The 57,671-nt window shown below is 41.3% G+C and carries 61 protein-coding genes and 1 pseudogene (2 of these 62 running past the window's edge); 7 read left to right on the top strand and 55 right to left on the bottom strand.

The genetic code is table 11. The features are described from left to right. Positions 1 to 581, bottom strand: partial view of a formate dehydrogenase accessory sulfurtransferase FdhD gene (gene fdhD / locus ACP7A0_RS17105; RefSeq protein ID WP_106030610.1) — the 5' portion only. Its footprint begins 208 nt before the window's first position; 581 of the gene's 789 nt are visible here — the first part of the coding sequence; it begins with the start codon at positions 579 to 581; the stop codon falls past the left edge of the window. Positions 582 to 715: 134 nt separating this feature from the next. Here fdhD and ACP7A0_RS17100 point away from each other — a divergent pair, with 134 nt between their 5' ends. Further along, the gene (locus ACP7A0_RS17100) at positions 716 to 1,981 is read left to right on the top strand and encodes an L-lactate MFS transporter (RefSeq protein WP_106030611.1); all 1,266 of its coding nucleotides are present in this window, start codon (positions 716 to 718) and stop codon (positions 1,979 to 1,981) included. An 82-nt stretch (positions 1,982 to 2,063) separates the two neighbouring features. After that, positions 2,064 to 4,412: an FdhF/YdeP family oxidoreductase gene (locus ACP7A0_RS17095; RefSeq protein WP_106048112.1), complete on the top strand. Its 2,349-nt coding sequence runs from the start codon at positions 2,064 to 2,066 to the stop codon at positions 4,410 to 4,412. Between the two features lie 52 nt (positions 4,413 to 4,464). Here ACP7A0_RS17095 and ACP7A0_RS17090 read toward each other — a convergent pair whose 3' ends face one another. From ACP7A0_RS17090 to ACP7A0_RS17065, 6 genes are all read right to left on the bottom strand, one after another. Then, positions 4,465 to 5,139, bottom strand: coding sequence for a VWA domain-containing protein (locus ACP7A0_RS17090; RefSeq protein WP_034660275.1), 675 nt, complete (start codon positions 5,137 to 5,139; stop codon positions 4,465 to 4,467). 82 nt (positions 5,140 to 5,221) lie between these two features. Further along, positions 5,222 to 5,920 carry a VWA domain-containing protein gene (locus ACP7A0_RS17085; protein WP_080869567.1) on the bottom strand — a complete coding sequence of 233 codons (699 nt, stop codon included), beginning with the start codon at positions 5,918 to 5,920 and terminating at the stop codon, positions 5,222 to 5,224. Between the two features lie 323 nt (positions 5,921 to 6,243). Next, on the bottom strand, positions 6,244 to 7,269 hold the full coding sequence (gene spoIID / locus ACP7A0_RS17080) for a stage II sporulation protein D (RefSeq protein ID WP_034660277.1): 1,026 nt from the start codon (positions 7,267 to 7,269) through the stop codon (positions 6,244 to 6,246). Positions 7,270 to 7,523: 254 nt separating this feature from the next. Continuing rightward, positions 7,524 to 8,831, bottom strand: coding sequence for a UDP-N-acetylglucosamine 1-carboxyvinyltransferase (gene murA / locus ACP7A0_RS17075; protein WP_034660278.1), 1,308 nt, complete (start codon positions 8,829 to 8,831; stop codon positions 7,524 to 7,526). Between the two features lie 32 nt (positions 8,832 to 8,863). Further along, positions 8,864 to 9,598, bottom strand: coding sequence for a YwmB family TATA-box binding protein (locus ACP7A0_RS17070; RefSeq protein WP_034660279.1), 735 nt, complete (start codon positions 9,596 to 9,598; stop codon positions 8,864 to 8,866). Positions 9,599 to 9,726: 128 nt separating this feature from the next. Further along, positions 9,727 to 9,957: a DUF1146 family protein gene (locus ACP7A0_RS17065; RefSeq protein WP_034660280.1), complete on the bottom strand. Its 231-nt coding sequence runs from the start codon at positions 9,955 to 9,957 to the stop codon at positions 9,727 to 9,729. A 137-nt stretch (positions 9,958 to 10,094) separates the two neighbouring features. Here ACP7A0_RS17065 and ACP7A0_RS17060 point away from each other — a divergent pair, with 137 nt between their 5' ends. Then, positions 10,095 to 10,601 carry a hypothetical protein gene (locus ACP7A0_RS17060; protein WP_374955720.1) on the top strand — a complete coding sequence of 169 codons (507 nt, stop codon included), beginning with the start codon at positions 10,095 to 10,097 and terminating at the stop codon, positions 10,599 to 10,601. A gap of 41 nt (positions 10,602 to 10,642) precedes the next feature. On the opposite strand, the gene ACP7A0_RS17055 is transcribed toward ACP7A0_RS17060, so the two are convergent. The 21 genes from ACP7A0_RS17055 to prfA form a co-directional block, all read right to left on the bottom strand. Beyond that, positions 10,643 to 11,038 carry a F0F1 ATP synthase subunit epsilon gene (locus tag ACP7A0_RS17055; RefSeq protein ID WP_034660282.1) on the bottom strand — a complete coding sequence of 132 codons (396 nt, stop codon included), beginning with the start codon at positions 11,036 to 11,038 and terminating at the stop codon, positions 10,643 to 10,645. Between the two features lie 24 nt (positions 11,039 to 11,062). After that, on the bottom strand, positions 11,063 to 12,484 hold the full coding sequence (gene atpD / locus ACP7A0_RS17050; protein ID WP_034660283.1) for a F0F1 ATP synthase subunit beta: 1,422 nt from the start codon (positions 12,482 to 12,484) through the stop codon (positions 11,063 to 11,065). Positions 12,485 to 12,508: 24 nt separating this feature from the next. Then, positions 12,509 to 13,375, bottom strand: a complete 867-nt coding sequence (locus tag ACP7A0_RS17045; RefSeq protein WP_034660284.1) for a F0F1 ATP synthase subunit gamma — start codon at positions 13,373 to 13,375, stop codon at positions 12,509 to 12,511. An 88-nt stretch (positions 13,376 to 13,463) separates the two neighbouring features. Continuing rightward, positions 13,464 to 14,972: a F0F1 ATP synthase subunit alpha gene (gene atpA / locus ACP7A0_RS17040; RefSeq protein WP_034660286.1), complete on the bottom strand. Its 1,509-nt coding sequence runs from the start codon at positions 14,970 to 14,972 to the stop codon at positions 13,464 to 13,466. A 16-nt stretch (positions 14,973 to 14,988) separates the two neighbouring features. Continuing rightward, positions 14,989 to 15,534 (bottom strand): F0F1 ATP synthase subunit delta, encoded by a 546-nt coding sequence (locus tag ACP7A0_RS17035; protein ID WP_034660287.1) that lies wholly within the window; start codon positions 15,532 to 15,534, stop codon positions 14,989 to 14,991. Further along, complete coding sequence (atpF, locus tag ACP7A0_RS17030) at positions 15,531 to 16,052, bottom strand: F0F1 ATP synthase subunit B (protein WP_034660288.1); 522 nt, start codon at positions 16,050 to 16,052, stop codon at positions 15,531 to 15,533. Before atpF ends, ACP7A0_RS17035 begins: the two co-directional genes overlap by 4 nt. Positions 16,053 to 16,172: 120 nt before the next feature. Further along, positions 16,173 to 16,385: a F0F1 ATP synthase subunit C gene (gene atpE, locus ACP7A0_RS17025; protein WP_003214968.1), complete on the bottom strand. Its 213-nt coding sequence runs from the start codon at positions 16,383 to 16,385 to the stop codon at positions 16,173 to 16,175. Positions 16,386 to 16,433: 48 nt separating this feature from the next. Beyond that, positions 16,434 to 17,168: a F0F1 ATP synthase subunit A gene (gene atpB / locus ACP7A0_RS17020; RefSeq protein ID WP_003215198.1), complete on the bottom strand. Its 735-nt coding sequence runs from the start codon at positions 17,166 to 17,168 to the stop codon at positions 16,434 to 16,436. A 7-nt stretch (positions 17,169 to 17,175) separates the two neighbouring features. After that, complete coding sequence (locus ACP7A0_RS17015) at positions 17,176 to 17,559, bottom strand: ATP synthase subunit I (protein ID WP_024423731.1); 384 nt, start codon at positions 17,557 to 17,559, stop codon at positions 17,176 to 17,178. A gap of 496 nt (positions 17,560 to 18,055) precedes the next feature. Continuing rightward, positions 18,056 to 18,685: a uracil phosphoribosyltransferase gene (upp, locus tag ACP7A0_RS17010; RefSeq protein WP_003214553.1), complete on the bottom strand. Its 630-nt coding sequence runs from the start codon at positions 18,683 to 18,685 to the stop codon at positions 18,056 to 18,058. Positions 18,686 to 18,833: 148 nt separating this feature from the next. Beyond that, on the bottom strand, positions 18,834 to 20,081 hold the full coding sequence (gene glyA, locus ACP7A0_RS17005; RefSeq protein ID WP_034660289.1) for a serine hydroxymethyltransferase: 1,248 nt from the start codon (positions 20,079 to 20,081) through the stop codon (positions 18,834 to 18,836). A gap of 177 nt (positions 20,082 to 20,258) precedes the next feature. Continuing rightward, positions 20,259 to 20,798, bottom strand: a complete 540-nt coding sequence (locus ACP7A0_RS17000; protein WP_058013477.1) for a TIGR01440 family protein — start codon at positions 20,796 to 20,798, stop codon at positions 20,259 to 20,261. A gap of 12 nt (positions 20,799 to 20,810) precedes the next feature. Further along, the gene (gene rpiB / locus ACP7A0_RS16995) at positions 20,811 to 21,260 is read right to left on the bottom strand and encodes a ribose 5-phosphate isomerase B (RefSeq protein WP_003214714.1); all 450 of its coding nucleotides are present in this window, start codon (positions 21,258 to 21,260) and stop codon (positions 20,811 to 20,813) included. A 140-nt stretch (positions 21,261 to 21,400) separates the two neighbouring features. Then, on the bottom strand, positions 21,401 to 21,859 hold the full coding sequence (locus tag ACP7A0_RS16990) for a low molecular weight protein arginine phosphatase (protein WP_426005829.1): 459 nt from the start codon (positions 21,857 to 21,859) through the stop codon (positions 21,401 to 21,403). Between the two features lie 63 nt (positions 21,860 to 21,922). Then, a complete protein-coding gene (locus ACP7A0_RS16985) occupies positions 21,923 to 22,477 on the bottom strand; it encodes a manganese efflux pump MntP family protein (protein WP_034660292.1) in 555 nt (184 codons plus the stop codon). Positions 22,478 to 22,537: 60 nt separating this feature from the next. Further along, positions 22,538 to 23,590, bottom strand: a complete 1,053-nt coding sequence (locus ACP7A0_RS16980) for an L-threonylcarbamoyladenylate synthase (protein ID WP_095285680.1) — start codon at positions 23,588 to 23,590, stop codon at positions 22,538 to 22,540. Positions 23,591 to 23,751: 161 nt separating this feature from the next. Continuing rightward, on the bottom strand, positions 23,752 to 24,195 hold the full coding sequence (locus ACP7A0_RS16975) for a GNAT family N-acetyltransferase (protein ID WP_106061452.1): 444 nt from the start codon (positions 24,193 to 24,195) through the stop codon (positions 23,752 to 23,754). A gap of 63 nt (positions 24,196 to 24,258) precedes the next feature. Continuing rightward, positions 24,259 to 24,915: a stage II sporulation protein R gene (spoIIR, locus tag ACP7A0_RS16970; protein ID WP_034660295.1), complete on the bottom strand. Its 657-nt coding sequence runs from the start codon at positions 24,913 to 24,915 to the stop codon at positions 24,259 to 24,261. A gap of 118 nt (positions 24,916 to 25,033) precedes the next feature. After that, entirely contained in the window at positions 25,034 to 25,513 is a 480-nt protein-coding gene (locus ACP7A0_RS16965) for a hypothetical protein (protein WP_034660296.1), read from the bottom strand. Between the two features lie 141 nt (positions 25,514 to 25,654). Continuing rightward, positions 25,655 to 26,539: a peptide chain release factor N(5)-glutamine methyltransferase gene (gene prmC, locus ACP7A0_RS16960; RefSeq protein ID WP_060597490.1), complete on the bottom strand. Its 885-nt coding sequence runs from the start codon at positions 26,537 to 26,539 to the stop codon at positions 25,655 to 25,657. Continuing rightward, positions 26,529 to 27,596 (bottom strand): peptide chain release factor 1, encoded by a 1,068-nt coding sequence (gene prfA / locus ACP7A0_RS16955; protein WP_034660298.1) that lies wholly within the window; start codon positions 27,594 to 27,596, stop codon positions 26,529 to 26,531. The genes prmC and prfA overlap by 11 nt, the downstream gene beginning before the upstream one ends. 210 nt (positions 27,597 to 27,806) lie before the next feature. Between prfA and racA the strand changes: the two genes are divergently transcribed. After that, the gene (racA, locus tag ACP7A0_RS16950; RefSeq protein ID WP_106072972.1) at positions 27,807 to 28,355 is read left to right on the top strand and encodes a chromosome-anchoring protein RacA; all 549 of its coding nucleotides are present in this window, start codon (positions 27,807 to 27,809) and stop codon (positions 28,353 to 28,355) included. A gap of 34 nt (positions 28,356 to 28,389) precedes the next feature. On the opposite strand, the gene ACP7A0_RS16945 is transcribed toward racA, so the two are convergent. The 10 genes from ACP7A0_RS16945 to ACP7A0_RS16900 form a co-directional block, all read right to left on the bottom strand. Next, positions 28,390 to 29,346 carry an AEC family transporter gene (locus ACP7A0_RS16945; protein ID WP_106072973.1) on the bottom strand — a complete coding sequence of 319 codons (957 nt, stop codon included), beginning with the start codon at positions 29,344 to 29,346 and terminating at the stop codon, positions 28,390 to 28,392. Between the two features lie 91 nt (positions 29,347 to 29,437). After that, positions 29,438 to 31,138, bottom strand: coding sequence for an oxaloacetate-decarboxylating malate dehydrogenase (gene malS / locus ACP7A0_RS16940; RefSeq protein WP_106048104.1), 1,701 nt, complete (start codon positions 31,136 to 31,138; stop codon positions 29,438 to 29,440). A gap of 279 nt (positions 31,139 to 31,417) precedes the next feature. Further along, positions 31,418 to 32,020 carry a thymidine kinase gene (locus tag ACP7A0_RS16935; RefSeq protein ID WP_003214626.1) on the bottom strand — a complete coding sequence of 201 codons (603 nt, stop codon included), beginning with the start codon at positions 32,018 to 32,020 and terminating at the stop codon, positions 31,418 to 31,420. An 87-nt stretch (positions 32,021 to 32,107) separates the two neighbouring features. Further along, on the bottom strand, positions 32,108 to 32,308 hold the full coding sequence (gene rpmE, locus ACP7A0_RS16930) for a 50S ribosomal protein L31 (RefSeq protein WP_003215407.1): 201 nt from the start codon (positions 32,306 to 32,308) through the stop codon (positions 32,108 to 32,110). Positions 32,309 to 32,438: 130 nt separating this feature from the next. Continuing rightward, the gene (gene rho, locus ACP7A0_RS16925; protein WP_003215202.1) at positions 32,439 to 33,722 is read right to left on the bottom strand and encodes a transcription termination factor Rho; all 1,284 of its coding nucleotides are present in this window, start codon (positions 33,720 to 33,722) and stop codon (positions 32,439 to 32,441) included. Between the two features lie 364 nt (positions 33,723 to 34,086). After that, positions 34,087 to 35,052 (bottom strand): class II fructose-bisphosphatase, encoded by a 966-nt coding sequence (glpX, locus tag ACP7A0_RS16920; protein WP_012011567.1) that lies wholly within the window; start codon positions 35,050 to 35,052, stop codon positions 34,087 to 34,089. A gap of 32 nt (positions 35,053 to 35,084) precedes the next feature. Next, positions 35,085 to 36,374, bottom strand: coding sequence for a UDP-N-acetylglucosamine 1-carboxyvinyltransferase (locus tag ACP7A0_RS16915; protein WP_034660302.1), 1,290 nt, complete (start codon positions 36,372 to 36,374; stop codon positions 35,085 to 35,087). A 247-nt stretch (positions 36,375 to 36,621) separates the two neighbouring features. After that, positions 36,622 to 37,260: a fructose-6-phosphate aldolase gene (gene fsa / locus ACP7A0_RS16910; protein WP_034660303.1), complete on the bottom strand. Its 639-nt coding sequence runs from the start codon at positions 37,258 to 37,260 to the stop codon at positions 36,622 to 36,624. Between the two features lie 112 nt (positions 37,261 to 37,372). After that, positions 37,373 to 38,230, bottom strand: a complete 858-nt coding sequence (locus ACP7A0_RS16905) for a class II fructose-bisphosphate aldolase (RefSeq protein WP_034660304.1) — start codon at positions 38,228 to 38,230, stop codon at positions 37,373 to 37,375. A 178-nt stretch (positions 38,231 to 38,408) separates the two neighbouring features. Beyond that, a complete protein-coding gene (locus ACP7A0_RS16900) occupies positions 38,409 to 38,783 on the bottom strand; it encodes a response regulator (protein WP_003214681.1) in 375 nt (124 codons plus the stop codon). 180 nt (positions 38,784 to 38,963) lie between these two features. On the opposite strand from ACP7A0_RS16900, the gene ACP7A0_RS16895 reads away from it, so the two are divergent. Further along, positions 38,964 to 39,494 carry a DUF2529 domain-containing protein gene (locus ACP7A0_RS16895; protein ID WP_106038971.1) on the top strand — a complete coding sequence of 177 codons (531 nt, stop codon included), beginning with the start codon at positions 38,964 to 38,966 and terminating at the stop codon, positions 39,492 to 39,494. Between the two features lie 40 nt (positions 39,495 to 39,534). On the opposite strand, the gene pyrG is transcribed toward ACP7A0_RS16895, so the two are convergent. The 17 genes and pseudogenes from pyrG to ACP7A0_RS16810 form a co-directional block, all read right to left on the bottom strand. Next, positions 39,535 to 41,142 carry a glutamine hydrolyzing CTP synthase gene (gene pyrG, locus ACP7A0_RS16890; RefSeq protein ID WP_003215143.1) on the bottom strand — a complete coding sequence of 536 codons (1,608 nt, stop codon included), beginning with the start codon at positions 41,140 to 41,142 and terminating at the stop codon, positions 39,535 to 39,537. A 238-nt stretch (positions 41,143 to 41,380) separates the two neighbouring features. Further along, positions 41,381 to 41,923: a DNA-directed RNA polymerase subunit delta gene (gene rpoE, locus ACP7A0_RS16885; protein WP_034660308.1), complete on the bottom strand. Its 543-nt coding sequence runs from the start codon at positions 41,921 to 41,923 to the stop codon at positions 41,381 to 41,383. 512 nt (positions 41,924 to 42,435) lie between these two features. Next, a complete protein-coding gene (locus tag ACP7A0_RS16880; protein ID WP_278022953.1) occupies positions 42,436 to 42,939 on the bottom strand; it encodes a hypothetical protein in 504 nt (167 codons plus the stop codon). Further along, complete coding sequence (locus ACP7A0_RS16875; protein WP_278022954.1) at positions 42,918 to 43,532, bottom strand: ATP-binding cassette domain-containing protein; 615 nt, start codon at positions 43,530 to 43,532, stop codon at positions 42,918 to 42,920. Before ACP7A0_RS16875 ends, ACP7A0_RS16880 begins: the two co-directional genes overlap by 22 nt. Before the next feature lie 30 nt (positions 43,533 to 43,562). After that, positions 43,563 to 44,093, bottom strand: coding sequence for a stage II sporulation protein M (locus ACP7A0_RS16870; RefSeq protein ID WP_003214631.1), 531 nt, complete (start codon positions 44,091 to 44,093; stop codon positions 43,563 to 43,565). Positions 44,094 to 44,106: 13 nt separating this feature from the next. Then, entirely contained in the window at positions 44,107 to 44,553 is a 447-nt protein-coding gene (locus ACP7A0_RS16865) for a hypothetical protein (protein WP_278022955.1), read from the bottom strand. 695 nt (positions 44,554 to 45,248) lie between these two features. Further along, complete coding sequence (locus ACP7A0_RS16860) at positions 45,249 to 45,428, bottom strand: hypothetical protein (protein WP_278022956.1); 180 nt, start codon at positions 45,426 to 45,428, stop codon at positions 45,249 to 45,251. Positions 45,429 to 45,588: 160 nt separating this feature from the next. After that, positions 45,589 to 45,879, bottom strand: coding sequence for an uberolysin/carnocyclin family circular bacteriocin (locus ACP7A0_RS16855; RefSeq protein WP_003214902.1), 291 nt, complete (start codon positions 45,877 to 45,879; stop codon positions 45,589 to 45,591). A 1,249-nt stretch (positions 45,880 to 47,128) separates the two neighbouring features. Next, positions 47,129 to 47,806 carry a hypothetical protein gene (locus ACP7A0_RS16850; protein WP_278022957.1) on the bottom strand — a complete coding sequence of 226 codons (678 nt, stop codon included), beginning with the start codon at positions 47,804 to 47,806 and terminating at the stop codon, positions 47,129 to 47,131. 13 nt (positions 47,807 to 47,819) lie between these two features. Beyond that, positions 47,820 to 47,990: a hypothetical protein gene (locus tag ACP7A0_RS16845; protein WP_189293832.1), complete on the bottom strand. Its 171-nt coding sequence runs from the start codon at positions 47,988 to 47,990 to the stop codon at positions 47,820 to 47,822. A gap of 203 nt (positions 47,991 to 48,193) precedes the next feature. After that, positions 48,194 to 49,089, bottom strand: a pseudogene (locus tag ACP7A0_RS16840) (protein rep); the annotation flags it as partial. Between the two features lie 9 nt (positions 49,090 to 49,098). Next, positions 49,099 to 49,290, bottom strand: coding sequence for a hypothetical protein (locus ACP7A0_RS16835; RefSeq protein ID WP_034620267.1), 192 nt, complete (start codon positions 49,288 to 49,290; stop codon positions 49,099 to 49,101). A 353-nt stretch (positions 49,291 to 49,643) separates the two neighbouring features. Beyond that, on the bottom strand, positions 49,644 to 50,786 hold the full coding sequence (locus ACP7A0_RS16830) for an acyl-CoA dehydrogenase (protein ID WP_034660310.1): 1,143 nt from the start codon (positions 50,784 to 50,786) through the stop codon (positions 49,644 to 49,646). A 16-nt stretch (positions 50,787 to 50,802) separates the two neighbouring features. Beyond that, positions 50,803 to 51,915, bottom strand: a complete 1,113-nt coding sequence (locus ACP7A0_RS16825; RefSeq protein WP_106038969.1) for an acyl-CoA dehydrogenase family protein — start codon at positions 51,913 to 51,915, stop codon at positions 50,803 to 50,805. 11 nt (positions 51,916 to 51,926) lie between these two features. Beyond that, positions 51,927 to 52,790 carry a 3-hydroxybutyryl-CoA dehydrogenase gene (locus ACP7A0_RS16820; RefSeq protein WP_106038968.1) on the bottom strand — a complete coding sequence of 288 codons (864 nt, stop codon included), beginning with the start codon at positions 52,788 to 52,790 and terminating at the stop codon, positions 51,927 to 51,929. Positions 52,791 to 52,809: 19 nt separating this feature from the next. Then, entirely contained in the window at positions 52,810 to 53,985 is a 1,176-nt protein-coding gene (locus ACP7A0_RS16815; RefSeq protein ID WP_426005818.1) for an acetyl-CoA C-acetyltransferase, read from the bottom strand. 102 nt (positions 53,986 to 54,087) lie between these two features. Continuing rightward, a complete protein-coding gene (locus ACP7A0_RS16810) occupies positions 54,088 to 56,199 on the bottom strand; it encodes a heterodisulfide reductase-related iron-sulfur binding cluster (RefSeq protein ID WP_066031609.1) in 2,112 nt (703 codons plus the stop codon). Between the two features lie 143 nt (positions 56,200 to 56,342). Here ACP7A0_RS16810 and cls point away from each other — a divergent pair, with 143 nt between their 5' ends. Together cls and uvsE are read left to right on the top strand one after the other, a co-directional pair. Beyond that, positions 56,343 to 57,539: a cardiolipin synthase gene (gene cls, locus ACP7A0_RS16805; RefSeq protein ID WP_060597500.1), complete on the top strand. Its 1,197-nt coding sequence runs from the start codon at positions 56,343 to 56,345 to the stop codon at positions 57,537 to 57,539. A 12-nt stretch (positions 57,540 to 57,551) separates the two neighbouring features. Continuing rightward, positions 57,552 to 57,671, top strand: the beginning of a protein-coding gene (gene uvsE / locus ACP7A0_RS16800; protein WP_375566498.1) for a UV DNA damage repair endonuclease UvsE. 843 nt of this gene lie beyond the right edge of the window; only the first 120 of its 963 coding nucleotides appear in the window; its start codon is at positions 57,552 to 57,554; its stop codon lies beyond the right edge, outside the window.

Raw genomic sequence — 57,671 nt, 5'->3', positions numbered from 1 at the left:
AGTGGAATTCGATGAAGTAAACAGTATCCATAGATTTTATCTAAAGCATTATGTCTTCCTATATCAGTTCTAGTGATGAATAGCTTCTCTGTGTCACACAGTCCAGCATTATGCACACCACCAGTATGTTGAAATAATTGGCTTTCTTCTTGTAAACACTTCATTAGATGCATACAGGTTTCAGCAGAAATGTTGATTCGATCAATGGCTGTTTTTGCTGTTTTCACATCTTGGAGAAAATAAAAGTGTCTCCCTTTCCCACAACAAGAACCAATCACTCGCTTTGTAAAATCTGATGACTGAAATCCGCTTGGGTGAACTAAATCAACATATGCAAAGCCCATACTTTCATCTATTGTAAACCTTTTAATCTCATTTTCAAATCGAATGACTCCTTCTGAAGCTAAAAAACCGATAACCAATTCTTTCAAATGATCTGGTGAACACACAAGTGTTACAAATTCCTCTCCATTCACGATCACAGTTAAAGGAAATTCTTCTACAACTTCATCTGTTTTGCAAGTAAATTGGCCTTCACTGTATTGGTGTATGACTCGTTTCTTTTTAACAGAAGGATTCATTGTATGATCTTCCTTTCAGCACAAATTTAGTTATATGATCCAATCAAATTATGATATTATTTTAAAAAGTCATAAAATTGTAACATATTCCTATCTTATCAAACTTTTTGATTGCTTTATATGGGGGGAACAAAATGAACAAATCGAAAAATCGCTGGCTCATTGCAACAAGTGCTGTAGGAATTCATTTATCTATTGGGTCTGTTTATGCTTGGAGTGTTTTTACGAATCCTTTACATCAAGCTTTTCAGTGGTCATTGACAGAAATAAGCTTGACCTTCAGTATTGCTATTTTATTTTTAGGATTATCTGCTGCTTTCATGGGGCATTTCGTTGAAAGGTATGGTCCAAGAGCATCGGGGCTTTTCTCAGCCATTTTCTTCGGTATCGGAATGACAGGATCAGGGTTCGCTGTCCACATGTCCTCACTCCCTCTCCTCTATTTATTTTATGGTGTACTCGCTGGGATAGGATTAGGAGTAGGTTACATTGCACCTGTATCAACTTTAGTGAAATGGTTTCCGGACCGAAGAGGACTTGCAACCGGCTTAGCTATTATGGGTTTTGGATTTGCTTCTCTTATTTGCAGCCCAATTATCCAATATCTCATTGAAAAAGTGAACATCGCAAATACCTTTTACATTCTTGGAATTTCCTATTTTATGATCATGGTGATCTCATCTCTTTATTTATCACCACCAACATCTGAAGACGTCAAACAGTTTGACGTGTTAAAAACAAATCAAAGAAAAATCCCTCAGGATTTATCACAGCTTACAGCAAATGAAGCGATCAAAACACGACGTTTTTATTATTTGTGGCTCATGCTCTTTATTAATATCACATGCGGAATTGCCATTATTTCAGTTGCATCGCCTCTTGCACAAGAAAGTGTTGGATTCACTGCAGGTGCTGCAGCTACCCTTGTTGGTATTTTAGGTGCTTTTAATGGTTTAGGGCGGATTGGCTGGGCATCCTTCTCAGATTATATCGGAAGGCCGAATACGTATACAATCTTCTTTAGTATCCAGCTCATTGCCTTTCCTTTACTCCCCTATTTAAAAGAACCGCTCGTCTTTTCAATCGTGATGGCGATCATTTATACGTGCTATGGAGGAGGGTTTGCTTCAATTCCAGCCTATATTGGGGATTTATTTGGCACGAAACAACTTGGTGCCATACACGGTTATATTCTGACTGCCTGGGCCGCTGCTGGTTTAGCTGGACCTTTATTTTCATCCTTTATTCGAGATATAACAGGTAACTACACGCAAAGTCTGATGGTGTTCTCCGGCTTATTTTTCATCGCTTTTATCATATCTCTTCTCATACGGAAAGATATTCAACAGCTTAGAGAAACAAACCTTACTGCTACTTCTTCTGTCTCAGCCCGACCTTAATTTGAATTTGACAGAATCACAATCTAAAGGTAATTTTTAGATATGAAAACGCTTCATAAAGTAATAGGAGGGTGATGATATCATGGGGAAAACAAAACATAAGGGGCCTATTAAGCTTAATAAAAAACCCTCACCAAAGCTATGGGCCTCTTTTGCGCCTATGGGGCTTGGAAAAGTAAAACCGAAACACATTCGAGATACGATGAAAGTGGCATGGGAAAACAAGGATAATCTCCCCTATGCATATCGTATTTTAACGCAGGGCGTGTGTGATGGCTGTGCCCTGGGTGTTTCAGGGTTATATGACCAAACGCTCGCAGGACCTCATATATGCACCACAAGACTAAATGTACTTCGTCTTAATACAATGCCAGCTATTGATCCAAAATGGTTCGAAGATATTCAACAGCTCAAACAAATGGACAGCACCTCTCTTCGCAAACTTGGCCGTATTCCTTATCCACTGATTCGAAAAAAAGGTGACAATGCCTTTACGCGTATTTCCTGGGATGATGCATTAGATCAAATCGCAGCTAAAATCAAATCAATTGATAAACGGCAGCTCGCTTTCTATTTAACGGCTAGAGGAATTACAAATGAAGTCTATTATACCGCTGCGAAGGCAGCTCGCTTTATCGGGACAAATCATATTGATAATGCGTCTCGAATTTGTCATTCACCGAGCAAAACCGCTCTTAAACGATCCCTTGGTATAGGAGCCTCCAGCTGTAATTACAACGATTGGATCGGAACGGATGTCTTAATTTTTTGGGGATCTGTCGCAGCAAACAATCAGCCCGTTTCCACTAAATATATGTATGCGGCGAAAAAGAAAGGAACCAAAATTATTGTCATCAATCCGTACAAAGAGCCTGCCATGGAAAAGTACTGGGTTCCCTCTATTCCAGAAAGTGCTCTATTCGGCACAAAAATCGCGGATGATTTCTATCAAGTCAATATAGGCGGCGATATTGCGTTTATGAACGGCGTCATCAAACATTGGTTTGACATGGAGCAGCATGCTCCCCATTCCGCTCTTGATCATGAATTTATTCAAGCCCATACTACCGGCATACAGGATTTAAAGCAGCATGTCGCACAGTTGAAGTGGGAGGACCTAGAAGCATCATCAGGCTTATCAAAAGAAAGAATGAAGGAATTTGCGATCCTCCTTGCCAATGCCAATTCAGGCGTTTTTATTTGGAGTATGGGTCTTACCCAGCACCGCTTTGCAACTGATAATATATCACAGGTCGCCAACCTTGCTATGTTACGTGGATTTATTGGCAGGAAACATTGTGGTGTCATGCCAATTCGGGGGCATAGCGGCGTTCAAGGTTCTGGTGAAATGGGTGCTGATCCATTCGTTTTGCCGGGCAGTGATTTTGATGAAGAGAATATTGAAAGAATCGAAAAAATTTGGGGGTTTGACATTCCGAAATGGCATGGTGACACCATTGGGCAATCCTTTGAGAAAATGGCTCTCCCAAAAGAACATCCGCAAAAACTCAAAATGCTGTTTACGAGCGGCGGAAACTTTTTAGAAACGATGCCAAATCCAGATGCGATCGAAAAAGCTTTATCTGAGCTTGAACTCCGTGTCCATCAAGATATCATTTTGAATACCTCTACACTTGTAGAGGCAGAAGAGACGGTAATTGTTCTGCCTGCTATGACAAGGTATGAACAGCCAGGCGGCGGTACATCAACTAGTACGGAACGCATGGTATATTTCAGTCCAGAAATTGAAGGACCTCGTATTGAGGAAGCCAGAGCAGAATGGGACATTTATATTGATCTTGCAAAAAGAGTCCGGCCAGAAGATGCTGAGCTGATTCATTTCGAAACGGCTGAAGACATTCGCCGTGAGATTGCGGTCGCAAATCGAAACTATGACGGCATACAGCATTTGCGTCATAAAGGAGACGTTTTTCAATGGGGAGGTGCCTGGCTATGTGAAGACGGGGAGTGTCCAACACCGGACGGCAAAGGACATCTTCTTCCTGCCCAGCTGCCTCAATACCGAAAAACCGAGGGACATTTTAATATCACGACAAGAAGAGGAAAGCAATTCAACTCCATGATCTATAGTGAAAAGGATGCGTTTAATGGTGGAAAGCGTCATTCTATCTTGATGAATGACGAAGATGCAAAAGAACTTTATGTCCAAGAAGGTGATCCAGTTGTTTTGTTTAATCAATATGGGTCCTATCAAGGAGTGGCTCAATTCGGGGAGTTGAAACGTGGCAATATCGCTGTTTATTGGCCTGAAGGGAACGTTTTAATTCCAAAGGGTGTGTATGAGAGCTACTCACAGATTCCCGAGTATAATACGGCGGCAATATTAGAAAAAGCCGAAACTTTTCATGCAAGAAAAGATCAGCACTACGTGGAGAAACGAATTGATGAATTAGAAACTACTTTGAATTGATCTTCAACTAAAAAACAGCTGGGGAAAACAATCCCCAGCTCCCATTCATATCCTACTGACCAAAAGCGCTCGCTTCATTTTGTAGAATGTGATTCAATTCTTCGGCATTCGCAGCCGGTTGATATTGTCCACCACCCGCTTTGGCAACAGACTTTAGACTTTTTGCTTCTTTTTCATTCACGTCAAAGCCGATGATATTGACGATGGTGTCAATTCCGTCTTCATGTAATTCCTTTGCTGCTTGTGAAGGGCTTCCTCCACAAGTTTCTTTACCATCACTGACGACATAGACAATATTTTTTCCTTCAGCCTGGTGATCTTCAAAATCTTGTTTCGTATCTGTTAATGCTTTTGCAAGTGGTGTCCAGCCGGTCGGCTTATACACATTCAGTGCTTGCTGAAATGTTGATGGCTCATATGATCCAAATCCGTAAACGGCTTCAGAGCTTCCACAAGAAACTGCTTTTCCTGCATTTTTATTGGTTCCTTCATGACCAAACACACGTAGCAGGACTTGTGTATCTTCTGATAAAATACTTGCGAAGCTTTGAATAGAACGTTTGGCGATATCGATTTTCTTTTCGCCTTCAACTGATTGTGCCATGCTGCCGCTTAAATCAAGTAATATCACCACATGAGCAGGCTCCTGTTTTGTCACAGCATGAGCTGGTGAAGAAAGAAGCAGGACAAGACTAGCCAAAATGGTTAATACAATATTTCGTTTCATTCATAAAAACCTCCCTTTTTACATTTGTACAGAAAAAGAGAAACGATAGCATACATCAATCGTTTCCCTTTTGTTCAGCAAGTTATTCGTGTAGTTTTAATGATTCTGCCGACAAGATAGAACCCATTTCTTTACCAGTGCTTGCTTGGTAGTATTGGCCTTTACCCGCTTTGGCTACTTGCTTCAATTGACCTTCATAGCCATCGTTAAAGTCTAATCCGATCACATTAACAACAGTCGATCCTTTTGAGTTATGCAATTCTTTTGCTACTTTTACTGGATCTCCGCCACAAGTTTCTTCACCATCAGTGATTAGGTACACAATATGTTTTGTTCCACCATTAAGCTGTTCATCCGTTTGCTTTGCATTTTCAAGAGCACGAGCAATCGGTGTCCAGCCATTTGGTCCAAGTCCGTTTAAAGAGTTTTCAAAGCTTTCTTTTTCGTAAGGCTGTACGCCATAAACGCCTCTAATGACTTCACATGATTGAGCTTTACCTGAATTTTTGTTGTTACCTTCAGAGCCAAACAAGCTCATACGAATTTTAGCGTCTTTTGGAAGTGACTGAGCAAATTTAAATACCTCTTGTTTTGCGAGGTCAAATTTGCGTTCTCCCTCTACTTTTCTTGCCATGCTTCCACTTGCATCAAGTAAGATAGTAACTCTTACATCTTTGTTATGTTTTTTGACTGTAGATGCTTTTGCAAATACTGGTGAAGAGATTGACATAGATAATGTCAATACAGCTAAGGTTACGAGTGTAAATACTTTTTTCAACATCATTTTTCCTTCCTCCTTATGTATTTAATTGAAACATCTTAATCGTAAAATATTCTGTCTTAGAATGGTATAGGACTCGGTCCCTTTTTCTCTTTCATCAAAATCACTAAAAATCTGTCAGTTGTCTAGATATATTCACCTAACACATCATTTTTTCTTTTGTTTTCTCCTTCTTTCGAGGGGCTTTGTATCGGCCATCGGTTCTTGTCGGGACGTAAATGTTTAAGATTTCCTGAGGTGCGTCTTAAGTCGCAAATTGACACATTCTGTTCAAACCTCTTGGAACACAAAAAAAGATGCCCCATTTCTGAGGCAACTTTGCTTTATTTTTTAGCCATATACGTGTTGAGAAAACGTTCAGCTGATTCAATTTGAATCCCTTTATAATAATGTTTCACGATAGCCTCTACTTTTTTGCCTGACTGTGCCATATAGTGCGCACCATACTGACTCATTCCAACCCCATGGCCATACCCTTTTGTCGTAATGATAATTTGCTGGCCCTGTCGTTCCCATGTAAAGTCCGCTGAATGAAGTCCTAGTGACTCTCGAATGTCTCTGCCTGTCAGTGTTTTACCGTTTATTACGGCTTTCGCTACTTGATTTCCTGGCGTCCGTTCTACTATCTGTCCTACCTGAGCCTGCTGAGTGAGCGTCACACCTAATTTTTGCTGAAATTCACTAACTGTGATGGTTTTCTTATTTTGAAATTTTGGCGATTTTTCGTCCCATTTACTTGAGACACTTTTCAAATATGGGATTTCGTTTTTCCAATAAGCTTCGGCATTTTCCGTTTTTCCGTTACTTGTTGAAAAGAATGAGGCATCAATTGGCTTCTCATCATAAGTCAGCACTTTTCCTTGTGTGCTGGCGACAGCTTCTGTGACTTTTTTTAACTTCCAATTGTACGCTTTCCCCCAAATTTTCTTGAGTTCCTGCTTGTTTTTATAAACTTGGAACATTTGGGTGTCATCTACAAGAGAGCCCTTTGGTGATTTGACAGTCTTATCGATGATCATTTGTCTGACGATATACGTTCTTGCAGCGAGTGCCTGTGCCTTGAGTGCTTCCATTTCAAAATCAGCTGGCATTTCAGACGCTACGACACCGATCACATACTCTTCTAAGGGGATGTTTTCTACCTGCTGATGAGCTGAACGATAGACGGGGATAGCGACGGGTGATTGCTTCAATTTGACTGTACCCTTCACTTCTTTTTTAACTGATGGCTCCGCTGATACATGCTGGCTTACCTCCGGTTTCCCTTGAAACGTCGGCAACACAAGTAAAGTTGGAATCATTAAAATAATGATGCATATTCCTGCGATTGTCCATATCATTGGTTTCATATTTGGCTGCCCCCATTTGTCATTGAATCTCTTTTATCCTATGGGCGGGGACAAGCTAATATGACAGCTTCTTTCATTCAGTGGACAAGTCTTTTGATGAAGATATGAGGCTGTTTATCAACTGATTTTACTGTTCGTCTTTATGAATAAAATTTAAGATGGTTGGATACACTAATGATAAGCTTTAAAAATAAAGCATTCTATGATTCTAAAAAAAATCAGCATGCCCTATGGACACACTGATTTCTTTATGATTACGCGTTCAGATCTGATACAACTTGTTCTTGTGTCACATCTGCTGTTTCATCGTTTACTCTTTCAATATCTGCACCGATTGCTGCAAGCTTCTGGTGGAAGTTCACATAACCACGATCGATATGCTTCAACTCAGTGACACGTGTATGACCTTCTGCTACTAATCCAGCAAGTACAAGTGCTGCTCCTGCTCTTAAATCAGTCGCTGATACTTCAGCACCTTGAAGTTGAACCGGCCCGTTGATAATCACAGAGCGACCCTCAATTTTAATATCGCCATTCATGCGGCGGAATTCTTCAGCATGCATAAAGCGGTTTTCAAACACCGTTTCTGTAATCATACTTGTTCCGTTCGCACGAAGCAATAGCGCCATCATCTGAGATTGCATATCCGTTGGGAAACCAGGATGTGGCATTGTTTTTAGATCGATTGGCTTGAGCTCAGATGGTCCAATGACTCTTAAACCTTCTTCTTCTTCAATGATCTGAATACCCATTTCTTCCATCTTTGCTACAAGTGATGTCATGTGCTCTGGCACTGCGCCCTTTACAAGAACATTTCCTTCTGTAATAGCTGCTGCCACCATGAAAGTACCTGCTTCAATTCTGTCAGGGATGATGTTGTGTTTTGCACCGTGAAGTGTTTCCACACCTTCGATTTTGATTGTACCAGTACCAGCTCCGCGAACCTTACCGCCCATGGCATTGATGTAGTTTGCCAAATCAACAATTTCAGGTTCTTTTGCTACGTTTTCTAAAATCGTTGTTCCTTCAGCTAATGCTGCTGCCATGATGATGTTTTCAGTTGCACCGACACTTGGGAAATCCAAATAGATTTTCGCACCTTTTAAACGGCCTTTTACTTCAGCCTCGATGAAACCATTTCCTACTTGAATTTTAGCTCCCATTGCTTCAAAGCCTTTTAAATGCTGGTCAATTGGTCTTGAACCAATCGCACAGCCTCCAGGTAATGCAACTCTTGCATGACCTGTTCTTGCTAAAAGTGGTCCCATGACGAGCACAGACGCTCGCATTTTACGGACATACTCAAACGGAGCCTCAGTTTCTAGTGCATGAGATGCATCCACTGATACTTCGTTATTTTCAAAATGTACTTCTGCTCCTAAATGACGTAACACTTCATTGATTGTATATACATCGGAGAGCGTAGGTACATCACAAATTACGCTTTTTTCTGTACTTGCTAACAAAGATGCAGCGATAACTGGTAAAACGGCATTTTTTGCGCCTTCTACTTTAACTGTGCCGTTTAACTTTTGACCGCCGCGGACGATGATTTTTTCCAAGGTCTTCCCCTCCGCGTCCCAAATTCTCTATATTAATATTCAGTCGTTACGATTGGTGTGCCAACCGTAATCGTATGATTTTCGTTCATTTCCGAACTTCTGATGGCAATTTGAACATTCATTTTATCATTTGAAGTCATAATGAACTGTTCCCACTTATCTGTGTAAGCGGAAAGCGACACAAAATTAGACTCAACGAGATACTCAACTGGTTTTGCTTGAAATTCATTTGCTAACGTTTCAGCTTTTTTTTGCAAAACAACATCCATCATACCATTTACATGACCATCGAGACAAGTAAAAATTACAAATTTCTCTTGTAATATGCTTTTTGCATGACGTACGAACTGATCATATGTATGCTCCCAGGTATTCAGTGGGCGAGCACCTTTTTGCTCATATAATAAATACGACTTTTGATTGGATTTTGTGTCGGTCTTCACGAGTAAAATTTTCGATAAAGTATCATTTTTTTCATCTTTGTAAATTCCTGTGACTTTGGTGACATGTTTCTCTTCTTTTTCGGTCCACTCATACTGTCGTAGTTCGTCTTTCAAACGTTGCACTTTTTTTGAAAATTGTTCGGATGAAATGTCTACATTTGTTTTGGCGTGAAGGGTCCATCCATCTACTTCAATTTGCTGGTTTTTCAGACCTTCTGCTATTTGGGCGAGCGGAGAAGATTCTTCCGCACGAACACCTTGAATCATCAGAACAAAAAAAAGAATAAACGCAAATAATGGCCAACCTTTTACATACTTTCTCACTTGTCATTCCCCCTTGCTACAAGTGTTGCCGCAAGGAGGTCTATGCATACGTGGAAAAGTCATCAAAGGCCATACTTTTGACGCTTCTTTTTACGTTCCCGCATAAGGCAGTGACCAAACCTTTTATGTTAGAACATATAAGGAATTTGTCTAGAGAAATTTAAGTAATCAAGGAAGAAATTGCTGACTGCAGATGCGATGGCAATGGTAATGAGCATCATCAGCAATCTTGCCTGAACGATTTTCCCTTTTTTAATCAGTGGATCAATATTTACGGCAAGCAATGCCCACCATGTAACCGCAATAAAAAACAGGTGGATCACAATACTCACGATGGCTTGTTGTCCTACGTCTTCCATACAGTTGAATCCTCCTTTTATTTATTTCTGTAAAGGAAAACTCCCTTTCATTATATCCTCGAAAATCGGAAAGATGAATCATTTGGAAAAAAGAGCTATATTTAGAGTAAATCCCCTCTTATCCTGGTGCCAGAGAGATGATATACTGCGTGTGGAAGGAGCTGAACACATTGAAAGATTCTTTTCCTGACTTTGTTGATTTGTACGGAGAACTGGTTCCCTCATTTGATCATGAATGGGAGGCCATTGCTTTCTACTTTGATTATAGACAGACACAGCTAGAAGAATTAGCGCAATTGTGTCATTTTCATAACATTTCTTTGGATTATTCTGAGGAAAGCCTGTATCAGTTAGAATCACTATACTTTGATGCATTTACCAAGCAGCTGTTTGCTGAGTGGAAAATGCCAATAGATGCATTAGAAGCGATGATGAGTGTGTATATGGGAGAGGTTGTCCTCCGTCATCATTCAGATGCTGACTGGGTCGTGCGGCCTTATATGGACTCTCCGCATCAATATACGCTTGGTTTGCGCCGACACAATAAAACGTGGCATAGTACGCAGTTTTGCGAGCACTTATATCTTGAAAAACAGGATTCTCACCCGTATGTGTCGATGTACCAATCTCTCATGTCATTCTAAAAAAATCCTTCTTATCATTGTGATAAGAAGGATTTTCTGTTTTATTTCCCTGCTACATTTAAACGGTTTAACGCCCGTTTTAATGCGAGTTCCGCCCGGCGTACATCACTTTCATTCGGGTGGTTCAAATGCTCTTCAGCACGCTGTTTCGCTGATTTAGCACGATCGACATCAACTTTATCTGATGTTTCAGCGGCCTGAGCAAGAATGGTTACTTGTTCAGGGCGAACTTCAACAAATCCGCCACTTACTGCAACCAATTCAGTTGATCCACTATGTTTTAAGCGAACTGCACCGATTTTTAGCGGAGCAACCATTGGAACGTGGCCAGCTAAAATACCAAGCTCACCGCTTTCTGCTCTGACACTGACCATTTCCACATCCGCTTCATACACTGGGCCGTCGGGAGTAACGATATTGACTTGAACGGTCTTCATGCTTTTACCCTCCTAAGGACCAGATTAGGCCTCTACACCCATCTCTTTGGCTTTTTCAACCACTTCTTCAATGCGTCCAACTAAGCGGAATGCATCTTCTGGAAGGTGATCGTATTTACCAGATAAGATTTCCTTGAAGCCTTTAACAGTTTCTTTCAATGGCACATAAGAACCCTTTTGGCCAGTGAACTGCTCTGCTACGTGGAAGTTTTGAGATAGGAAGAATTGAACACGACGTGCTCTGTGTACCACAAGCTTATCGTCCTCAGATAATTCATCCATACCTAAAATGGCAATGATATCTTGTAGTTCTTTATAACGCTGCAATGTTTGCTGCACTTCACGCGCAATAGCATAGTGCTCTTCACCAACGATCTCAGGTGCAAGTGCACGAGATGTTGAAGCAAGAGGGTCAACCGCTGGGTAAATACCCATTTCAGTCAGCTTACGCTCAAGGTTTGTCGTTGCATCAAGGTGAGCGAACGTTGTTGCTGGAGCTGGATCCGTATAGTCATCCGCAGGTACATAGATCGCTTGAATCGATGTAACCGATCCTACGTTTGTAGACGTGATACGCTCTTGCAGCTGACCCATTTCTGTTGCAAGTGTCGGCTGATAACCTACCGCTGAAGGCATACGTCCAAGAAGGGCTGATACTTCAGAACCTGCTTGGGTAAAACGATAGATGTTATCGATGAAGAACAATACGTCTTGACCTAGTTCATCACGGAAATGCTCTGCCATTGTCAAACCAGTTAGGGCAACACGCATACGTGCACCTGGTGGCTCGTTCATTTGGCCGAAGACCATGGCTGTTTTTTCGATAACGCCAGAATCTTTCATTTCGTAGTAAAGGTCGTTTCCTTCACGTGTACGCTCTCCAACACCAGCGAATACAGAAATACCGCCGTGTTCTTGTGCGATGTTGTTGATCAATTCTTGAATCAGAACGGTTTTACCTACACCGGCTCCACCGAATAGACCGATCTTTCCACCCTTGATGTAAGGAGCAAGAAGGTCAACAACTTTAATACCCGTTTCAAGAATTTCAACTTCTGTAGAAAGTTGATCAAAAGAAGGCGCTTGTCTGTGGATTGGATCTCTTTGAGCTTCCACACCAAGTGGCTCATCTAAGTCAATGTTATCTCCCAGTACGTTGAATACACGTCCAAGTGTTACGTTACCAACTGGTACTGAAATTGGTTTTCCAAGGTCTACAGCTTCCATACCGCGCTTCACACCGTCTGTTGATGCCATTGCGATGGTTCTGACTGTATTATCACCTAAATGTAGTGCTACTTCTAAAGTTAAGTCGATAGTAACTTCACTTTCGCTTTCCGCTTTATGCGAAACTCTGATCGCATTATAAATCTCAGGCAAGTGACCGTCTTCAAAATGAACGTCTACGACTGGTCCCATGATCTGACTGATGCGTCCTGTTTTCATTGCATTCCCTCCTGACAATTATTTCTATTCTAAGGCAGCTGCTCCGCCGACAATTTCTGTAATCTCTTGTGTAATCGCTGCTTGACGAGCACGGTTATAAGAGAGTGTCAGGTTGTCGATCAATTCTTTTGCGTTGTCTGTTGCACTCTTCATTGCTGTCATCCTTGCAGCATGTTCACTTGCTTTGCTGTCAAGAAGCGCACCGAAAATCAAACTCTCTGCATATTGAGGAAGGAGAACTTCAAGAATTTCTTCTTCAGAAGGCTCAAACTCATAAGATGCGGAACGTTTATTTGGTGTCGCTGCGGCCGAAAGGTCCGTTAGCGGCAATAATTTCTTCTCTGTTACTTCTTGTGAAATGGCACTGACAAAGTGGTTGTAGAACATGTAAAGTTCGTCAAACGCTTCATCAGAGAACATTTGAACTGTACTGCTTGCTAATTCTTTAATATCAGCAAACGCTACTTCGTCACCAAGCCCTGTTACTTCAGAAATAACTGGAATACCGCGCTTTTTGAAGAAGTCGCGTCCGATTTTACCAATCACAATCACCGCATATTCATCAGCGGATTGATGACGAGATTGAATGGTTTGGTAAGCGGCACGCAAAATCGAGCTGTTAAAAGGTCCTGCAAGCCCCCGATCAGATGTAATGACGAGATACCCTGTTTTCTTGACAGGTCTTGAAAGAAGCATTGGGTGCTTAGCACTTGTTCCAGTTGCGATTGCAGCAACCACTTCCTGGATTTTCTCCATGTAAGGAACAAAAGACTTCGCATTGTTTTCAGCACGATTCAGTTTCGCAGCTGATACCATTTGCATCGCTTTTGTGATCTGACTCGATTTTTTCGTTGACGTGATCCTTGACTTTATATCGCGTAATGAGGCCAAAGATTTCACCACCTTTTTTCAGGAATCCGTGTTCATTTACGTGAAAAGAGAGAAAAAGAGAATCTTTTTCTCTCGGAAAGATTACTAATTAGTTGCTTGGTGCAAACGTACGTTTAAAGCCTTCGATTGCTGTATTCCACTCTTCATCAGCAGGCATGTTTCCTGTTTGAGAGATGGTGTCAAACAAGTCTTTATGGTTTTCTTCAATGTACATGAATAACTCAGCTTCAAAACGTTTGACATCAGCAATCGCGACATCGTCTAAGTATCCTCTTGTGAGTGCATAAAGAATCGCTACTTGTTTTTCAACTTTAAGCGGTTTGTTCAAGTCTTGTTTTAAGACTTCAACTGTTCTAGCACCACGGTTTAATTTTGCTTGAGTCGCTTGGTCTAGATCAGATCCAAACTGAGCGAATGCTTCAAGCTCACGATAAGAAGCAAGATCCAGACGAAGTGTACCTGCTACCTTTTTCATCGCTTTGATTTGTGCAGAACCACCTACACGAGATACAGACAATCCTGCGTTTACTGCTGGACGTACGCCTGAGAAGAAGAGATCAGATTGTAAGAAAATCTGTCCATCTGTGATTGAAATAACGTTTGTTGGGATATATGCAGAGATATCGCCAGCTTGCGTTTCTACGAAAGGCAATGCTGTGATAGAACCGCCACCCTTTTCGTCACTAAGCTTCGCTGCACGCTCTAATAAACGAGAGTGAAGATAGAAAACATCACCAGGGAATGCCTCACGACCTGGAGGACGGCGAAGCAATAATGAAAGCTCACGGTAAGCTGCCGCTTGTTTAGAAAGGTCATCATATACAACAAGTACGTGCTTGCCGTTATACATGAATTCCTCACCCATCGTTACACCTGCATAAGGAGCAAGGTAAAGAAGCGGGGCTGGCTGTGATGCAGAAGCTGTGACTACGATTGTGTAATCAAGCGCACCATGCTTACGAAGTGTTTCAACAACACCACGAACCGTTGATTCTTTTTGTCCGATCGCTACATAAATACAGATCATGTCTTGATCTTTTTGGTTTAGGATCGTATCAATTGCAACAGATGTTTTACCTGTTTGACGGTCACCAATGATCAATTCACGCTGTCCGCGTCCGATTGGAATCAAGGCATCAATTGCTTTAATCCCTGTTTGAAGCGGCTCATGTACAGATTTACGATCCATAACGCCTGGTGCTTCACTTTCGATTGGACGAGTTTTGCTCGTTAAGATTGGACCTAGTCCATCAACAGGCTGACCAAGTGGGTTCACAATACGTCCGATTAATTCTTCACCTACTGGAACCTCCATGATACGACCTGTACGTTTTACATCGTCACCTTCACGGATATCTTTGTAAGGTCCTAAAATCACGATACCTACGTTAGACTCCTCAAGGTTTTGAGCCATACCCATTACACCATTAGAGAACTCAACCAGCTCTCCTGCCATAATGTTGTCAAGGCCATGTACACGCGCGATACCGTCCCCTACTTGAATGACTGTACCGACATCTTTTACTTCAATTTCAGATTGATAGTTTTGGATTTGCTGCTTTATCAGCGCGCTAATCTCTTCAGCTTTGATACTCACTAAGGTTTCACCCCTTCTAACGATTTTCGCCTGCAAGCTGACGTTCAATGCGGGAAAGCTTTCCGCTGACACTGCCGTCATAAATGCGGTTTCCGATACGGATTTTCACTCCGCCTATTAGATCCTTGTCAATCACATTTTCAACACGCAGTGATGTGACTCCGGCTTTTTTGGCAAATACTTCAGATAAAGATTGAATTTCAGCGCCGCTCAGCGGTTTCACTGAATACACGACCGCATCGTCTATTTGTTTCGTGCGGTTTGCAAGTTTCACAAACTCAGACGTCATTTCAGAGAAAATATTCGTGCGTCCGCGGTCAATCAATAAATACATTGTGTGCAACACATGTGTCGAAACACCTTTGAAAGCTTCTGCAATCAAATGTTTCTTTTTGTCTGCCGTAATCTTTGGATGAACAAGAAAGTCATTCAATTCTTGGTCAGCCTTTAGAACTTTTTTGATCTCATTCAGCTCTTTTTCAGTTTCGTCTACTGCCGAAGAAGCAAGAACGATGTCAAAAAGAGCAGAAGCGTAACGCTTAGAGACAATAGTCACGCTCATCGGCTTTCGCCTGCCTCTTTAAGATACTCTTGAATCAATTTCTCTTGTGCTTGCTCATCAAGTTCTCTTTCAATCACTTTAGATGCAATGAGTACAGATAGTGATGCAACCTGCTCGCGCAGTGCAGCCACAGCTTGTTCTTTTTCTTTCACGATTTCAGTTCTAGCAGACTCTTTCAAGCGCTCTGACTCTTGACGTGCTGCTTGAATGATCTCTTCTTTTTGTTTCTCACCAATCTTTTTCGCATTTTCGATGAGTGTATGTGATTCTTCGCGTGCTTCTTTCAATAAGACACGTTGTTCTTCAAGAAGCTTTTCAGCTTGAACGTGCTTTTGTTCAGCACTTGAAATTTCATTTCCTATATAATCTTCACGCTGCTTCATAATACCTAATAAAGGTTTAAGCGCAAATTTCTTTAAAAGTGCAAGCAGGATGAGCATAGCGATAAGCTGGAATAACATATCCCCGGCGTTGAAACTTAAGCCACCTGCTCCTAAAACCACTGGTAACTGAGACATTTAGTACGGCAACTCCCTTCTTTAAATAATATGTTAAGAAACAAAACATAAAGGAATGGCGAAGTTTCGAACTAATCTGATCTTCGCCATTAAAATTCATATTAGAACGCTTCTCACATATTAACCAAAGAATGCCAAGAATGCGATAACGACAGCGATAATTGGAAGTGCCTCAACTAAAGCGACCCCGATGAACATAAGTGTTCTTAGTTCTCTACCAGCTTCTGGCTGACGAGCGATTCCTTCAACTGTTTTAGATACGATTAGACCGTTACCAATACCTGCTCCTAGTGCTCCCAAACCGATTGCAATTGCTGCTGCTATTAAATTCATTAAAAAGCTCCTCCTTTAAAATAACGTCCTTTTTGGACTCTCAATTTTTTAGTGTTCATCGCTGACTTTATGGGAAATGTACACCATTGTCAGCATGGTGAAGATAAATGCTTGGATTGTTCCGACAAACAAACTGAATGCCTGCCATACAATCATCGGCACGATGGCACCTAATGTACCAACGATACCAAGTGCAATGTTTTGCGTGTAGAAATTGGTCGCAAGTCCTGCAAGCAAACCAAGAAGAATCTCTCCAGCAAAAATGTTTCCATAAAGACGCAAACCAAGTGTTAGCGTGTTTGCAAATTCTTCAATAAGTTTCAATGGTACTAAAAGCGGAATTGGTCTGAAGTAGTCTTTCGTATATTCCTTGACTCCTTTTGCCTTGACACCGTAGTAATGTGTCAATCCCATGACCATAATCGCTAGTGTCATTGTGATTGCAGGGTCTGCTGTTGGTGATTTCCACCACAAGTTGTGATCGACCGTAATCGAGAATGGCAGTCCAAGCATGTTTGAAACAAATATGTACATGAGTAATGTAACGCCAAGCGCTAGAAATGGGGCTCCTGTTTTCATGTCCATCGAACTACCTATGATATTTCGAACAAAATCAACAATCCATTCCATGAAGTTCTGCGCCTTTGTCGGACGAATAGACAGAACACGAGTAGTCAGCACCGCTATGAGAAGAACGATGATACTAGCAATCGTAATCATGAGAACATTGGATAAGTTGAACGTTAACCCTAAAAATTCTGTCGTTTTTGAACTGTGACCCAAAGAGTATTCACCTCTCTTCCATAGTAGAACGTTTAAGTTGAATGAAGGAATCTATCATAATGACAGGATATATTGTCATTAATCCTATAACAACACCTGCCAGATGAACTTCATTAGGGTAACGCCAAGCAATCGCTACTGCGAGAATTGCGTTGGCCCACCTGGCTGTACTTCCCATTGAACGAATGGATTTTCCTTTTTTAACCGCTCGATCAAAAGCGTGCATTCTCCGTATAAGTAGGAATAAATTAAAGAAAGCAAAAATTGTGCCGATAATGAAACCAAGAAACAGTGGTTTAAAACCAGGCATGGCATAGCCAAACACAAAAATTGCCAATAGATAGAACATATATTTACTCTGTCTGCGGAAAATCGCGTTTGGATCGTTCATTCATCTGACTCCCGATGAAAAATATTGTAAAAAAGGTGATAAATGGTGATGAAAACTGCGTAGAAGACGCTTATGATAAGCAGTCCTGTTCGAAAAAAATCAATCACCCATCGGTCTAATTGCACAATCAGACTTGAAATCTAAAGATCTATGGGATGTTGCTTCATTCGCTGATACAAACCCTGATAATTAAAGGGTTCACAATGAGGATTAGTAGAGTGCTATAGGCTATGAAAACCTTACCATAATACCCTCGTTTAGCATACAATAGCGTCTATGATGTGTCAATCCGTTGAAAGTTAAAAAACTTTTCTATAGTGATAGAGCACACAAAATGTTCACAATTTCATCAAACTTTAGGAGACACGTGACATTCATTGAAAAAAACAGCTAATGTTCAGTATACATTGATTTTTCTAAGAACGATATCAACCGTTTGTCATATATTTCAAAAAGCCCACATGCACGTTTGCATGTGGGCTTTTATTAAAACATGTTATTTCGTTCCATACATACGGTCACCAGCATCACCAAGACCTGGGATAATGTAACCTTTTTCGTTCAATTTCTCATCTAATGCTGCAATGTAGATATCAACGTCAGGATGATGCTTTTGCATTTCTTCTACACCTTCAGGGGCAGCAATCAGACACATGAAGCGAATGTTTTTCGCCCCGCGTTTTTTCAAGCTGTTCAATGCTTCGACTGCTGAACCGCCAGTTGCAAGCATTGGATCTACTACGATAAATTCACGCTCTTCCACATCAGATGGAAGCTTCACATAATATTCAACAGGCTTTAATGTTTTCGGATCACGGTATAAACCGACATGTCCCACTTTAGCAGCTGGAATGAGTTTCAAAATCCCGTCCACCATTCCAAGACCTGCTCTTAAAATTGGCACAACACCGAGTTTCTTCCCAGAGATCACGTTTGATTTCGCTACTTGTACAGGTGTTTCTACATCCACCTCTTCAAGCGGTAAGTCTCTTGTGATTTCAAATGCCATTAATGTTGCGACTTCATCCACTAGCTCTCTAAATTCTTTTGTTCCTGTATGAACGTCACGAATATATGTAAGTTTGTGCTGAATAAGCGGGTGATCAAATACATAAACCTTTGCCATTGCTTGCTACAACTCCTTTTCTGTCATCTTCCGGTGAACTTTGCACACTTCCTACAATTCTACATAAAAAGACGTCATCTTTCAATATGATTCGCAAATCCTACAAAAAAAAACCCACATGCCAATAATAGGCAAATGGGTCTGCTTTTTAATAATCTAATTCGTTATATAGAGGGAAGCGGGCAGTTAGATCAGATACACGCTTTTTCGCTTCTTCTAATTTCGCTTCATCTTCATGATGTTTTAGAGCAAGCGCAATAATGGAACCGACTTCTTTCATCGCCTCTTGATCGAAACCGCGGCTTGTCACTGCTGCTGTACCAACACGTACACCACTTGTGACAAAAGGTTTTTCTGGATCATAAGGAATCGCATTTTTGTTCACTGTAATCCCGATTTCATCAAGAACATTTTCTGCAATTTTTCCTGTGATGCCAAGAGAACGCAAGTCGATGAGAACAAGATGGTTATCCGTTCCACCAGATACAAGCTGAATATTTTCAGATAACAGGGTTTCAGCTAGCTGCTTTGCATTATCAATGACGTTTTGTGCATATGTTTTAAAATCTCCGTTCAATACTTCACCGAAAGAAACAGCTTTTGCAGAGATGACATGCATCAGTGGTCCACCTTGAATACCAGGGAAGATCGATTTGTCGATCTTTTTACCAAACTCTTCACGGCATAGGATCATTCCGCCGCGAGGTCCACGCAATGTTTTGTGAGTTGTCGTTGTCACAAAATCTGCATAAGGAACTGGATTTGGATGAAGACCTACTGCAACAAGACCCGCAATGTGAGCCATGTCGACCATAAAGTAAGCACCGACTTCATCCGCAATCTCACGGAACTTTTTGAAATCAATTTGACGTGGGTATGCACTTGCACCCGCAACAATTAGCTTTGGCTTATGTTCACGTGCTTTTTCAAGTACATCTTGGTAGTCGATATGCTGCGTTTCTTTATCGACACCATATTCTACAAAGTTGTACTGTACACCACTAAAGTTGACAGGGCTTCCGTGCGTTAAATGCCCGCCATGTGATAAGTTCATACCTAGCACTGTATCGCCATGCTCAAGAATGGTAAAGTATACGGCCATATTCGCTTGAGCACCTGAGTGAGGCTGTACGTTCACATACTCAGCACCAAAAATTTCTTTTGCGCGGTCACGTGCGATATCTTCTACAACGTCTACATGTTCACAGCCGCCATAGTAGCGTTTACCAGGGTAGCCCTCTGCATATTTGTTTGTTAATACAGAGCCCTGTGCTTCCATGACTGCTTCGCTTACAAAGTTTTCTGATGCAATTAATTCAATTTTGTCCTGCTGGCGTTTCCGCTCTAGTTGAATTGCCTTGAATACTTGTGCGTCTTGCTCAGGTAAATGTTTCATCAGCGAAATCCTCTCCAATCTATTTCCATTCGATGTTTTCACCATCTCATTGTACACGGTTTTTGAGTGAAATGTAAAAGTTTTTTTGGGAAATCGACTTCTTTTTTTGCGAAAAACCGAATATTCAAGCGGTGAAGCGTCTTCATCATTCAACATTATATTAGAAATATATCTAAGCTATGATCTTGTATAAACCGCTCGTTCTCCGCCAATCAGCTTCGGACGCGTTTTCGCAAACGTCACATGTGCATGTCCTAATTGATGACGACTGAGGCGAACAGGTACAGCGACTCTCTTTAGATGCATCCCAATCAATGTATCACCGATATCGATTCCAGCATGCGCCTCGATGGATTCAACTAACACAGGATGTTCCATGTGCTGATACGCATGAGCCGCCATCGAACCACCCGCCTTTCGGACAGGTACTGCCGCTACAATCTCTAGGTTAAGCCGGAAAGCCACTTCTTCTTCCACAACAAGAGCACGATTCAGATGCTCACAGCACTGGAAAGCGAGCTCAATGCCAGTCTCTCGTCTTAGCTGATCCAATTCTTGATAGATAGACGCAGCAATTTGCTCACTTCCTGCTGTACCAATATGCTCGCCAGCCACTTCCGATGTACTGCAGCCGATGACTAAAATTTGTCCAGCACGCAGTTCGACCATTTGATGAAACTCTTTTAACATTTCAAGCCAATCTTGACCAATGTTCATGTTAAGCGCTCCTTATAGGTGCTTTTCTTCGTAATCAGCGATTTTACCAATCCGCACAGCATGTCGTCCTGCCGTAAATTCTGTTGTCAGCCAAATGTGCGCAATCTCACGTGCTAATCCAGGTCCAATAACTCGCTCTCCCATCGCAAGGACGTTTGTATCATTATGTTCTCTAGTCGCTTTCGCACTAAATGTATCATGCGCCAGCGCACAGCGAATTCCTTTCACTTTGTTTGCTGAGATGCTCATACCGATGCCTGTCCCGCAAATTAAAATGCCGCGGTCGACTTCTCCGTTTGCCACCATATTAGCTACAGGAAAAGCATAATCTGGGTAGTCTACAGAACCTGATCCACATTCACAACCCATATCAATGTATTCAATCTTCAATTCATCCATCAGTTGTTTGATTTCTTCACGAATATTCGTTCCGCCGTGATCGGATGCAATGGCTACTTTCATCGGGCAATTCCTCCTAAGGGTGAGTTGATCTGTCATGCCTTACATTTATTCTTTATTTATAGTTATATTTTAACCTCTGCCTAGTCATTTGCAAACAAAAGCAGAAAAACCGTTGACGCAACGGTTTTACAGGTTGTCCATTATGAGGATGTCTGATCTTTTTTCAATCTCTCAGCCAGTGGAAAGAGCAATGCTTCAAGTTCATCACGTGTTTCCTGATAAACAGACAGACTTCCTCCAAACGGATCGGATACATCGCCTTCTGTTCCTGTCGCAAATTCCTTTAGAGTGAAGATCTTGTCTTTTGCATGCGCATATTGCTCCACAATCAACTGTTTATGCTGCATGGTCATGGTGAAGACGTAATCTGCTTCTCGCAGAAGATCCTCTGTCAGTTTTGATGAAGAATGGTTCAGTGGAATGCTTTTCTCAAATAATGCTTCGACCGCTTGAGGAGAAGCCTTCCCAGCATCTGAGGCAAAAATGCCCGCTGATTTAACAGTGACCTCTAAACCTTTATCATGTGCAATTGAAGCAAAAAGGGCTTGAGCCATAGGACTTCTGCATGTATTTCCCGTACAAACAAATAAGATTTTCATCTTTCGCCCTCCTTTTCTTCTATTATATAGCATTTCATTCTACATGTTATGTAAGGAGACTGACTAGAGCGGAAATAATAATTTGATACCAAAGGCTAGTAAAATGATTCCGCCAAGCGCCCCGCTATATGATCCAACCCATGATCGAACCTGTTTACCGAGTAATAATCCAAGCCATGTGAGGATCATACTAAAAAAACCAAACAATAAAATGGTCATCCACACGTGAGAACCGTAAATTCCGAGACTTAAACCAACGGAAAAACTGTCTAAGCTGACACTTGTTGCAAAAAGAACGAGACCAGCCCCAACAGGTGCGATAAATGGTTTATCCTCTTTGCGAATAGACGCAACGATCATTTGCAGCCCGAGCACCAAAAGCAGCGCCCCGCCGATATAGGTGGCAAGGAGACCGAGCCAGCCTGATAGGAGCTGACCTGTCAGCATACCAAAAAGCGGCATAAACATATGAAATATCCCAATGACAAGTCCAATATAAATGATCTGGCGGAACCTCAGCTGAACCATCCCCATGCCAAGTCCAACCGAAAAAGCATCCATTCCCAGTGCAAAAGCCATGATGCTGAGCGTCAGCAATTCGCCAGCTAGTTCGTACATGTAAATCCCCCTTGGACACGCATTCTCCTTTAACCTATGTTTGTCCTAGAAGGGTTAGAACTATTTGAACGAAGAGAGGGTACGCCCTCCTGCCGCTTTTTGCAGACGGTTCATGATCGCTGAACCCACTCCCTGCTCTGAAAAGGCTTCTGAAATAATGACATCTACATCTGTCTCATCAAATTGTCTCAGTACACGATATAAGTTTGCCGCAATCGTTTCAGGTTTCCCTCTCCATCCACAGCTGAAAACAACATCTGCCGCAAACAACGATTTCTTTTCTTCTGTTGTCAGCACGCCCACTTTTAGACCTTCTGCCTGGTATGTTTGAATGTGATGCTGCATCTCTTCATCACTTCCAGAAAAAAGATACATTTGAGCTTCAGGTGCATAGTGTGTGTATTTCATTCCTGGCGATACAGGCGCTTCGTCCTTTTTTGTCAGCCCCGGGTCGATACTGACCGCTCCAACTACCTCTTCTAAAGCTTCTTTTGTAATCCCGCCAGGCCTTAAGATCACTGGAATCTCGTCGACACAGGATACAACCGTTGACTCAACGCCAATTCCAGTTGAACCGCCATCGACAATTCCAGCGATTCTTCCATCGAGATCACTCGCTACATGGTCAGCTTGTGTCGGTGAAGGTTTGCCTGAACGGTTGGCACTTGGTGCGGCAATCGGCAGACCAGCTGCTCGGATGAGCTCAAGCGCAATCGGATGGTCAGGCATTCTCACACCGACCGTGGATAAACCTGCTGTGACCTGCTTTGATAAAGCACCCGGCTTACATGGAAGAACAATGGTTAAAGCGCCCGGCCAAAAGGCTTCCATCAGCGCCTTTGCTTTTTCACTTTCTATTTGCGCAAATTCGTGAAGCTGCTGAACCTCCGCAATGTGGACAATCAATGGATTATCACTTGGACGCCCTTTCGCTTCATATATTTTCATGACAGCTTCTGTCTCTTTCGCATTTGCCCCTAGTCCGTAAACAGTCTCTGTCGGAAAAGCGACCACTTCGTTTTGCTGCAATAACACAGCTGCCTGTTCAATTTGTGGATAGTATGTGGATAAACTCTTTTCTAAATCCACAGACCACCTTTTTGTATTTAACATCATACAAACTCCTTTTAAAAAAGATAAAACTGTTGATATATCTCAATTATCCTTTTGAAAGTATAAAAGATGATGATCAATAAAACAAGCGTTGTCCACAATTTGTGGATAACGCTTGTTTAACAGTGGATAAGTATGTGTATAAGTCCAGTATGTTGTGATTAACTTCCTTTTTTATGAAGAACCACAGCTTGTTCTTTCGCCAATATCTCTTTTGCATGTGCAGATACCCACATGCTTTCTGGAATGTCCTCTAATGGCGTGAAGCCCATCAATGCCAAAAAGTCATGTGAGGAGGAGTGGTTTGCGACGACATAAAAAGTATCCACGCCTATTTTTCCTCCGATCGTTTGAACACTTTGGAACAAAGACACGATGTGTCCCTGACCTAGTTTATCTGATATGACAAGGGACCGCAGCAAGCCCTCTTGTTCACTAAGCTGTTCAAGACCTAAACACCCCGCCAGCTGACCGTCCGCATCTTCCATGACAACAAATGTCGTACGCTCTGCAAGCGTGACGCCACCTTTCGCTTGTCCCTTTTCAAGAAAAGCATTGATCGCTGGGGCATCTTCTTCTGTGGCTATTCTTAATTGATAATACATGCTTTCACCTCTTTTTGATCTCTTACTTCAACTCTATGAGGCAAAAACAGATTTATACCTTTTTTAGGAGAAAAGACTAGAGACCCATTCGAATAAAAAGAATTTCACTTCACCGGTCTCTTCTTTCTCTTCTTTCACCACTTCATTAACAGACTCATCTGTTTGCTGCGCTGTCACTTGGTTATCCTCATCCCCCTCTGGCGATGCGATGGCTTCTCCATTTGAAAAATCGATAAAGCAGAGCGGCGGGAATAACACACACCACCAATTGGCTCCATCCCCTTCTCCAAGTGTAATTAAAATGGCTTCATATTCCCCTGCAGGATAGACGAAATTCCCATATAGCTTTGTTGGAAATGAGGCTTTTTGAAAGCTGACTGAGACGGATTGATCAATGTGCTGTTCCTTCAATTTCGCTTTGGCAATACGATTGATTTCTGGCAGCTTGGTCCGAATTACACGTCTTGCTTCTTCAATGGACGTGAGGTCTTTAACCCACTCTGTCATATTGGCATTGACCTCGTCACGAATGCTTCTTTTCACATCCTGATCCGCTGAACGATCGCTATTTGCTAAAATGCGTAAACGGATCGCTTCGTCTGGTATTACAACAGGCTGATTTGCAGAAGCAGCCGCTGTCTCCTCCCTTCCAAGGTTTGCAAAAGCACCGCATAATAATAGAAACATATAAAGACAAATCATCATTTTACTTTTAAACATGATGTGTTCCCCCCACTTTTTCTCTTCGCTACAAACATTGTGTCCAGGAAACCCATCTCATAAACAGACAAAATGATTTTTTTAATAGATTATAAGTCAAATCAAAAAAGCCGTCCCATTAAGAACGGCTTTGGAGTGAGGATTGGTAATCGGAAGGGTACAGTCTCCCATCCCAATCTCGGCTGATTTTTAACCCTGATTCTGTTTTGATGACAGTCATTGCTCCTTTTTTCTTGATTTCTTTTTTAACCTTTCCTTTTTGATCAATAAATTGAATCATCATTTCATAGTCAAATTCAATTCTGTCATCGCTTTCATCTGAAGGCGTAAACGTAATTTTCTTCAGCTTAATTTGACAATCTTGATCCTTTGCTGCTTCTAACACGCTCGGGAACATGCTGTCTTGTGTATATTCTTGATATTCATGCTCAGTTAAATAAAACTTCAGCTTCTCCTTCATGTCAGTTAGGTCATCTGTTCGATTCACTGTGTATTGTGCTTTTTTATAGCTTTCTCCAAATGCTGCTGCTTCTTTTTTAAAGCTCGGTTTACCACAAGCACTCACAATCAATAGTACACTGACGATGACCAACACCATCGCATACCTTCTGTTCACACCATTCGCTCCTTCAAAACAAATTTATGTAAAAAAATCATGATCAGAATGTTCATTCTTCTATATATACGTTTCTCTTTTACCATAAGTTTCATCTTTACATAATAAAATAGTCCGACTTTTTCAGCCGGACTTTCCGTTTTGAATGTGTGCGCAAACAGCTCGGTCTTTCCCGTTTATGTCCTTGACGATGCGGACATCTGCCGCGGGAAATGACTGCAAGAGATGTGCTTTTACATCTTGCCCTTGCGTATGTCCAATTTCAAAGACAACGACCGCCTGCTCATGAAGTACCCAGTGAAGATCACGAATGAGACGCTTGTAAAACCACAGACCATCACGTCCATCTGTCAGCGCATTCTCTGGCTCATGCTTTGTAACCACCTCTGACAAACTGTCCATTTCTTCTGCTGCAATATAAGGTGGATTGGAAATAAACAGATCCACTTTGATGCCTTGATCCATGATAGGTTCGAGTAAGTCACCTTGTAAAAAATGGACGTCTGCACCAAGCGCTTGTTGATTCCGCTTTGCTACCGCAAGTGCTTCATGTGAAATATCCGTTGCTGTGACAGATAATGTTTCTTTTTCAAGAGCCAGCGTAATCGCAATTGCCCCGCTTCCTGTGCCAACGTCCACTGCTTTGAGCGGCTGATCGTGCGGGAAGACGTCACTCACCAGATTCAGCGCCGCCAAAACGACCTCTTCCGTTTCAGGACGAGGAATGAGAACATGTTTGTTCACCTCGAAGGGACGGCCGTAAAAGAATTCAATACCCGTTAGATGCTGAACAGGCACGCCTTTCTTATGCTGCGTGACAAACTCGCTGAACAACCGATCTTGCTCCTCTGGCAGCAGATCATGAAAACGTGCAAGAAGTTCACTTCTGCTTAGGCCCAGTACATGCATCAAAAGGAGCTCTGCTGCGTTTTGGTCTCTACCGGCTTCCGTTAACAAAGAAGAAGCCCATTTAAGGGCTTCAAAGATGGTTCGCTGATTATTTTGCATTTTGAAGCTTTCTTGCTTGGTCTTCCATAATTAATGCATCTATGACCTCGTCAAGTTTTCCCTCTAAAATTTGATCAAGCTTTTGAATCGTCAATCCGATGCGGTGGTCCGTTACACGGTTTTGCGGGAAATTGTACGTACGGATACGCTCTGAACGATCCCCTGTTCCAACAGCAGATTTACGCGTTTGATCATATTCAGCCTGTGCTTCACGCTGGAATTTATCATAAATTCTCGCACGCAACACTTTCATGGCTTTTTCTTTGTTTTTGATTTGCGACTTCTCATCCTGACAGGATACAACCACACCTGTTGGAAGGTGAGTTAATCGAACAGCAGACATGGTCGTATTGACACTTTGTCCGCCAGGTCCGCTTGATGTGAAAGTATCTACACGGATGTCTTTTTCATGGATATCAATTTCAACTTCTTCAGCCTCAGGCAAGACAGCAACTGTCGCTGTTGATGTATGAATCCGTCCGCCTGATTCTGTTTCCGGAACACGCTGCACGCGGTGTGCGCCGTTTTCAAACTTTAGTTTGGAGTATGCGCCTTTCCCGCTGATCATAAAGATAATCTCCTTATAACCGCCTGTGCCAGTGACACTCGCTTCCATCACTTCCGTTTTCCAGCCTTGCATTTCAGCATAACGGCTGTACATACGGTAAAGATTTCCAGCAAAAAGCGCGGCCTCTTCTCCTCCCGCTGCACCACGAACCTCCACAATAACGTTTTTGTTGTCATTTGGATCTTTCGGGATCAGCAAGATTTTCAGCTCGTCTTCTAAACGTTCCGTTTCCTCTGTGAGCTCTGAAATTTCTTCTTTGACCATGTCGCGCATCTCGGCATCCAGCTTCTCTTCCAGCATTGCTTTCGCTTCACTTAACTGGTCGTATGCCGCACGATATTGTCTATATACCTCAACAGTTTCTTGAATATCAGATTGTTCCTTCGAATATTCACGAAGCTTCTTAGGGTCGTTCACCACTTCAGGATCACTTAAATATTCATTTAGCTTTTCATAGCGTTCTTCAATTGATTTTAAACGGTCTAACATGGTCTTCACCTCTGTTTTGTGCGTAACAGTCTAATTATAGTATAGCGGGGTATGACAGTCAAAAAAATTTCCAAAACAATTGATTTTCTGCAATTTTCCGCTAGAAAACACGATCTTTGGCGATTGGTTACTTGTTTTGTCTAACGTGAAGGAACAGGTCCTCCTTGAAGAGAATGGTACTTATAATTGAAAAAAGGGAGGGCATTTGGTTTGAATACAAATGAGGTTGCAAAAGAAATTGGTGTTTCTTCAAAAACGATTCAGCGTTGGGTTAAACAGCTCAACATCCCTGTCGCCCGGAATGAACTTGGACATTATGAATTTCATGAAGATATTGTACAGCTGCTCAAAGAAGTCAAACACCAAATGAGTGAAGGTGTGATCCTCCAAGACATTCGACTGCCAATCCACGAGGAAACCGTTCAACAGTTATCACCTGCTGCAGAAACTGATGCCTCCACAAGGCGGATTGAAGCATTAGAAAAGCAAGTGAAACAGCTCATTCAGCAGCAATTGCATGTCACTGATGTAGAAAATCGACTGCAAGAACTCGAACGGAAACTGGCTAAAAAAGCAGATGAAGGTGTATCATACCAGCTGCTTCAGCACCGCAGAGAAATTGAAGATCTCACCACTAAACTTGAGCGTCTTGCCGCGAGCTTGAAACAACCCTCTCAAATAGAAGAAAAAAAGGAAATCACACACCCTGACATCAAAAAAAAGCGTGTGCTCTTCCCTCTGTTTCATTCATTTCGCTAAGAAAGGCTGCCTCATGAGGCAGCCTTCTACTATATTATACGGTAAGTGCAATAATGATCGGTAATGTAATGAGTGACATAATGGCACTGATCACAAATGCGGATGCAGTTTCTGCCTCTTGTTTCTCAAATCGTGTTGCGATCATCGCTGCAACAGCTGAACCTGGGAAGGCAACAAGTAATACAGCTTTTGTAATTTCATCAGCCGAAAGACCCATAAGAACGGCAATAAGATACATAAGCAGCGGTTGTACAGCTACTTTTAATAGTGCAATACTGAATGCTGGTAAGCTCAGTTTAATTTTTCGAATACCTACAGTGACACCGACTGCGAATAGCGCAACCCCTGATGTCACACTTCCGATTTCCTCTAACATTTCATGTCCGATTTCAGGAAGTTTAAATCCTAAAAGTACAAGAATGATACTTGCTAGCGGTGCAAGTGCAAGCGGCTCTGATAAACCGTGCAAAATCGCTTTTGTCGTCATTTTTAGGAAACTTTCGCCGTCTTTGGCTTTTCCTTTTGTTTTTTCACCGACAGTTGACACAATAATGGCAATTGGATCAAGCAATGCATTTACAACTATTCCGGTAATAGCAATCGGAATTGCAACTTCTTGAGCCCCAAATAAACTACCCAAGACCGGAATCCCCATAAATGCAAAGGTCGGTTGTGCTGAGTTTAACGAGAAAACAGATGAATCTGTTAAATCATATTTAAAAGCAAATTTCGTAACTAAAAGGATAATGATATAAAAACCAACGATTCCGAAAATCAATGCAACGAAAAATGGAATTTGACTATAGAATTTATCTTTTGGTGTTGACAGAATGCTGGCGATAAAGTGCGCTGGCAAAGCATACTTTGTAACAAGTGTACTTACACCTTTTGCAGATTTAGCGTCATAGCTGCCGAAGTTCCCTGCGAACCAACCCAGCGCGATAACGAAAAAAATCGGTGCTAGGAGGATCAAAATATTTAAAAAGTCCATCTTACTATTCCTCCTTGAATCCTTTACATGTCTCTTATTTTATTGCGGCATTGCTTAGATTACCCGAAACAATGCCGCGTTACACTTTTTATTATGCTCTTACAATTTTTTTATATTCAGGAATCCACATTGCATCTTTCACAGCTTGTTCGATGTTGTCAGGCGTTTTTCTTGCGACACCATCTTCAATAGCTGCTTTCGCTACTTCAACAGCCACATGGATTGACACTTCTTGCAATTTATCAATGCTTGGCAGTAGACCAGCACCTGGTTTCTCATGATCAACCATTTCAGCAATTGCATTCGCAGAAGCGACGAACATGGCTTTTGTGATGATTTTTGATTCTGTTACGATCGAACCAAGACCAAGTCCAGGGAAAACGAACGCATTGTTTGATTGTCCGATTTCATATTCGATTCCGTTATACTCAACGTTTTCGAACGGGCTTCCTGTCGCAATCAGTGCACGGCCGTCTGTCCATTTGAATAGATCCTCTGGCACTGCTTCAGCAAGTGGTGTTGGATTAGACATTGGCATGATCACTGGACGCTCTGTATGAGCTGCCATTTCTTTAATGATTTCTTCAGTGAATGCACCGCCTTGACCTGATGTACCGATAAGGATTGTTGGCTTCGCTTGGCGAACAGTTTCAGCAAATGAGATTTGTCCTTTTTCATCGCGTGCCCAGCCTTCTACTTCAGCAGAAGAACGAAGGTATGGTTTTTGGAAATCAAGCACTTCATCTTCAAATTGATCTGTTAGCAAACCTCTGTAGTCTAATGTCCAGAATGCATTGTTGGCTTCTTCTTCCGTTAGACCTTCAAGGACCATTGCGTCACGCACTTGATCTGCGATTCCGATACCAGCTGATCCAGCTCCGAAAATGACAACACGGTGATCTTTCAATTGAGTACCAGTTTTCTTGACAGCTGCAAGAACACCCGCTAAAGTAATGGCACCAGTACCTTGAATATCATCATTGAACGTTAAGATGTTATCATTGTATTTTTTCATGATGTTACGCGCATTTTTGTTTCCAAGGTCTTCCCAGTGAAGTAAGGCTTTCGGGAAGAATTTAAGCGCTGCTTTTACATAAGCATCAATGAATTCTTCGTATTTTTCACCTTGTACACGTTTGTGATGGTTTCCGATGTATAATGGATCATTCAATAATTTTTCATTGTTTGTGCCAACATCTAATACGACTGGAATTACGCGGCTTGGATCAATACCTGCTGCAGCCGTGTAAACAGCTAATTTACCGATTGCGATGTTGATACCACCAACACCCCAGTCACCAATTCCAAGAATGCTCTCAGAGTCAGTTGCAACGATAAGGTCAATATCTCCTGCTGTTGCATGTAAGTTTTCAAATGCTTTCTCAATGCCGTCAATGTTGTCGATTGAAAGATAGACACCATGAGGTCTTCTGTATTCATGGCTGTATTCTTGAATCGCTTCACCAACAGTTGGTGTGTACACAACAGGAAGCATTTCACGAAGCTTGTCTGTTAGAAGCTTATAGAACAATACTTCGTTACGGTTTTGCAAATCACTTAAGTATACGTTTTGACGAAGACGATCTGGCTGTGCCAGAAATTGCTTGTACGCTCTCTCCGCTTGTTGTTCTAGAGTGAGAACAGTTGGAGGAAGTAAGCCTTCTAGTCCAAGCTCTTGTCTTTCTTCTTCAGAGAAAGCAACGCCTTTGTTCAACGTTGGAATCGATAATACATCTTTACCTGACAAAGTGGTTTCGAGGTACCCTTCTTTTGTTTTCTTCACGTTGTTCATCAAAAACTACCCTCTTTCTAAAATATAAATAAAGTGAACTATTAATTTAAAGAACGATTAAGGAGGAAAATCCTTAATCAAAAAAATTATGACAAGAAATCGAACTTTTCGTTAAAATGCTTTACACTACAGTTAGTCATTTTATGCCTGCTTATGCTAAAACGCAAGCGTTGAAAATTAGATAATTTTTTCGTAGCGTTATTTAATTTATTTAAGTACAAATGATGGGTGTTCAGCCAAAATCTCGAAAAACGAAACACAGCGGCATTTGCTATTTTTTTAATTGTCAAGTGTTGTACCAACGTCAAGTCTTGGTACTTCATGGTGATGTCTGCATCGTGCTTCGTATGATTCCTGCGCACCTACTAAAATAATGGGATCATCATAGGATGCGGGTTTACCGTCGATCAAGCGTTGTGTTCTACTCGCTGGGGAGCCGCATACCGAACAAACTGCTTGAAGTTTTGTTACAAGCTCTGCACATGCCATTAAATGCGGAACAACACCAAATGGCTCTCCTCTGAAATCTTGATCAAGGCCTGCAACAATGACTCGGTAACCTTTATCAGCCAATTGAGTGACAATGTCAATGATTGTCTCATCAAAAAATTGCACCTCATCAATGCCAATGACATCGGTTCTTTCTGATATGTGCGTTATTATGTCTTTTGGTGAGGCTACTGCAATCCCATCGACTGATGAACCGTTATGTGAGACAACTGAGCTTGTACTATATCGGTTATCAATCGCTGGTTTGAATATTTTTACTTCTTGTTTGGCAAAGGTGGCTCTTTTGGCTCTCCGAATCAATTCTTCCGACTTTCCAGAAAACATACTTCCGCAGATGACTTCAAGCCAACCGCTTTGTTTCATCACATACATAAGGTCTTCTCCCCCGTTTTAAAGTTCCATCAATCCACGTAAAAAAACAGGCAAGAACGGATTCCTGCCTGTTTATTGTATCTATTATTACTTAAGACCGTATTTTTTGTTAAAGCGGTCAACACGTCCATCAGCAGAAGCGAATTTTTGACGGCCTGTATAGAAAGGATGGCACTCAGAGCAAATCTCGATGCGTACCTCTTCTTTTACTGATCCAGTTTCAAACTCATTTCCACAAGCGCATTTGACTGTAGCTTTTTTGTAGTTAGGATGAATTCCTGTTTTCATCTACTGTCATCTCCTTCCGCCCTGAATCCAATTCGGAAACAGAGTTAATATCTCAGAATAAATTCTGAAACGCACATGATGAAATTATAACAGTGTGAGTCTATGATTGCAAATGTATTTTTTCAACAAGCTATCTTCTTGATGCAGACATGTTCGCTTGTTTCCATTCTTGCGTTAAAATATCGAAAAATTCTTGGTTTGTCTTTGTTTTTCTCATTTTGCGCATGAACTTCTCAGCAAAGTCAGGTGTATCTGACATCGATTTTCTCATCGCCCATAGACGGTCAAGATGCTCTTTTGGTACAAGCAGTTCTTCTTTTCTCGTACCAGAACGACGAATGTCGATCGCTGGGAAAATTCTTCTTTCTGCAAGAGATCGGTCCAAATGAAGCTCCATGTTCCCCGTTCCCTTAAACTCCTCATAAATCACATCATCCATACGTGATCCCGTATCCACAAGCGCAGTGGCTAAAATCGTCAAGCTTCCGCCTTCTTCAATGTTACGCGCAGCACCAAAGAAGCGTTTTGGACGGTGGAAGGCCGCTGGATCAATACCGCCGGAAAGCGTTCGGCCGCTTGGCGGGATGACAAGGTTGTATGCACGAGCAAGCCTTGTGATGCTGTCCATTAAGATGATGACATCTTTCTTATGTTCAACAAGACGCATGGCACGCTCTAATACAAGCTCTGCTACTTTAATGTGGTTTTCCGGTACTTCGTCAAAGGTTGAACTAACAACATCCCCTGCAACAGAACGTTCGATATCTGTTACTTCCTCCGGGCGTTCGTCTATCAAAAGGACAATCAGCTCTGACTCTGGGTGATTTTCAGAAATGCTGTTGGCAATTTCTTTGAGCAAAATGGTTTTCCCAGCCTTAGGCGGTGCAACAATTAAACCACGCTGCCCAAACCCAACTGGCGCCATCATATCCATAATTCTAGTAGACAGGTGATTAGGCTGTGTTTCAAGAATCATTTGACGATCAGGGAATAGCGGCGTGAGTGCAGGAAAGTGAACACGTTCCTTAGCTGATTCTGGGTCGTCCCCATTTACCGCTTCTACATGAAGGAGGCCATAGTAGCGTTCATTCTCTTTTGGAGGTCGTACCTTTCCAGACACCTTATCTCCGTTTCGTAAATCAAAGCGTCTGATTTGTGAAGCTGAAATATAAATGTCTTCAGAACTTGGAGAATAGTTAATTGGTCTTAAGAAACCAAATCCCTCAGACTGAATAATTTCAAGAACCCCTTCCATAAATAAGAGATCCTCTTGCTCAGCGTTCGCCTTTAAGATGGCAAAAATTAATTCTTTTTTTGTTAGTTTGCTGTAATAAGAGATTTTGTATTTTTTTGCTAACTCATACAGCTCTTTTAATTTCATATTTTCCAAAGATGAAATCGAAACATCTTTCAATATGGACACCACACTTTTCTAGTCAATGTATTTCATTACAAATGCATGACCATTGTATTTGATTAGCTTTTAATTCCGTTTTGTTGGAATGACCTCGCTCTCATGGTAACGCTCCCACTCGTTTTATCGTAAAAGATAGGAACAATGTGAAATTGAGCTTTGTCAACATAGAGAAGGATAATGAGTATATCGTCATGATGCGGCAGTATTTAAACTTGTTGAAGCTTAAAAGAAGTAAATTCGCAGAAAATTTCGCAGCACTCTTTAGTTTTACCTCATTTGCAGAGAATATTCAACTTTAAAAAGAAAATGATATACATTTGACACCTATATGAAAAGCGGGTAATGAATACCCGCTTTCAGATTACGGACGAATGACAAGATTCGGTTTTTTCTTTAAGCTGTGTCTGCCGTCTACGAAACGAACTGTACCCGATTTCGCACGCATAACAACACTATGTGTTGTTCCAACAGAGCCTTTGAATTGAACACCTTTTAATAGCTCGCCGTCTGTTACACCAGTCGCTGCAAAAATGGCGTCGTCGCCTTTCACGAGGTCTTCCATTCTTAGGACTTTGCCAACATCCAGCCCCATTTTCTCACAGCGTCTCAGTTCTTCTTCACTTTGAGGAAGAAGCTTTCCGTGGATTTCACCACCAAGTGCCTTTAACGCAACAGCAGAAAGGACACCTTCTGGCGCTCCGCCTGAACCAAATAGAATATCAACACCTGTGTGATCAAATGCTGTATTAATGGCTCCTGCAACGTCACCATCATCGATCAGTTTAATTCTTGCTCCTGCTTCTCTCAGTTCAGCAATAATTTTCTCATGTCGATCTCTGTTTAAAATCGTTGCAACGACATCTTCAATATCTTTGTTTTTTGCTTTTGCCACAGCGCGAAGATTATCAATGACAGGCGCTTCGATGTCGATGCAGCCTACCGCTTCTGGACCTACTGCGATCTTATCCATGTACATATCAGGTGCATTCAGCAGGTTGCCATGATCTGCAACCGCAATAACAGCTAAGGCATTCCAGCCGCCGCTTGCCACAATATTTGTTCCTTCTAATGGATCAACAGCAACATCCACGCGGGGTCCGTATCCGTTCCCAAGCTTTTCCCCAATATAAAGCATTGGTGCTTCGTCCATTTCTCCCTCGCCAATGACCACTGTTCCTTTCATCGGAATGGTATCAAATACATCACGCATTGCACTTGTTGCAGCATCATCCGCTTCGTCTTTTAATCCTCTTCCCATCCAACGGGCAGATTTTAATGCGGCTGCTTCTGTCACCCGTACTAGTTCCATCGATAAACTTCTTTCCATTTTTGTCCAAATCTCCTCTCACAGTCAAAGCCTTACGAATTTTGAAGTTCTTCTATTTCTTGGTCATTCAGCTTTTCACGCCAGATGGTTGCACCCAAGCCTTCAAGCTTCTTCTCAAGCAAACTATATCCTCTGTCTATATGTTCAAGCCCTGTGATTTCGGTCACACCGTCTGCCATTAACCCTGCAACGACGAGACAAGCACCTGCACGCAGGTCACTTGCTTTGACCTTTGCTCCTTGAAGCTGCGTTTGCCCAGTTATAATGGCAGATCTACCTTCGACCTTCATGTTTGCACCCATTCGACGCAATTCGTCAATGTGCTTAAAGCGGGCTGAGTAGATCGTATCTGTGACCACACTCGTGCCTTTCGCCTTTGTTAAGAGCGCCGTCATCGGCTGCTGAAGGTCAGTCGGAAAGCCCGGATACACAAGGGTTTTGATATCGACAGGCTTGAGTCCTTCGTTTCTGCCAACGATCAGCATCTGATCGTTGCTCGTTTCAATGGTGAACCCCATTTCTCTAAGTTTCGCCGTAATTGATTCTAAATGAGTTGGGATCACATTATCAAGAACAACTTCATCTCCCATCGCAGCACCAGCAATTAAAAATGTGCCTGCTTCTATGCGGTCAGGGATGATGGAATGCTTACAGCCATGAAGAGATTCTACACCTTCGATTCGAATCACATCAGTACCCGCACCTTTGATTTTGGCTCCCATGCTTGCAAGCAGTGTCGCTACATCAATAATTTCGGGTTCTTTTGCGGCATTTTCAATCACCGTTTTTCCTTCAGCCAGTACGGCTGCCAGCATGATATTGATGGTCGCACCTACACTGACAACATCAAGGTAAATACGAGCTCCGACTAATTTTTCAGCGCGCAAATAAATCGCACCCTGCTCGTTTGTCACCTCGGCTCCAAGTGCTTCAAAGCCTTTGATATGCTGATCGATCGGCCTAGGTCCTAAGTGACATCCTCCTGGCAGTCCGATGACAGCCTGCTTGAACCTGCCAAGCATGGCTCCCATTAAATAATAGGATGCACGCAGTTTCTTCACCTTTCCATTAGGAAGCGGCATACTGATCATGGAAGAAGGATTGACGATCATTTCACCTTTTTCAAACGTAACCTTTCCGCCAATCTCTTCTAACAGATCTCGTAATGTGTCAATATCTGAAATATGCGGAAGGCCCTCAATGGTTACTGGAGAATCAGCGAGAATCGTGGCAGGAATCAGTGCCACTGCACTATTTTTCGCACCACTAATATGTACGGTCCCGCGCAAAGGGTCACCGCCGGCAATGTTTAACTTTTCCATATTTGTCTCCCTTCTTAAAGAAGATCACTGTTGGAGTTATACTGTTTGTGGATGTCGCGCTTTAAAAGGTCTTGTCCAAAATTTAGCCAATATCAAGAGAAAGAATACAGGTTAAACGAAATTTGTCGGAAGAAAAATAATCGAAGCTTTGCGAGGCTGTGATGTTCTCTTCTTTGCACAAAACATTTCTTAGCGTTTTTAAGGAAAACTGCGGCAAACGGGAGACAATCCCGCCTGCCACAATCACTTATTTATTCCAGTCTGCTAAAAATTGCTCAATGCCTGCATCCGTTAACGGGTGTTTTGTCAGCTGCTTGATGACTTTCAGCGGCATTGTGCCGATATGAGCACCTCTAAGCGCAGCTTCTGTCACGTGCTGCGGGTGACGAATGGATGCAGCAATGATTTGTGTATCTAATCCATGAACATCAAAAATAGTTTTCACTTCACTGATGAGATCGAGACCATTTTGGCCAATGTCATCTAAGCGGCCGAGGAATGGAGAGACATACGTTGCACCAGCTCTAGCTGCAAGCAATGCCTGGTTTGCACTAAAAATCAAAGTGACGTTTGTTTTAATACCAAGGTCTGTTAACGCTTTGACAGCTTTAAGGCCATCTGTTGTCATCGGTACTTTGACCGTGATATTTGGTGCGATGGCAGCAAGCTCTTTTCCTTCTTCAATCATTTCTTCTGCTTTGAGGGAAATGACTTCTGCACTGACAGAACCTGATACGACGTCAGTGATTTCGCGAAGACGGTCGTGGAATGATACGTCCTTTTCTTTCGCTACTAAACTAGGGTTTGTTGTCACGCCTGCTAAAATGCCAAGCTCGTGCGCCTCTTTGATGTCTGCGATATTCGCTGTATCTACGAAAAATAACATAACCGTGCCACTCTCCTATTAATAAATTGTCTGAAATGTAAATTTTGATTGCGCTTTCTCAAGATATGGAGAAAACCGCCTGTGACTCAGGCGGCTTTCGGTTCTCATCAAATTATGCTTGGTTAGAAGAACCAAATTCGCGCATTTTGCCGATAACAGTCGCTTTAATTGCGTCACGAGCTGGTCCAAGATATTTACGTGGATCATACTCTTCTGTTTTTGCAGCAAGTGTTTCGCGTACTGCTTTCGCAGAAGCAATTTGGTTTTCAGTGTTTACATTGATTTTTGCTGTACCAAGTGAAATTGAACGCTTGATGTCAGCAGTTGGGATACCTGTTCCGCCATGAAGAACAAGTGGAAGGCCTGTCATTTTACCAATTTCTTCCATTTCAGCGAAACCAAGGTTTGGTTCACCTTTGTATGGACCATGAACTGAACCTAGTGCAGGTGCAAGGCAGTCAATGCCAGTGCGTTCTACAAGCTCTTGGCATTCTTTTGGATCAGCATAAATAACGCCCTCAGCGATGACGTCGTCTTCTTGTCCGCCAACAGTTCCAAGCTCAGCTTCTACAGATACACCGTGGAAATGTGCAAGCTCAACTACTTTCGCAGTTGTTGCTACGTTCTCATCGAATGGGTGGTGAGAAGCGTCGATCATGACAGAAGTAAATCCTGCATGGATTGCTTTTGCACAAGATTCAAAGCTTGAACCGTGATCTAAATGAATCGCAACAGGAACTGTTACATTATATTCTTCGATTAACGCTTTTACCATTGCGACAACTGTTTTGAAGCCGCCCATGTAGCGTCCTGCTCCTTCAGATACTCCTAAGATAACTGGAGATTTCTCTTCTTCAGCAGCTTGTAAAATCGCTTGCGTGAATTCTAAATTATTTAAGTTAAACTGTCCAACAGCGTAACCTTTTTCCTTTGCGTCTTTCAACATTTCTGTCATTGAAACTAAAGGCATGATGAAAAATCCTCCCTATGTAGCTAATTTGCTTACTAAAAAAAGCTCTCCACCCTAGCATGACCAGAATTTCTCGCCATATGTAAACTTTCAAAGTCAGATCGCTTTCTTCTTCTTATCTAGGATACCAATTATTCGACAAATCGGCAACAGAATGACTCGATTCAATCATTTCCATCTAACCATTTGTTTCGAGCGGCAAGTATTCTTTGACAGCATCTCGGATTTCATCAATATCAAATGGTTTCGCAAAGTGAGTCAATGCACCGAGTTCTTTTGATTCTTGGATCATGTCTAATTCGCCATAGGCTGTCATAATGATGACACGGATGTCTTCATCAATTAATTTCATGCGTTTTAAAATTTCAATACCATCCATTCCGGGAATCTTCATATCAAGCAGAACAAGGTTTGGTCTATGATTTTTCACAATATCTAACGCCTGAAGTCCATTGGCTGCTTGGAAGGTTTGATAGCCTTCTTTATGAAACACTTCATTTAATAATATTCTAATACCGTATTGATCATCGACAATTAAAATTTTCTCATTCATCTGTTACACCCCATTGCTTTCATTTTTCGCCATAAAAAGAGCTGTTGTTAAATAATTCTGTTTGATTTTCACATTTCCTTTATTTATAATAGTTTACTTTACGACATTTTCTGAGCATTTTTCCTAATATTCTCTTTATATTCTATTATAAAATGATCTGACCGAAGGAGGAAATCAGTCTTGTTAAAAATTTTCACGACCCAGTTATCAGGTATTTTTTCACGTATTGGAGAAAAGCAGGCTGAAGCGATCGAGGATGGTGCACGCCTTCTTGCACAAGCCGTTGTCAGTGGACATGCTGTTTATTTTCACGGAAAGAATGAACTGGCTGCTGTAGCCCTAGAGGCAACTGAAAGCAAGGAGCCCTTTCCAGGTGCGAAAGTACTGCCGCTTGATCAAACGGAGCTCAGCTTGCTTCATCCAAGTGACAGGGTGCTGCTATTTTATTCAGACCCAGAAGACGAGGATATTCAATCTCTTGTAAAAGAGCTGCACGCTCAAGGTACGCCCATTGTTGGTGTCGGTCCAGCACAAAAGGAGCCGTCCATGATTGAAGAGCATTGTGATGTCCACATTGATTTTCAGCTCAAGAAACCGCTTGTGCCCGCTGATGACGGAACAAGGTTCGGTTATCCTGCTTTAATGACATGCTTATACGTCTACCACGCTCTATCGTTTACTGTGAAAGAAATCGTTGAGGAATATGAATAAAAAAACTGCCGAGAAGATCATATTCTCGGCAGTTTTTGATTTATTTTGATTCAGATGCTTGCAGTGAAGCACCAACGAAATCTCTAAATAATGGCTGTGGTCTTGTCGGTCTTGAGACGAATTCTGGGTGGAACTGAGAAGCAAGGAACCAAGGATGATCCTTCAGCTCGATAATTTCAACAAGACGTCCGTCTGGGCTTGTACCAGAGAAGACAAAGCCTGCGGCTTCCATTTGCTGTCTGAATTCATTATTAAACTCATAGCGATGACGGTGGCGTTCGTAGACCACTTCGTCATTGTATGCAGCAAATGCTTTTGAGTCTTCATTTAATTTACATGGATACAGCCCAAGACGAAGTGTTCCGCCTAGATCATCTACATCCTTCTGTTCTGGGAGAAGGTCAATGATTGGGAATGCTGTTTCAGGATCAATTTCCGCTGAATGAGCTCCCTCAAGGCCTAGTACGTTTCTCGCATATTCGATCGACGCAACTTGCATTCCTAAGCAGATTCCGAAGAATGGCACTTTGTTTTCACGGGCATATTGTGTAGCAATGATTTTCCCTTCCACTCCGCGGTCTCCGAAGCCTCCAGGAACGATGATGCCGTCTACATCTTGCGCGAAATCAGCCATATTTTCTGCTGTCACTTCTTCTGCATTGATCCATTTGATTTGAACGTCTGCATCAAATGCATAACCAGCATGGCGAAGTGATTCAACGACAGAAATGTAAGCATCTTGCAGTTCAACATATTTTCCTACTAGACCAATTGTGACTTGTTTTGAGAGATTTTGTACTTTATCGACTAGCGCTGTCCACTCCGTCATGTCTGCATCTTGGCAGTCAAGTTTCATATGTTCACATACAAGCTTGTCTAGTCCTTGTTTTTGTAAATCAAGCGGAATAGAGTACAGCGTGTCTGCATCCTGACATTCAATAACAGCTTTTGTATCGATATCACAGAATAACGCAATTTTGTCCTTCATGTCTTGGGTCATTGGCATTTCAGTTCTGACCACAATAACGTTTGGCTGGATACCAAGGCTGCGAAGTTCTTTTACACTATGCTGTGTTGGTTTTGTTTTCAGTTCACCAGCTGCTCGGATGTAAGGAACAAGGGTACAATGAATGTACATCACGTTTTCACGGCCAATGTCACTCTTCATTTGACGAATCGCTTCAAGGAAAGGAAGGGATTCGATGTCTCCTACTGTTCCACCGATTTCTGTAATAACCACATCTGCACCTGTTTCTTTTCCGGCACGGTACACGCGGTCTTTGATTTCATTTGTAATATGGGGAATAACCTGTACGGTTCCGCCTAAATAGTCGCCTCGGCGCTCTTTCTTCAGAACAGTAGAGTAGATTTTACCAGTTGTGACGTTGCTGTACTTATTTAAGTTAATATCAATGAAGCGCTCGTAGTGACCTAAGTCAAGGTCTGTTTCAGCACCGTCATCTGTGACGAAGACCTCACCGTGCTGATAAGGACTCATCGTCCCTGGGTCTACGTTGATATATGGATCGAATTTTTGAATGGTGACATCCATCCCTCTATTTTTCAGAAGGCGGCCTAACGATGCAGCCGTGATCCCTTTTCCAAGTGAGGAAACAACTCCTCCTGTTACAAAAATATACTTTGTCATTTCGTATGCTCCTCTCTTTTTTACCCTTGCATGACTAGACATGCACAGCTTCATCCTTATTAGAGTGTATCCCTAAATCTCTTGAAAAATAAGAAAGCTCCCTTTCAAATAAATGAAAGGGAGCGTAAATGAACGTATCTTTACGTACTCTTTTTAGAGAGCCCAAAATACATACTACATAGTTCGCTCTCGAAAGTCAAGACGGTTTTGTCCTGTTTTGAGGACCGGTTTGTGAGGGTTATTTTTCTTCCTTATTATCGTCTAAATCGTCTTCGTCAATTTCTGTTAAGCCGTCATCATCTTCGTCGTCATCGTCTTCGTCGAAGTCTTCTATATCTTCGTCAATTTCCTCATCATCGTCTAGGTCGAGATCATCGTCGTCTTCAACAAGATCAAGGTCTTCTTCAAGCTCTTCGATTTCTTCTTCCTCTTCAATCTCATCGAAGTCTTCTTCAACGACAGCTGCTTTTGTTTTTTTCTTTTTCGCTTTTGTTTTCACAGCTGGCTGAACTTCTTCTTCGATTTGATCAACTGGATACCAGCTGCGAAGTCCCCATCTCTGATCACCTAACGAAATAAAGCGGCCATCTATATTTAAGTCTGTATAAAATTGAGCAAGTCGATCATCAAGATCAGATTTTTGTATCCCTTGTAAACGGACCATTTCATCTATTAACTCGGAAAACGTAATCGGTGTTTTGCTGTCTCTGAAAATTTCATATGCAAGTTCAACTAAAGACATGTGCTTGAGCTGCTCCTGTGAGTATTCTTTCAAACTCAAGGTCAGACACTCCCTTTCTATTACATGTATGTATCCATTTATCAGTGAAATAATAAGTGTTTATCCCTTATTTTTACGACAAACCATACCTCTCATTATAAACAAATTAGAGGAGTTTATGCCACCTTTAATCATGTTAATTTTTGATTTTTTCTCATGGGGCGCACCTAGAGGTCCTTCATATGCGTGAAATTGGACTGGTTCTTGTGTGCGGCATGCTTTTGTATGCCGTTCTATTCATTCCAAACATAAAAATTTGAACAACCAAAGGCAGCACTGATGAATGAATAAAATGACTGTACAAGATAACAGCATCTGTTTAGCTATCGTTCGGATGAAGTGATTGTCCATTTTTTATAAAGCTTATAAAAAGGCACACGTCAATGGGTTAAGTTAACGTGTACCTATAATGAAAAAATTGTATAAACCTTTTTTCGATATTTATGTGAATACCTTTACTTCTTTTCGCAAGCTTTGTTTCACTTGAAAGTTCATGCTCTACTTATTATTCATTACAGTACAGCGACTATTTCTTTTCCTAAGGAAATTAAAGCATCTATAATAAATGGTGCTGCAAAGAGAATCGATGCTTTCCAGTTCGCTTTTTTGTATTGAAAAAAGAACAAGATCAACACTGCTCCTATGAGTGCCGTGAAAAGGTACAGCCATAAGCTTTGCATTTGCAAGATCCCCATACATATTACATTAATAAACATAATGATAATCTTAGGAATTAGAGCATAAAACAAATAACCCTTAACCTCTGGAGCAAAGATGATTAATAAGAATTTTGCGATGAGATACTGAACTAATAGACTGATGGTGGTTAGAATTGTTGTAATAACAACAATTAGATTCAGCATCGTTTCATAGGACATATCCTCTAACAAAGCTCTTAAATCATCTAGTTGCGAAATGTAGCCATTCAACTCAATAGCAAAAGTAACGAAATAATAATTGGCCAGAATAAAAATGACCAATGATATCAATGATGTTATTCTTGGACGTTGTTCCATAATAACCTCCCATCCCCTATACTCACAATGCTTGAATGATCGTTTAAGCGTTTATTCACCATGCTATGGGAAACATATATGGTGGTTGAAATTTTTTTAATAGAGAGATTCACTAGCCTCTCAGATAGCATCTCTATACTCTCTGAATCTAGAGATGACATGGTTTCATCAATTAGTATGGTTTCCCAATCTTTTACGAATAATAAAGATAATCCTACCTTTGCTTTCATACCCGTAGATGCTCTGCTATACGAACCATCTAGGTTACCATCAAAAAAATCAATCACTTTACCCATTTGTTCTTCAGTCGGCACAATTTTAAATGTATTCCACAGAATCTCTAGGTTTTCTCTAATTGTAAATGGGTGAATGCCAATAGGATCCACATTTAAATAAAGAGTCGATTCTTTGTTTGTCTCAATTTCTCCAGAGTACCTCTTATCTAAACCAGCTATCATTTTAAGGAGAGTGCTTTTACCTGCACCATTTCTCCCCACTAAATGAAAGAGACCTGTTGGAATTGAAAAATTCACTTTATCTAGTATGATATTGTTTTTGAACTTCTTCGTACATTCTACAAATTCTAATCCCACTTGAATCCCCTTCTCTGTCGTATAGAGTCTTCAATAAAACCATCTATGATTGATAATGATAGAAAATAATAAAGAATCATACCCTTCAATAAAAGCAGCGATTATTAGGATGACTAACGATAGCAGATAATAAGGAATCATTTTTTTCATGACACCTAAAGCAGCTTTAATTGATTTCGTATAAATTAGTGTGAAAAGCACATACTGGCTTATTCCTTGATAAAACAACATATTTGGAAATTCTAATAGCCCATGAGGAATTAGTTTACCTAAAGCTTCTTGTGCTCCTAGCGTTCTAAACCCCATCGTAATGACGAAGGATGAACCTCCAAAATCCATTATTTGAAATAACGGCGACAACAAGAAACCCAGTAAATACATGGCAAAGTTCGTTAAGTTATGCGTCAGGACTACAGACATAAATTCCTGGCCCGAAGTTGGTGGTGCTGCTTCAAACAAATCTTTGTTGACTATATTCCCAAGATAAATCCCTGTACCTATCAGCAATATACAGTAGATAGAGTAGTACCACAGAAAATATTTCAATCTTTTATGTATCATTTTCCTCCTCTTTTCATGAAGTAATCGTGAAAATTGTAATGCATATGAGTAATAAAATCGGCAAGGACAGCTTCAGTAACTTATGTTCATAATCGTTGATTAATAGTTCTGTTTTTCTGAAATATACGACCCCAATAAAGATGATTAAAGGCAGCGATAACGTATTTTTAAGGATGATTGAGATATCGGACGTGTTTATCATTACTCCGACTATTCCACACACACTTACAAAAATCAGTACAAGACATAGTAAATAAATCGTACTAGATTTAAACCTCTCGTACGGACTCACAATCAAAGAGGCTTGCAGCGTCTCGATTCTTGCCTTATCAAGCACAATCTCTTCCTTTTTCGACCCTATTAAGATTTCTAAGATCGTAATAAAGTTTATATAGACTAAAATGAGCGCAGGCAGATTTTCTATTTTCGTTATAAAGGATTGGGCGAAATAAGTAAGCACTGATACTAAGGCGCCTATTAAGATGATTAATATTTTATTACTAGTGATATAAGACAAAAATAAATACAGAATATTTCCAAACCTATATTGCTTATTCGCACTTTTTAGGAAGGAAAGTCCAGTTGTCAAAGGTATCCTATGAGAATTACTTATGTAAATGTAAATAAGAAGAGACTGTACTATTTGCAGTATCATAACTGCTTCAAAAACGGACGTTATGATATACCAAAATTGCAACAAAAGGAGTATTCTGTTTATGATATTGAATAGACCCGACAATAATTGAGATGCAAAAGAAAGCATCACGACAATAAGTGCTAGTATCATAATGAAATATTGATTTTCTACTAACAAAAAGGTTAAAGCGATGAAACAAGCCAAAAGTAATTGAACTGAATATCCTTTTTTAATCGTAAAGAATAAATGTTTCAACAACAATTGTTTAGAGATAAAGACCAAGCCTGGCTGCTGTCTTCTATACGGTAATACACAACGATTAATATTAGCTGTAGCTACAATGTATATTGAAATAAAAACAAAGCTGTTTAGGTAAGTGATTGGAATCTCGCCCCGATAGAAAATCAACGCTACCATAACAATGAAAGAAAAAAGAATCATCCCAATATAATTGAGGTACCCCATTATACTTTGATCATATATTTTAAATAGTTTATTTGTTTTAGGCATAAGTCGTTTTAAAAAGCAGCAGCTTTGGCTTTCCCTTGTTTTTTATGTACAACTAAAATAGCAGCAGCAGCCCCAGTACTAACACATAGATTGGCTGCTATCAAAGAACCATTTCCAACGACTAAAGATGCCATTGTAACTGCAAATAACAATAGTGAGAATGAGCCAAGATTTTTTGCTTTTATCATAAAATTTCCTCCTAATTAATGTTTTATTACAAGCCGCATGGTCATAAAACGTTAAATTAGTTTTTAAGTCACTGTCTATTGAACGCTGTTTCATCTGATATCAATACACTTTTGGAAAAAAAATCATCTCAATAAAGATTGAGATGATTTTTTTTTAAGATTAAAAAGCAGCAGCTTTCGCTTTTCCTTCTTTTTTAAGAATAGCCAAGATAGCAGCAGCTACACCTGAACTAATTGTGCCTACGCCAGTGAAAACACCAACGATTGTAATGACAGTTGCTACTGAGGACCAAGTATCTAAGAAATTAACTACTGTTGCCGCAGTTGCAGTACTAACACCCAGATTTGCTGCAATCAAAGAACCATTACCAATCACTAAAGCTACTAATGTTACCGCAAGAAGTGACAGCGATAATAAAGCATAAAACTTAGAATCTGTTGCTTTCGTCATAATATGACCTCCTTCGATTATTTACTACTTCTTTAGTCTAGCAAGAAGTAAATTACATTTCAATATCTTTTTGGAAAATTTGTAATATTTATTTAATTCAAGGTATTTATAATCAGCTTTTATCAGGATTTACGTTCATTTTCCATTTTTACAGGGCACTTATGTAATAGCATAAAATGCTCTGATTCCATAAAAATCTAGTCAGAATTTCTGATAAACACTATTAAAAAATCAATTCGTGTCAGATCTTCAGTGCCTTATCTTAGAGGCAGGTAAACTTTCATGATGAACTTTTTTATTAGATACTCTTTTCCTGATTGTAGTACTTCAGTTATTACTGAGACATTCTTCAACAATCGGAGCTCATCTTCGTTAAAGACAGAGCCCAAGTTTAAAAAGCACTGAATGATCATGTCATGGATGTGAAAAAAGAGTTGATTTTATTTTGAATTCAAGGGAAATGATGAATGGAATGGGAAGTACAATCATACACATTGACCCTATTGGAGAGAAGAAGCGTATCCTGTATTAGGAAGCGGTTCATTTTTGGAAATATATCAGTATTTTTATACATTTCAGTTCCTATCATAGCTTTTGCAAAATTGTAACATTTAGAAAATGTGATAAACATACTATTCTCTAAAACACAACATAAGTCCCTACGAATCGGGGTCGAAAAAGAAGAAAATGGATTGAATTACCCAGTTAAATTGAATCAATTTCCTCAATTCCAAAAAAAATCGAGACACTCATATTGAGTTGTCTCGACTTCAATTTGATATCAAAATAGAAACCCTTTATTCAAATCTTTGAACGTATGATGAAAAATAATGGCTGATTTTTGCATTAGTCGTCTGTATAGTCATTTTAGTATTTTCTTTAAATCCAGATATTCGGGCAAGAAAAGCATTGCTCATTTATGTAGGCAGAATCATAACCATCACCTTAGAAATGAGGGCGAACCTTGACATTTCTGCAAAGTTTAAACACATTAGTGAATGAGATGAACTTGTTATATAGTTCTCAATAATTCTCAAGCCTTGAAATATGCTTTTATAACAATACACTTTTATAGTTTTATTAAGAAACAAAAGAACAGGCTCTTCAGCCTGTTCTTTATTATCCAGTGATGACCATATTGACGAATGGCACACTCAGTAAAAAGAAAACGACGAGAAAAACAATTAAACTAAACCATGACTTTTAATAAATATAAGTCATGGTTTAGTTTTTGACGCGTCATCATTTGTTATCTTATTCTCCAAGTTTTTGAAGTTGTTTGACCTAAAAATTTTGTATAATCATGGTATTTATACCATCTGAAAACATCTCTTCTATAATAAGCATTACCTTCTACTTTCGCTTGTTGTTGTACCCGAAAATATGTATTCGGAGCTTTGATTGAAGCATACGCTCCAGCTATAGTAACTACCACTCCTGTAACTGGTCCTCCATAAATTGAAGCAATTATACCAGCAATTGTTGTTACAACTGTTGTATTAAGGGAACCTGAAGATTTATAACTATTAACAGTTGACCAACCACTACGAGTTTGAATTATACTACTTTTATCTTCTACAATCTCATCAAGTTTAGATACAGTAATCTCTTCTTTTCCCGTATCTCTATTAGTAGCTGTAACCTCTTTTTCGTCTGATTCAATATCATAAACAGCATCTTTAGTTGTCGCTATATATGAATATTCATTATTCTTTTTGAAACTTTCTAAGTATTCAACTTCGCCTGTTTCTTTATTCACTACTTTTATTTTTTGATATGTAGGTTTATCAGTCAAAACTTCATATTCATATGTACTATTAATAGGTATTACACTATTGTTAACCTCTGCATTTACTGAATTTATAAAAGGGGAAAACCCAGTGGAAACTAATGTTAACATTAAAATAAGAATAAATACTTTCTTCATAAAATAAAACCTCCTATTTTTGTTTCTTAACAAGTTTCCTGGAAAAGAAAGAAATAAATGTAATTGCTGCCCCGATCCCTATTGCAATATAAGAGTAATAATAAGTCTGTCTTTCTAAAAAAATAGTAGAAACTAATCCTAAAATAGCAATAATAAAACCTATCCATTCAAACTTTTTTAACATTTTTGGACTCCCTTCTAACCATTGAAACAATAATATTATAAGATACAACTTTTTACAATAAATTAAAATATTTCTTAAAAATTTTCATCTCCATTTTGTCTAAGATATTTGCTTTAATAAATCCGATTTTGCTATGAAAATCTTTGACCTGATCTTTAAAGCGCACCTTAATATTTTCAAGGGTCCAGTAAGAGCATCCTTTTCTATGTGATTATGTAATTCTTGATGCCAACATGCCAATGAGCCATGATTTCAAATGTCTCATTCGCCACCTCATCATCATCTTCTTCAATTCTGATCAGATCCCCGTCCTCAGCATCCGTCAAATTGAGTTCCTTATGAATCTCCTTCAAAATCCCACCATAGCCGATTAACCGCCGTGCACTGAGTGCATCATCTAAATAATAGACCGTATTCAAATTTTCCTCGGTCACTTCATTACCACGTATCACATCGGTATCCTTAACAGGATACTTCGAGATTTCAAGAATGGCTTTTTGTTCTTCCATTGCTTCGCGGACTTCTTTTTCAATCGCTTCTGCATCGATTCCCTTTTTCCCTTTGACCCGCTGCACATGCACAATAGGTGTGTAATCCAATTTCATTGCACGCTTCCAAAGGCTTGTCCATTCTTTTTGATTAATATAGTTCTTACCAAAGTAATTAGTACGAACAGGTATTAACACATGAAAATGCGGATGATATGTATTTTCTTCATGATTTTTCTTAATCTCTAAAGCTCTGAAATACCCACGCACAGCAGAATCAACTTTTTTATATTTCATCAATCTATTAAAGCCTTTCATCATATCCGAAATGGTCTGTTTCAGATCATCGCCCTCAACGTTTTTTACTGTCAACGTGAGAAATATCCATGCGGGCTTATATTGCCGATTGGCTTCTTCAACGATCAATTTGTTGTGATAAGCAATTTTCAATGACCTTCGCCACGCACACATAGGGCATAACCTCACTTTACAAAAATAGGCTTGATATAATCGTAGTCTGCCCGTTTCTCGCTCTCTCTTAAACGCAAGACATTCCAAACAATCACATACTTTCTCTGCCTTTTCCCGTAATAAGGCGCACCGATACGTTTATTTTAAAGCTAAAGATTCTGAAGTAATGAGATGACTACTGCTATGGTCAATATGATGCCTGCAAGCATTAAAACAATTAATTTTCTACGGCTATTTTCTTTTTCATTGTGATCTTTCTTTGAAGACTTCGAAAGTTCTGCGGAAACCATGATCCATATCACCAAAGTCACAATTGCTAAAATGGTAGTAGTTGTGGTCATAATAACCTCCCATATTTTTATTTTCTTAATTTTAACATAATGCCAATATAATATGGATCGATACTGGAAATCATCTTAAATTCAGGAAAACCTGACTATTACCTTGTATGTGGGTTATAGCTATATCATTCTTGAGGTCTAATTCTTTAGTATGTATATTGCCAATTCACATGTACCAATACTCACTACTTCACCAGTTACAAATCACTCATACTTTAAAGCTGTTCCCTGTTGCCGACACTATCCTTTTACAACCCTAAAAATAAAAAAACTTTGGATAATGCTAGTGATTAATGCTTCATGAACCAAACCAAGCAAAGACCACCTCACGTCAGGTGGTCTTTGCTTGGTTTCTACATATCTAGCAGTTTGCGCGAGATGACTAGGCGCTGGATTTCTTGTGTGCCTTCATAAATTTGAGTGATTTTCGCATCTCGCATGTATCGTTCGACTGGGTAATCCTTTGTATAACCGTAGCCGCCGAAGATTTGAACGGCTTCTGTTGTTACTTTCATGGCTGTATCTCCAGCAAAGAGCTTTGACATAGCTGATTCCTTTCCATACGGAAACCCTTTCGTTTCAAGCCATGCTGCCTGATAAGTAAGCAGCCTGGAGGCTTCAATTGCAGTTGCCATATCTGCCAGCTTAAAAGCGATCCCTTGCTGCTGTATGATTGGTTTGCCAAATTGCTTGCGCTCCTTCGCATAATGGACCGCCGCATCAAGAGCGCCTTGTGCAATCCCAACAGCCTGAGCAGCAATACCGTTTCTACCGCCATCGAGCGTCATCATGGCTATTTTGAATCCTTCTCCTTCTTGTCCGAGCCGGTTCCTTTCATGAATCCGGCAATCTTCAAATCGAATTTCAGTCGTTGGCGATGAGCGGATGCCCAGTTTGCTTTCCTTTTTGCCAACCGAGAACCCGGGGGTCTCTTTTTCTACAATAAAGGCGGTTGTATTTCGAGATGCAGCTTCTTGGTCTGTCACGGCAAACACAATATAATAATCCGCAATGCCGCCATTTGTAATAAAGATTTTCGCACCGTTCAGGACGTATTCACTGCCTGCCTTTACTGCCGTTGTCTTCATTCCACCGGCATCTGAACCTGAACCGCTCTCAGTGAGTGCGTATGCCCCTACCTTCTGTCCTTCTGCAAGCGGCTTTAAATAGGTCTCCTTTTGTTCATCTGTTCCGAAAGTATAGATGGGCCACGAGGCGAGAGAGGTGTGAGCGGAGAGGGTGACGCCTGTAGAGGCGCACACTCTTGAAAGCTCCTCAACTGCGATGACGTAGGCTAAATAGTCACTGCCGATCCCGCCTACCTCTTCCGGCCAAGGGATACCCGTTAAACCGAGCTCCGCCATTTGGCGAAAAATAGCTGGATCATACGTTTCTGTCTCGTCCCGCTCTGCTGCTGTTGGCTCTACTTCATTTTTCGCAAAATCTCTCACCATTTTTCGGATCATTTCATGTTCATCACTTAATTGAAACTGCATCATGAGCCACCTCGTTTCATATTAGCTGTTTACAAATGACCAGCCTTTGAATTTCACTTGTTCCTTCGTAGATTTCACAAACTTTCGCATCACGAAAGTAACGTTCTGTTTGATAGCGATTCGTATAACCATCCATGCCGAGCAAATGGATCACTTCTGTACTGATCTCAACTGCCGTTTTTGACGCAAATAGCTTTGCCATTGATGCTTCCTTTGTGACCGGACGATTCGCCTCTTTATAAGAAGCCGCTTGATAGACCAGCAGCTTGGCTGCTTCAAGCTTCGCCGCCAAATCACCCAGCCGAATGGTCGTTTCTAGACCTGCTGGGTGCTGCTTTAAATACGTCACTGCCTCCGCTAATGCGGCTTCTGCTATACCAAGGCTTTGAGCCGAGATACCGATTCTCCCCGCATTTAAACTAGACATGGCTATGTGAAAGCCCTCTCCTTCTGCACCGAGCAGCTGCTGCTTTGGAATCCGCACACCATCAAAATGAAGCGTTACTGTTTTTGACCCATGCAGTCCCATCTTTTTCTCATCTTTTCCGATCGTAAATCCTGGTGTATCTTTTTCGACAATGAACGCCGATATATTTTTTTTCGCAGAGGCAGGGTCTGTCACTGCAAAGACAAGATACAGTTCTGCTTCCCCGCCGCTTGTAATAAACATTTTCGTACCATTTAACACATAGTGGTCGCCTGCCCGCTCCGCTCTTAACTGAATACTGGAGGCATCTGAGCCAGCCTTGGGTTCAGTCAGGCAAAATGCCCCCAGTTTCTGCCCGGATGCAAGCAGCGGAACATAGGATTTTTTTTGCTCATTCGTTCCAAAAGCCAAAATAGGCATCGTCACAACAGATGTATGAACGGACACAATGACACCGATAGTCGCACTCACTTTGGATAATTCATGAATCGCAATGATATATGTTGTAAAATCTGCTCCTAAGCCTTGATACGAAGCTGGTATTGGAATTCCTAGAAAGCCTTGGCGTCCCATTTCAGCTAAAAGTGTTCTTGGGAACTGACCTTGTTCCATGGCTTCCACTTCAGGGAATACACGCTGTCTTGCAAATTCTGCTGCCTGTTCTCTCCAGAGACGCTGTTGATCCGTAAGCAAAACATCCATCTTGACTCCCCCTATGAGTGGTCGTGGTATGTGTAAAAACCTCTCATTGTCTTTTTGCCCAGCCAGCCTGCATTTACGTATTTTTTCAAAAGAGGACAAGGTCGGTATTTGCTATCCCCAAGTCCTTCATGAAGGGTATTCATAATAAATAAACATGTATCTAGTCCGATGAAATCAGCGAGACGAAGCGGCCCCATTGGGTGATTCATTCCAAGCGTCATGACCCCGTCAATGCTTTCTGCATCTGCCACGCCTTCATAAAGGGTGTAAATGGCTTCATTGATCATTGGCATCAATATGCGATTTGATACAAACCCTGGGAAGTCTTCCACTTCAATTGGGGTTTTGTTTAATGTCTTTGCTGTTTCATAAACGATTTGATACGTGTCGTCACTTGTTTGCAGCGCTCGAATGACCTCAACCAGTTTCATGACAGGCACCGGATTCATAAAATGCATGCCAATCACTTGCTCCGGTCTCCCCGTAACAGCTGCTAATTCTGTGATTGACAAGGAAGATGTGTTTGTTGCAAATATCGTCTTCGCCTCTGCAAATTGATCAAGTGTTTCAAAGATTTGTTTCTTCACACTCATTTGTTCAGATGCAGCTTCAATCACTAAATGAGCCTGCTGCACGTCCTTTAAATCTGTGGAAACGGCAAGCCGCTGCGTAATATCTCGGACTGCCTGATGGGCCAGCTTTCCTTTTTCTGCTCGTTTCGTCAGTTGTTTGGTCATGGAGGAAATGGCTCGATGAATCTGCTTTTCAGATGCATCATGCAGCAGGACTGTGTAGCCTGACTGAGCAAAAACTTGGGCAATGCCTGATCCCATTTGACCTGCTCCAACGACCATGACGGTCTCTTCTGTACTCATGACGATGAACGCCTCCCTTTTAATCTACCTTTATCATGATGGCATCTCCTTGACCGCCTCCACTGCAAATCGCCGCGATGCCAATGCCTCCGCCTCTTTGTCTCAATGCATGAATCAAGGTCAATATGATACGTGTTCCGCTTGCACCAATGGGATGACCAAGCGCTACTGCACCACCATTGATATTCATTTTCCGCCGGTCCAGCCCGGTTATTTTTTCACATGCCAGCGCCACAGCTGAGAAGGCTTCATTGATTTCAAAGAGATCGATATCCTCTAGACGCTTGCCTGTTTTCTGTAAAATCTTCTCGATGGCAAAGGCTGGTGTTTTCGGAAAATCCTTTGCCTCTACGGCTACCTGCGTATGCCCAAGCACGACTGCCATTGGCTTTACGTCATGCTGCTCCGCATATGTGTCTTTCATTAAAAGAAGCGCACTTGCTCCATCATTGACACCTGGTGCATTTCCAGCGGTAATGGTACCCGTTTGATCAAAAACAGGCATGAGCTTTGACAGTCGTTCATATGACGTATCACGCCGCGGGGATTCATCTTCTGTGATCAGCCGCTCTCCCGTTTTCGTCTTGACGGTGACTGGGGTGATTTCCTGTTGAAAAAAGCCGTTTTTCTGCGCTTCGATGGCCCGTTCATGACTTCTTAGTGCCCAAAGGTCTTGCTCTTCCCGCGTGATACCAAGCTCCTTTGCAGCCATGCTCCCATACTCACCCATATGAACGCCTGTGAACGAACAGGTTAATCCATCTAAAATCATCGCATCTTGTACCGCACCATCTCCCATTTTGTAGCCCCATCGCGCTTTTTTTAGCAAATAAGGGGCGTGTGACATGGATTCCATACCGCCCGCTACGATGACCTCAGCATCTCCAGCTCGAATGATTTGATCTGCTGTGCTCACACTGCGCATTCCTGATGCACAGACTTTATTGATAGTTTGCGTCGGAACGGACCACGGAAGGTCAGCATATCTTGCTGCTTGCCTTGAAGGAATCTGACCTTGTCCTCCCTGCAAAACACTTCCCATGATGACCTCATCCACATGATGCGAACTCGGCACTCTTTCCAGCGCAGCTTTGATCGCTATTCCGCCTAGTTCTGCGGCAGTCAACCCACTGAAAGCACCGCCTAGTTTTCCAAATGGTGTTCTTGCTCCAGATACAATGACCGTCGTTCTCATGTATGTCCCCTCCCATTTGTTACCGCTTACATATTATCTAGGCAGCTGATGTACAGCGCCATGTATAAGCCGATGAATATCCTATTCATCGGCCTGTTTTGTTTACGAAACCTGCTTTCCAGCCTCACCAAACACTGATTTTTCAAGAAGTTCTGCGACATCAAATGTGCCTACCTGCTCCTCTACTTCCTTCGCCTTCGTGCCATCTCCCAGCATGGTGAGGCAATAAGGGCATCCTGAGCTGATGATGGACGGCTGCACCTGTAACGCCTGCTCCGTTCGGGCAGTGTTAATCCGGGTACCTGTCTCTTCTTCCATCCACATTAAGCCCCCGCCTGCACCGCAGCACATACCGGTTTCACGATGACGCTCCATTTCTCTCAGCGTCACACCAGGGATGGCTTTTAAAATGTCTCTCGGCGGATCATACACTTCGTTATATCTGCCTAGGTAGCAAGAGTCGTGGAAGGTAATCACTTCGTTCACTTCATGTACAGGCGTTATTTTCCCTTCTTTCACTAGCTCTGCCAGTAATTCTGTATGATGGTACACTTCTGCCTCAAGTCCGAAGTCTGGATACTCATTTTTAAATAAATTGTAGGCGTGCGGATCAATTGTCACAATCTTTGTGACCCCGTTTTTCTGGAATTCTTCAATATTTTTTGCAGCAAGCTCTTGGAATAAAAATTCGTTTCCAAGTCTTCTTGGTGTATCGCCTGAGTTTTTCTCTTTATTGCCTAGGATGGCAAAGGAGACCCCTGCTTCGTTGAGGAGCTTTGCAAAGGCAAGCGCAATTTTTTGGCTTCGATTGTCATATGCCCCCATTGAACCAACCCAGAATAAATAATCGAAGGTTTGATCTGCTTTTTTCAGCTCTTTTACTGTCGGCACATGCACATCTTCTCTCAGTTCACGCCAATTTTCTCTTTCTTTCCGGTTCAATCCCCACGGGTTCCCTTGGCGCTCAATGCTTGTCATGGCACGCTGTGCATCTGCATCCATTTTCCCTTCGGTCAGCACAAGATATCTGCGCATATCAATAATCTTGTCGACGTGTTCATTCATGACAGGGCATTGGTCTTCACAGTTTCGGCACGTCGTACATGCCCAAATTTCTTCTTCTGTAATGACCTCACCAATGAGAGAAGGATGATACATTGAGCTGGCCGCCGATTCCTCTGCACCTGCTCCTCTCGCCTGCAGCGCCAGCTGATTTCCTGTTGTCTGCCTGAAGGCAAGCTGCGGGACCCATGGTGTCTTCGATGTAATGGCGGCCCCTTTATTTGTTAAATGATCTCTTAACCTTAAAATTAAATCCATTGGAGACAGCATCTTCCCTGTTCCTGTTGCCGGGCACATATTTGTGCATCGCCCGCATTCCACACAGGCGTAAAGGTCGATCAGCTGTGACTGACGGAAGTCTTCAATTTTTCCCACACCGAAGGTCTCTTGTGTCTCATCTTCAAAATCAATTTTTTGCAGCTTGCCTGGCGGGTCTAATCTGCTGGCAAATACATTCACCGGTCCTGCAATGAGGTGAGCGTGCTTTGACTGCGGGACATATACTAAGAATGTCAGCAAAATAAGGAGATGCACCCACCATGCGACATAAAAAACGACCGTTGCTGCAAGAGGTGAAATTCCGCCCAGCAAGAAAGCAATACTGGAGGCGATTGGCTCAGTTGGTGATAGAGAGTGTCCATGCCAAATGATGTTCATCCCGTTCCCCAGTAAGACTGTCAGCATCAAGCCGCCAATAAATAAAAGCACTAGACCTGATTTAAAGCCTCGTTTTAAACGGACAAGCTTCTCCACATACCTTCTATGGAATGCCCAAACAACGGCTACTAAAATGAGAAGTGTGACCACCTCTTGGAAAAAGGTAAAGAAGCCGTAAAGCGGACCTAAAGGGAGTCCGCTGCCCGGAACGAGTCCCTTCATAATAAAATCAAGGGCTCCGAACTGTACAAGGATAAATCCGTAGAAAAACAGCACATGAATGATGCCGCTCTTCTTGTCCTTTAACAGCTTCTTTTGCCCAAACACATTGACCCAAACACGCTCTAAGCGTTTCTTCATGTCTTGTTGAAATTCTTCTTTTTTACCAAGACGAATATACGCCGCTCGTGTTCGAATGAGATAAATAAACAAATACACAGCGTAAGCGGTCACCGCCGCAAATGCGATCAAGTTCATTATTAAAAGGCTATTCATCTTGCTCCCCCTTTCATTCCCCAAAAACCACTTTGTTCCGTTTCTATGTTGTACCTCTATCATAAATAATGAATGAGCATTCAGTCAATATTTTTTACACGTTTGGGTATACTATTGAAATATGCAAAAAAGGAGGAAGCTTCATGATCGCATTGATCATCCTACTCGTACTCATTGCCATCGTTTTTCTCGTGATGGTAGACCTTTATATGGGAAAGAAATATTTTTCTACCCGCGCTTTTGAACGGTCTTTTGATAAAACAAGCGGTGATGCAGCTTTTTATCATGATGGCGAACCATTTTTTGATCAGCTGCTCGCGGATATTCAACAGGCCTCTTCTTCTATTCATATGATGTTCTTTATTGTAAAGAACGACAAGATTGGCCAAAGGGTCTTACAAGCACTGAAAGCCAAAGCGGAACAAGGGGTTTCAGTCTTTTTGCTGACCGATCGACTAGGGTCCTATCCGTTTGATCAAAAGTCCATTGATATGCTAGAAAAAAGCGGCATCCAATTTTACTTTTTAAATAAGCCTCGTTTCCCTTTTTTGATTTATCGGTTAAACATGAGAAATCATCGTAAAATTACGGTGATTGATGGAAAGATTGGCTATATTGGCGGGTTTAATATTGGCGATGAATATGTTGGAAAAAATGGCCAGTTTGGCATTTGGAAAGATTATCATTTGCGCATGACAGGGCAAGTTGTCGCAGATCTCCAGCATGTGTTTTTGAATGATTTATACCGGTCATCTGGCATTCATCAGCTGCAATATGAGGTTTTTCCTGCTTTGGAACCGGGAACACTACAATGCACAACACGCGCGACTGCTGGTTTTTCTTTAGAAGCTTTGTTTCTCAAAGATATTCAGCAGGCGAGAAAGCAGATCATCATCTGTACGCCTTACTTTATTCCATCTGCCCCTCTTCTGAGTGCACTGCTTGATGCACGAGAGCGAGGTGTCACGGTTGAAATCATCATCCCAATGAAAGCGGATCATCCACTTGTCAAAGAGGCTGGATTTCATTATTTGAAGGACCTCATTGCCTCTGGCTGCCTTGTGTATCGTTTTTATAAAGGATTTTATCATGCGAAAGCCATTCTAATTGACCAGAGACGCTGTATGATTAGCACGGCAAATTTTGATAAACGCAGCTTGTTTCTAAATGAGGAAGTAGACGTCGCCATTGATGATGCCGACTTTACTGCACACGTAGAGGAAAAAATTCGGGAGCACATGGAAGTGTCTGAGCTTATGACAGAGGAGAAAATGACCCAGCGTCCGCTTTTGTCACGTCCGCTGGAATGGGTTGGCGCCATGTTCTCGTACTTTTTATAAAGGAGATGACCTATGCGTTATCGATTTGGTTATGTATCCAATGCCGTCACCTTGTGGGAAGCTTCTCCTGCCAAGTCGCTGACCTTTGCAAGATACAGTAAGCTCTCAAAGGAAGAGAGAGAAGAGGCTTTA

This window comes from Bacillus sp. DWP3-1, assembly GCF_049896565.1.
In the GTDB taxonomy this organism is placed as follows: domain Bacteria; phylum Bacillota; class Bacilli; order Bacillales; family Bacillaceae; genus Bacillus.
The sequence above is the reverse complement of the archived record's forward strand: the minus strand, read 5'-3'. Positions and strand labels throughout refer to the sequence as shown.

Bases quoted from the DNA above. Each gene is read 5' to 3' on its own strand.
- ACP7A0_RS17100 (WP_106030611.1), top strand. From the start codon at position 716: ATGAACAAATCGAAAAATCGCTGGCTCATTGCAACAAGTGCTGTAGGA.
- ACP7A0_RS17095 (WP_106048112.1), top strand. From the start codon at position 2,064: ATGGGGAAAACAAAACATAAGGGGCCTATTAAGCTTAATAAAAAACCC.
- ACP7A0_RS17090 (WP_034660275.1), bottom strand. From the start codon at position 5,139: ATGAAACGAAATATTGTATTAACCATTTTGGCTAGTCTTGTCCTGCTT.
- ACP7A0_RS17085 (WP_080869567.1), bottom strand. From the start codon at position 5,920: ATGTTGAAAAAAGTATTTACACTCGTAACCTTAGCTGTATTGACATTA.
- spoIID (WP_034660277.1), bottom strand. From the start codon at position 7,269: ATGAAACCAATGATATGGACAATCGCAGGAATATGCATCATTATTTTA.
- ACP7A0_RS17065 (WP_034660280.1), bottom strand. From the start codon at position 9,957: ATGGAAGACGTAGGACAACAAGCCATCGTGAGTATTGTGATCCACCTG.
- ACP7A0_RS17060 (WP_374955720.1), top strand. From the start codon at position 10,095: ATGATATACTGCGTGTGGAAGGAGCTGAACACATTGAAAGATTCTTTT.
- ACP7A0_RS17055 (WP_034660282.1), bottom strand. From the start codon at position 11,038: ATGAAGACCGTTCAAGTCAATATCGTTACTCCCGACGGCCCAGTGTAT.
- atpD (WP_034660283.1), bottom strand. From the start codon at position 12,484: ATGAAAACAGGACGCATCAGTCAGATCATGGGACCAGTCGTAGACGTT.
- ACP7A0_RS17035 (WP_034660287.1), bottom strand. From the start codon at position 15,534: ATGAGCGTGACTATTGTCTCTAAGCGTTACGCTTCTGCTCTTTTTGAC.
- atpF (WP_034660288.1), bottom strand. From the start codon at position 16,052: ATGTCTCAGTTACCAGTGGTTTTAGGAGCAGGTGGCTTAAGTTTCAAC.
- atpE (WP_003214968.1), bottom strand. From the start codon at position 16,385: ATGAATTTAATAGCAGCAGCAATTGCAATCGGTTTGGGAGCACTAGGA.
- ACP7A0_RS17015 (WP_024423731.1), bottom strand. From the start codon at position 17,559: ATGAACGATCCAAACGCGATTTTCCGCAGACAGAGTAAATATATGTTC.
- upp (WP_003214553.1), bottom strand. From the start codon at position 18,685: ATGGCAAAGGTTTATGTATTTGATCACCCGCTTATTCAGCACAAACTT.
- glyA (WP_034660289.1), bottom strand. From the start codon at position 20,081: ATGAAACATTTACCTGAGCAAGACGCACAAGTATTCAAGGCAATTCAA.
- ACP7A0_RS17000 (WP_058013477.1), bottom strand. From the start codon at position 20,798: ATGAACATTGGTCAAGATTGGCTTGAAATGTTAAAAGAGTTTCATCAA.
- rpiB (WP_003214714.1), bottom strand. From the start codon at position 21,260: ATGAAAGTAGCCATTGCATCCGATCACGGCGGAACGAATATTCGTGAA.
- ACP7A0_RS16990 (WP_426005829.1), bottom strand. From the start codon at position 21,859: ATGAAAATCTTATTTGTTTGTACGGGAAATACATGCAGAAGTCCTATG.
- ACP7A0_RS16985 (WP_034660292.1), bottom strand. From the start codon at position 22,477: ATGTACGAACTAGCTGGCGAATTGCTGACGCTCAGCATCATGGCTTTT.
- ACP7A0_RS16980 (WP_095285680.1), bottom strand. From the start codon at position 23,590: ATGTTAAATACAAAAAGGTGGTCTGTGGATTTAGAAAAGAGTTTATCC.
- ACP7A0_RS16975 (WP_106061452.1), bottom strand. From the start codon at position 24,195: ATGTATTATCAATTAAGAATAGCCACAGAAGAAGATGCCCCAGCGATC.
- spoIIR (WP_034660295.1), bottom strand. From the start codon at position 24,915: ATGTTTAAAAGTAAAATGATGATTTGTCTTTATATGTTTCTATTATTA.
- ACP7A0_RS16965 (WP_034660296.1), bottom strand. From the start codon at position 25,513: ATGGTGTTGGTCATCGTCAGTGTACTATTGATTGTGAGTGCTTGTGGT.
- prmC (WP_060597490.1), bottom strand. From the start codon at position 26,539: ATGCAAAATAATCAGCGAACCATCTTTGAAGCCCTTAAATGGGCTTCT.
- prfA (WP_034660298.1), bottom strand. From the start codon at position 27,596: ATGTTAGACCGTTTAAAATCAATTGAAGAACGCTATGAAAAGCTAAAT.
- ACP7A0_RS16945 (WP_106072973.1), bottom strand. From the start codon at position 29,346: ATGGACTTTTTAAATATTTTGATCCTCCTAGCACCGATTTTTTTCGTT.
- malS (WP_106048104.1), bottom strand. From the start codon at position 31,138: ATGAACAACGTGAAGAAAACAAAAGAAGGGTACCTCGAAACCACTTTG.
- ACP7A0_RS16935 (WP_003214626.1), bottom strand. From the start codon at position 32,020: ATGTATGTGATGAAACAAAGCGGTTGGCTTGAAGTCATCTGCGGAAGT.
- rpmE (WP_003215407.1), bottom strand. From the start codon at position 32,308: ATGAAAACAGGAATTCATCCTAACTACAAAAAAGCTACAGTCAAATGC.
- glpX (WP_012011567.1), bottom strand. From the start codon at position 35,052: ATGGAAAGAAGTTTATCGATGGAACTAGTACGGGTGACAGAAGCAGCC.
- ACP7A0_RS16915 (WP_034660302.1), bottom strand. From the start codon at position 36,374: ATGGAAAAGTTAAACATTGCCGGCGGTGACCCTTTGCGCGGGACCGTA.
- fsa (WP_034660303.1), bottom strand. From the start codon at position 37,260: ATGTTATTTTTCGTAGATACAGCGAATATCGCAGACATCAAAGAGGCG.
- ACP7A0_RS16905 (WP_034660304.1), bottom strand. From the start codon at position 38,230: ATGCCTTTAGTTTCAATGACAGAAATGTTGAAAGACGCAAAGGAAAAA.
- ACP7A0_RS16900 (WP_003214681.1), bottom strand. From the start codon at position 38,783: ATGAATGAGAAAATTTTAATTGTCGATGATCAATACGGTATTAGAATA.
- pyrG (WP_003215143.1), bottom strand. From the start codon at position 41,142: ATGACAAAGTATATTTTTGTAACAGGAGGAGTTGTTTCCTCACTTGGA.
- ACP7A0_RS16880 (WP_278022953.1), bottom strand. From the start codon at position 42,939: ATGGAACAACGTCCAAGAATAACATCATTGATATCATTGGTCATTTTT.
- ACP7A0_RS16870 (WP_003214631.1), bottom strand. From the start codon at position 44,093: ATGATACATAAAAGATTGAAATATTTTCTGTGGTACTACTCTATCTAC.
- ACP7A0_RS16860 (WP_278022956.1), bottom strand. From the start codon at position 45,428: ATGATAAAAGCAAAAAATCTTGGCTCATTCTCACTATTGTTATTTGCA.
- ACP7A0_RS16855 (WP_003214902.1), bottom strand. From the start codon at position 45,879: ATGACGAAAGCAACAGATTCTAAGTTTTATGCTTTATTATCGCTGTCA.
- ACP7A0_RS16850 (WP_278022957.1), bottom strand. From the start codon at position 47,806: ATGAAGAAAGTATTTATTCTTATTTTAATGTTAACATTAGTTTCCACT.
- ACP7A0_RS16845 (WP_189293832.1), bottom strand. From the start codon at position 47,990: ATGTTAAAAAAGTTTGAATGGATAGGTTTTATTATTGCTATTTTAGGA.
- ACP7A0_RS16835 (WP_034620267.1), bottom strand. From the start codon at position 49,290: ATGACCACAACTACTACCATTTTAGCAATTGTGACTTTGGTGATATGG.
- ACP7A0_RS16830 (WP_034660310.1), bottom strand. From the start codon at position 50,786: ATGCAGTTTCAATTAAGTGATGAACATGAAATGATCCGAAAAATGGTG.
- ACP7A0_RS16825 (WP_106038969.1), bottom strand. From the start codon at position 51,915: ATGGATGTTTTGCTTACGGATCAACAGCGTCTCTGGAGAGAACAGGCA.
- ACP7A0_RS16820 (WP_106038968.1), bottom strand. From the start codon at position 52,790: ATGAGTACAGAAGAGACCGTCATGGTCGTTGGAGCAGGTCAAATGGGA.
- ACP7A0_RS16815 (WP_426005818.1), bottom strand. From the start codon at position 53,985: ATGAGAACGACGGTCATTGTATCTGGAGCAAGAACACCATTTGGAAAA.
- ACP7A0_RS16810 (WP_066031609.1), bottom strand. From the start codon at position 56,199: ATGAATAGCCTTTTAATAATGAACTTGATCGCATTTGCGGCGGTGACC.
- cls (WP_060597500.1), top strand. From the start codon at position 56,343: ATGATCGCATTGATCATCCTACTCGTACTCATTGCCATCGTTTTTCTC.